General features: G+C 59.1%; 56 protein-coding genes and 1 other RNA gene (2 of these 57 running past the window's edge). 37 read left to right on the top strand and 20 right to left on the bottom strand.

The window, feature by feature from the left end; all coding sequences use genetic code 11:
• The 7 genes from cyoE to ACJ8MK_RS06150 all read right to left on the bottom strand — a co-directional run.
• Positions 1 to 765: the 5' portion of a heme o synthase gene (gene cyoE, locus ACJ8MK_RS06180; RefSeq protein WP_019454196.1), read on the bottom strand. Its footprint begins 126 nt before the window's first position; 765 of the gene's 891 nt are visible here — the first part of the coding sequence; the start codon lies at positions 763 to 765; the stop codon falls past the left edge of the window.
• Positions 766 to 782: 17 nt separating this feature from the next.
• On the bottom strand, positions 783 to 1121 hold the full coding sequence (locus tag ACJ8MK_RS06175) for a cytochrome o ubiquinol oxidase subunit IV (protein ID WP_004940369.1): 339 nt from the start codon (positions 1119 to 1121) through the stop codon (positions 783 to 785).
• Entirely contained in the window at positions 1121 to 1735 is a 615-nt protein-coding gene (locus ACJ8MK_RS06170) for a cytochrome o ubiquinol oxidase subunit III (RefSeq protein ID WP_004940367.1), read from the bottom strand. The genes ACJ8MK_RS06175 and ACJ8MK_RS06170 overlap by 1 nt, the downstream gene beginning before the upstream one ends.
• Positions 1725 to 3716: a cytochrome o ubiquinol oxidase subunit I gene (cyoB, locus tag ACJ8MK_RS06165; RefSeq protein WP_033637313.1), complete on the bottom strand. Its 1992-nt coding sequence runs from the start codon at positions 3714 to 3716 to the stop codon at positions 1725 to 1727. The genes ACJ8MK_RS06170 and cyoB overlap by 11 nt, the downstream gene beginning before the upstream one ends.
• A 3-nt stretch (positions 3717 to 3719) precedes the next feature.
• The gene (gene cyoA / locus ACJ8MK_RS06160) at positions 3720 to 4670 is read right to left on the bottom strand and encodes a cytochrome o ubiquinol oxidase subunit II (protein ID WP_025301763.1); all 951 of its coding nucleotides are present in this window, start codon (positions 4668 to 4670) and stop codon (positions 3720 to 3722) included.
• 440 nt (positions 4671 to 5110) lie between these two features.
• Positions 5111 to 6589, bottom strand: a complete 1479-nt coding sequence (ampG, locus tag ACJ8MK_RS06155; RefSeq protein WP_033653264.1) for a muropeptide MFS transporter AmpG — start codon at positions 6587 to 6589, stop codon at positions 5111 to 5113.
• Between the two features lie 51 nt (positions 6590 to 6640).
• On the bottom strand, positions 6641 to 7219 hold the full coding sequence (locus tag ACJ8MK_RS06150; RefSeq protein ID WP_033634001.1) for a lipoprotein: 579 nt from the start codon (positions 7217 to 7219) through the stop codon (positions 6641 to 6643).
• Between the two features lie 314 nt (positions 7220 to 7533).
• Here ACJ8MK_RS06150 and bolA point away from each other — a divergent pair, with 314 nt between their 5' ends.
• From bolA to ACJ8MK_RS06105, 9 genes are all read left to right on the top strand, one after another.
• Positions 7534 to 7848 carry a transcriptional regulator BolA gene (gene bolA / locus ACJ8MK_RS06145; protein WP_004940361.1) on the top strand — a complete coding sequence of 105 codons (315 nt, stop codon included), beginning with the start codon at positions 7534 to 7536 and terminating at the stop codon, positions 7846 to 7848.
• Positions 7849 to 8215: 367 nt separating this feature from the next.
• Positions 8216 to 9520, top strand: coding sequence for a trigger factor (gene tig / locus ACJ8MK_RS06140; protein ID WP_004940358.1), 1305 nt, complete (start codon positions 8216 to 8218; stop codon positions 9518 to 9520).
• A 438-nt stretch (positions 9521 to 9958) separates the two neighbouring features.
• Positions 9959 to 10582 carry an ATP-dependent Clp endopeptidase proteolytic subunit ClpP gene (clpP, locus tag ACJ8MK_RS06135; protein WP_016928858.1) on the top strand — a complete coding sequence of 208 codons (624 nt, stop codon included), beginning with the start codon at positions 9959 to 9961 and terminating at the stop codon, positions 10580 to 10582.
• A gap of 143 nt (positions 10583 to 10725) precedes the next feature.
• Complete coding sequence (gene clpX / locus ACJ8MK_RS06130) at positions 10726 to 11997, top strand: ATP-dependent protease ATP-binding subunit ClpX (protein WP_004940354.1); 1272 nt, start codon at positions 10726 to 10728, stop codon at positions 11995 to 11997.
• Positions 11998 to 12191: 194 nt separating this feature from the next.
• Positions 12192 to 14546 (top strand): endopeptidase La, encoded by a 2355-nt coding sequence (gene lon / locus ACJ8MK_RS06125; RefSeq protein WP_033653263.1) that lies wholly within the window; start codon positions 12192 to 12194, stop codon positions 14544 to 14546.
• Between the two features lie 216 nt (positions 14547 to 14762).
• A complete protein-coding gene (gene hupB, locus ACJ8MK_RS06120; RefSeq protein WP_004940351.1) occupies positions 14763 to 15035 on the top strand; it encodes a nucleoid-associated protein HU-beta in 273 nt (90 codons plus the stop codon).
• Positions 15036 to 15213: 178 nt separating this feature from the next.
• The gene (gene ppiD, locus ACJ8MK_RS06115) at positions 15214 to 17097 is read left to right on the top strand and encodes a peptidylprolyl isomerase (protein ID WP_442517588.1); all 1884 of its coding nucleotides are present in this window, start codon (positions 15214 to 15216) and stop codon (positions 17095 to 17097) included.
• Positions 17098 to 17235: 138 nt separating this feature from the next.
• A complete protein-coding gene (locus tag ACJ8MK_RS06110) occupies positions 17236 to 17616 on the top strand; it encodes a ComEA family DNA-binding protein (RefSeq protein ID WP_039566993.1) in 381 nt (126 codons plus the stop codon).
• A 154-nt stretch (positions 17617 to 17770) separates the two neighbouring features.
• Positions 17771 to 18184: an acyl-CoA thioesterase gene (locus tag ACJ8MK_RS06105; protein ID WP_033637318.1), complete on the top strand. Its 414-nt coding sequence runs from the start codon at positions 17771 to 17773 to the stop codon at positions 18182 to 18184.
• A gap of 42 nt (positions 18185 to 18226) precedes the next feature.
• Here ACJ8MK_RS06105 and queC read toward each other — a convergent pair whose 3' ends face one another.
• Both queC and ACJ8MK_RS06095 read right to left on the bottom strand, forming a co-directional pair.
• Positions 18227 to 18925 (bottom strand): 7-cyano-7-deazaguanine synthase QueC, encoded by a 699-nt coding sequence (gene queC, locus ACJ8MK_RS06100; protein ID WP_004940343.1) that lies wholly within the window; start codon positions 18923 to 18925, stop codon positions 18227 to 18229.
• Between the two features lie 114 nt (positions 18926 to 19039).
• The gene (locus ACJ8MK_RS06095; protein ID WP_033647300.1) at positions 19040 to 20755 is read right to left on the bottom strand and encodes an SgrR family transcriptional regulator; all 1716 of its coding nucleotides are present in this window, start codon (positions 20753 to 20755) and stop codon (positions 19040 to 19042) included.
• Positions 20756 to 20859: 104 nt separating this feature from the next.
• Here ACJ8MK_RS06095 and cof point away from each other — a divergent pair, with 104 nt between their 5' ends.
• On the top strand, positions 20860 to 21684 hold the full coding sequence (gene cof / locus ACJ8MK_RS06090) for an HMP-PP phosphatase (RefSeq protein WP_033647299.1): 825 nt from the start codon (positions 20860 to 20862) through the stop codon (positions 21682 to 21684).
• Between the two features lie 60 nt (positions 21685 to 21744).
• Here cof and ACJ8MK_RS06085 read toward each other — a convergent pair whose 3' ends face one another.
• Positions 21745 to 22785, bottom strand: coding sequence for a PLP-dependent cysteine synthase family protein (locus ACJ8MK_RS06085; RefSeq protein WP_041033654.1), 1041 nt, complete (start codon positions 22783 to 22785; stop codon positions 21745 to 21747).
• Positions 22786 to 22907: 122 nt separating this feature from the next.
• Here ACJ8MK_RS06085 and ACJ8MK_RS06080 point away from each other — a divergent pair, with 122 nt between their 5' ends.
• The 5 genes from ACJ8MK_RS06080 (at position 22908) to amtB (ending at position 28947) form a co-directional block, all read left to right on the top strand.
• Complete coding sequence (locus ACJ8MK_RS06080; RefSeq protein WP_193145794.1) at positions 22908 to 23369, top strand: Lrp/AsnC family transcriptional regulator; 462 nt, start codon at positions 22908 to 22910, stop codon at positions 23367 to 23369.
• A 92-nt stretch (positions 23370 to 23461) separates the two neighbouring features.
• On the top strand, positions 23462 to 25237 hold the full coding sequence (gene smdA / locus ACJ8MK_RS06075) for a multidrug efflux ABC transporter permease/ATP-binding subunit SmdA (RefSeq protein WP_033653260.1): 1776 nt from the start codon (positions 23462 to 23464) through the stop codon (positions 25235 to 25237).
• Complete coding sequence (smdB, locus tag ACJ8MK_RS06070; RefSeq protein WP_442517587.1) at positions 25230 to 27008, top strand: multidrug efflux ABC transporter permease/ATP-binding subunit SmdB; 1779 nt, start codon at positions 25230 to 25232, stop codon at positions 27006 to 27008. The genes smdA and smdB overlap by 8 nt, the downstream gene beginning before the upstream one ends.
• A 278-nt stretch (positions 27009 to 27286) precedes the next feature.
• A complete protein-coding gene (gene glnK / locus ACJ8MK_RS06065; protein WP_004940327.1) occupies positions 27287 to 27625 on the top strand; it encodes a P-II family nitrogen regulator in 339 nt (112 codons plus the stop codon).
• Positions 27626 to 27660: 35 nt separating this feature from the next.
• Positions 27661 to 28947 carry an ammonium transporter AmtB gene (amtB, locus tag ACJ8MK_RS06060; RefSeq protein ID WP_004940322.1) on the top strand — a complete coding sequence of 429 codons (1287 nt, stop codon included), beginning with the start codon at positions 27661 to 27663 and terminating at the stop codon, positions 28945 to 28947.
• Positions 28948 to 29037: 90 nt separating this feature from the next.
• On the opposite strand, the gene tesB is transcribed toward amtB, so the two are convergent.
• On the bottom strand, positions 29038 to 29901 hold the full coding sequence (gene tesB / locus ACJ8MK_RS06055) for an acyl-CoA thioesterase II (protein WP_004940320.1): 864 nt from the start codon (positions 29899 to 29901) through the stop codon (positions 29038 to 29040).
• 231 nt (positions 29902 to 30132) lie between these two features.
• On the opposite strand from tesB, the gene ACJ8MK_RS06050 reads away from it, so the two are divergent.
• Positions 30133 to 30624 carry a YbaY family lipoprotein gene (locus ACJ8MK_RS06050; RefSeq protein WP_049196364.1) on the top strand — a complete coding sequence of 164 codons (492 nt, stop codon included), beginning with the start codon at positions 30133 to 30135 and terminating at the stop codon, positions 30622 to 30624.
• Positions 30625 to 30688: 64 nt separating this feature from the next.
• Here ACJ8MK_RS06050 and ACJ8MK_RS06045 read toward each other — a convergent pair whose 3' ends face one another.
• The gene (locus ACJ8MK_RS06045) at positions 30689 to 31003 is read right to left on the bottom strand and encodes an MGMT family protein (protein ID WP_103829796.1); all 315 of its coding nucleotides are present in this window, start codon (positions 31001 to 31003) and stop codon (positions 30689 to 30691) included.
• A 156-nt stretch (positions 31004 to 31159) separates the two neighbouring features.
• Here ACJ8MK_RS06045 and ffs point away from each other — a divergent pair.
• The 16 genes from ffs to ACJ8MK_RS05965 all read left to right on the top strand — a co-directional run bounded on the left by ffs (position 31160) and on the right by ACJ8MK_RS05965 (position 44269).
• Positions 31160 to 31256, top strand: an RNA gene (ffs, locus tag ACJ8MK_RS06040) — signal recognition particle sRNA small type.
• 368 nt (positions 31257 to 31624) lie between these two features.
• Positions 31625 to 32422, top strand: coding sequence for a winged helix-turn-helix domain-containing protein (locus tag ACJ8MK_RS06035; RefSeq protein ID WP_442517586.1), 798 nt, complete (start codon positions 31625 to 31627; stop codon positions 32420 to 32422).
• Positions 32407 to 32901 (top strand): FidL-like protein, encoded by a 495-nt coding sequence (locus ACJ8MK_RS06030; RefSeq protein WP_033637327.1) that lies wholly within the window; start codon positions 32407 to 32409, stop codon positions 32899 to 32901. Before ACJ8MK_RS06035 ends, ACJ8MK_RS06030 begins: the two co-directional genes overlap by 16 nt.
• Before the next feature lie 398 nt (positions 32902 to 33299).
• The gene (locus tag ACJ8MK_RS06025; protein ID WP_197846760.1) at positions 33300 to 33785 is read left to right on the top strand and encodes a winged helix-turn-helix domain-containing protein; all 486 of its coding nucleotides are present in this window, start codon (positions 33300 to 33302) and stop codon (positions 33783 to 33785) included.
• Positions 33786 to 33815: 30 nt separating this feature from the next.
• Positions 33816 to 34319, top strand: a complete 504-nt coding sequence (locus tag ACJ8MK_RS06020) for a type II secretion system protein N (RefSeq protein ID WP_033647289.1) — start codon at positions 33816 to 33818, stop codon at positions 34317 to 34319.
• A 126-nt stretch (positions 34320 to 34445) separates the two neighbouring features.
• Positions 34446 to 36335: a type II secretion system secretin GspD gene (gene gspD / locus ACJ8MK_RS06015; RefSeq protein WP_049196518.1), complete on the top strand. Its 1890-nt coding sequence runs from the start codon at positions 34446 to 34448 to the stop codon at positions 36333 to 36335.
• Complete coding sequence (gene gspE, locus ACJ8MK_RS06010) at positions 36332 to 37828, top strand: type II secretion system ATPase GspE (protein WP_060422017.1); 1497 nt, start codon at positions 36332 to 36334, stop codon at positions 37826 to 37828. Before gspD ends, gspE begins: the two co-directional genes overlap by 4 nt.
• Positions 37818 to 39029 (top strand): type II secretion system inner membrane protein GspF, encoded by a 1212-nt coding sequence (gspF, locus tag ACJ8MK_RS06005; RefSeq protein WP_308414423.1) that lies wholly within the window; start codon positions 37818 to 37820, stop codon positions 39027 to 39029. The genes gspE and gspF overlap by 11 nt, the downstream gene beginning before the upstream one ends.
• Positions 39030 to 39040: 11 nt before the next feature.
• Positions 39041 to 39505 (top strand): type II secretion system major pseudopilin GspG, encoded by a 465-nt coding sequence (gspG, locus tag ACJ8MK_RS06000; protein ID WP_308414427.1) that lies wholly within the window; start codon positions 39041 to 39043, stop codon positions 39503 to 39505.
• Positions 39502 to 39972, top strand: coding sequence for a prepilin-type N-terminal cleavage/methylation domain-containing protein (locus tag ACJ8MK_RS05995; protein ID WP_161725943.1), 471 nt, complete (start codon positions 39502 to 39504; stop codon positions 39970 to 39972). Before gspG ends, ACJ8MK_RS05995 begins: the two co-directional genes overlap by 4 nt.
• Positions 39956 to 40333: a type II secretion system minor pseudopilin GspI gene (gene gspI, locus ACJ8MK_RS05990; protein ID WP_223307169.1), complete on the top strand. Its 378-nt coding sequence runs from the start codon at positions 39956 to 39958 to the stop codon at positions 40331 to 40333. Before ACJ8MK_RS05995 ends, gspI begins: the two co-directional genes overlap by 17 nt.
• Positions 40330 to 40941, top strand: coding sequence for a type II secretion system minor pseudopilin GspJ (gspJ, locus tag ACJ8MK_RS05985; protein ID WP_442517585.1), 612 nt, complete (start codon positions 40330 to 40332; stop codon positions 40939 to 40941). The genes gspI and gspJ overlap by 4 nt, the downstream gene beginning before the upstream one ends.
• Positions 40938 to 41840 (top strand): type II secretion system minor pseudopilin GspK, encoded by a 903-nt coding sequence (gene gspK, locus ACJ8MK_RS05980; RefSeq protein ID WP_103829789.1) that lies wholly within the window; start codon positions 40938 to 40940, stop codon positions 41838 to 41840. Before gspJ ends, gspK begins: the two co-directional genes overlap by 4 nt.
• 3 nt (positions 41841 to 41843) lie before the next feature.
• Complete coding sequence (gene gspL / locus ACJ8MK_RS05975) at positions 41844 to 42974, top strand: type II secretion system protein GspL (RefSeq protein ID WP_342098263.1); 1131 nt, start codon at positions 41844 to 41846, stop codon at positions 42972 to 42974.
• Complete coding sequence (gene gspM, locus ACJ8MK_RS05970) at positions 42971 to 43417, top strand: type II secretion system protein GspM (RefSeq protein ID WP_033653249.1); 447 nt, start codon at positions 42971 to 42973, stop codon at positions 43415 to 43417. Before gspL ends, gspM begins: the two co-directional genes overlap by 4 nt.
• Positions 43418 to 43453: 36 nt before the next feature.
• Complete coding sequence (locus ACJ8MK_RS05965) at positions 43454 to 44269, top strand: prepilin peptidase (RefSeq protein ID WP_051917604.1); 816 nt, start codon at positions 43454 to 43456, stop codon at positions 44267 to 44269.
• Here the strand turns inward: ACJ8MK_RS05965 and gspS are convergent.
• Positions 44266 to 44628, bottom strand: coding sequence for a type II secretion system pilot lipoprotein GspS (gene gspS / locus ACJ8MK_RS05960; RefSeq protein WP_033653248.1), 363 nt, complete (start codon positions 44626 to 44628; stop codon positions 44266 to 44268). The genes ACJ8MK_RS05965 and gspS overlap by 4 nt on opposite strands.
• 253 nt (positions 44629 to 44881) lie before the next feature.
• On the opposite strand from gspS, the gene gbpA reads away from it, so the two are divergent.
• Both gbpA and ACJ8MK_RS05950 read left to right on the top strand, forming a co-directional pair.
• Positions 44882 to 46309, top strand: a complete 1428-nt coding sequence (gbpA, locus tag ACJ8MK_RS05955; RefSeq protein ID WP_103829786.1) for an N-acetylglucosamine-binding protein GbpA — start codon at positions 44882 to 44884, stop codon at positions 46307 to 46309.
• 52 nt (positions 46310 to 46361) lie between these two features.
• Positions 46362 to 46880, top strand: coding sequence for a cytochrome b (locus tag ACJ8MK_RS05950; RefSeq protein WP_440497748.1), 519 nt, complete (start codon positions 46362 to 46364; stop codon positions 46878 to 46880).
• Positions 46881 to 47176: 296 nt separating this feature from the next.
• Here ACJ8MK_RS05950 and ACJ8MK_RS05945 read toward each other — a convergent pair whose 3' ends face one another.
• The 3 genes from ACJ8MK_RS05945 to ACJ8MK_RS05935 all read right to left on the bottom strand — a co-directional run bounded on the left by ACJ8MK_RS05945 (position 47177) and on the right by ACJ8MK_RS05935 (position 48310).
• Complete coding sequence (locus tag ACJ8MK_RS05945) at positions 47177 to 47380, bottom strand: HHA domain-containing protein (protein WP_004940313.1); 204 nt, start codon at positions 47378 to 47380, stop codon at positions 47177 to 47179.
• 49 nt (positions 47381 to 47429) lie between these two features.
• Entirely contained in the window at positions 47430 to 47798 is a 369-nt protein-coding gene (gene tomB / locus ACJ8MK_RS05940) for an Hha toxicity modulator TomB (RefSeq protein ID WP_004940312.1), read from the bottom strand.
• Between the two features lie 158 nt (positions 47799 to 47956).
• Positions 47957 to 48310, bottom strand: a complete 354-nt coding sequence (locus ACJ8MK_RS05935; RefSeq protein WP_033653245.1) for a hypothetical protein — start codon at positions 48308 to 48310, stop codon at positions 47957 to 47959.
• A 406-nt stretch (positions 48311 to 48716) separates the two neighbouring features.
• Between ACJ8MK_RS05935 and ACJ8MK_RS05930 the strand changes: the two genes are divergently transcribed.
• The 3 genes from ACJ8MK_RS05930 to ACJ8MK_RS05920 are packed head-to-tail and all read left to right on the top strand — an operon-like array spanning position 48717 to position 51188.
• Positions 48717 to 49430: a metal ABC transporter ATP-binding protein gene (locus ACJ8MK_RS05930; RefSeq protein ID WP_442517607.1), complete on the top strand. Its 714-nt coding sequence runs from the start codon at positions 48717 to 48719 to the stop codon at positions 49428 to 49430.
• The gene (locus tag ACJ8MK_RS05925) at positions 49427 to 50284 is read left to right on the top strand and encodes a metal ABC transporter permease (RefSeq protein WP_033637343.1); all 858 of its coding nucleotides are present in this window, start codon (positions 49427 to 49429) and stop codon (positions 50282 to 50284) included. Before ACJ8MK_RS05930 ends, ACJ8MK_RS05925 begins: the two co-directional genes overlap by 4 nt.
• A gap of 25 nt (positions 50285 to 50309) precedes the next feature.
• Positions 50310 to 51188: a metal ABC transporter substrate-binding protein gene (locus tag ACJ8MK_RS05920; RefSeq protein ID WP_041033680.1), complete on the top strand. Its 879-nt coding sequence runs from the start codon at positions 50310 to 50312 to the stop codon at positions 51186 to 51188.
• 106 nt (positions 51189 to 51294) lie between these two features.
• Here the strand turns inward: ACJ8MK_RS05920 and ykgO are convergent, their stop codons facing one another.
• The 4 genes from ykgO to sdeX all read right to left on the bottom strand — a co-directional run.
• On the bottom strand, positions 51295 to 51435 hold the full coding sequence (gene ykgO, locus ACJ8MK_RS05915) for a type B 50S ribosomal protein L36 (RefSeq protein WP_004940304.1): 141 nt from the start codon (positions 51433 to 51435) through the stop codon (positions 51295 to 51297).
• A 12-nt stretch (positions 51436 to 51447) separates the two neighbouring features.
• On the bottom strand, positions 51448 to 51702 hold the full coding sequence (locus ACJ8MK_RS05910) for a type B 50S ribosomal protein L31 (protein ID WP_004940303.1): 255 nt from the start codon (positions 51700 to 51702) through the stop codon (positions 51448 to 51450).
• Between the two features lie 186 nt (positions 51703 to 51888).
• Complete coding sequence (gene sdeY, locus ACJ8MK_RS05905) at positions 51889 to 55035, bottom strand: multidrug efflux RND transporter permease subunit SdeY (protein WP_033637346.1); 3147 nt, start codon at positions 55033 to 55035, stop codon at positions 51889 to 51891.
• A 17-nt stretch (positions 55036 to 55052) separates the two neighbouring features.
• Positions 55053 to 56112, bottom strand: the 3' portion of a protein-coding gene (gene sdeX, locus ACJ8MK_RS05900; protein WP_033637347.1) for a multidrug efflux RND transporter periplasmic adaptor subunit SdeX. It continues 128 nt past the right edge of the window; 1060 of the gene's 1188 nt are visible here — the last part of the coding sequence; its start codon lies off the right edge, out of view; its stop codon occupies positions 55053 to 55055.

Raw genomic sequence — 56112 nt, 5'->3', positions numbered from 1 at the left:
GTTTTCGGTTTTGTAACCGCGCAGCGCCATGCCCAGCCACCAGACGCTCACCGCCGCAGCGACGATCAGGTATTTGTAGCCGGCGTAGCCCACCAGGGTCAGCATCAGCGTGGCGATCATAAATGCCAGGATGTAGACCGTGATGTGGTTCTTGGCGACGGAAATGCCTTTCACCACCGGCAGCACCGGAATGTTGGCCGCCTGGTAATCTTTAAAGCGGAAGATAGCGATCGCATAAGAATGCGGCATCTGCCACAGGCTAAAGATAGCCAGCAGGATCAATGCCCCGGCGTCGAACTCGTTGGTTACCGCGCAGTAGCCGATAACCGGCGGCGCGGCGCCCGACAGGCTGCCGATCAGCGTGCCGTAGACCGAGTGGCGTTTCATGTACAGGCTGTAAACGCCGACATAAACCACGAAGCCCATCACCGCCAGCCACATGGCCAGCGGGTTGGCCGCGATATACAGCAACGCGAAGCCCACAATACCCAGAACGGTCGCATAAACCAGGGTGACACTCGGCGCGATCAGGCCTTTTACCAGCACCCGATTCTTCGTTCTCTCCATTTTCTTGTCGATGTCGCGGTCGATGTAGTTGTTAAACACACAGCCCGACGCGACCACCAACGAGACACCCACCAGGGTGGCGAGAAACAGGGGATAGTCGATGCTCCCTTTGGAAGCGAGCAGGAATCCCCCAACGACAGAAATTAAATTGCCGAAAATAATTCCTGGTTTAGTGACTTGCAGGTATTGCTTAATCATCACGTGCAGCTCAGCTCTTAATCGACCATCATATTGATGTTGAGGTTGTACATAATCCAGAGTGAACCTACAACAACGATACCGATGATCATAGCGGTGAACAGCAATGCCACCAGGTTCCAGCGCTCTTCCGATGAGGTGTTCATGTGCAGGAAGTAAACCAGGTGAACAATCACCTGGATAACCGCCATGCCGACAACAACCGCCAGGATGGTGGAATGAGAGGCAGTGCCGTTCATTACCATCGCAAATGGAATTACCGTCAGGATGATCGACAGAATAAAGCCGATCAGGTATGACTTCACGCTGCCGTGGCTTGCGCCGCCGTGAGAGGTTTCATGGGATGAATGGCTCATTACATAACCCCCAGCAGGTAGACAACGGTAAATACGCAGATCCAGACCACGTCCAGGAAGTGCCAGAACAGGCTCAGGCACATCAGGCGGGTTTTGTTGGTCGCGGTCAGGCCGAACTTGCTCACCTGAATCATCAGCACGATGATCCAAATCAGGCCGGAAGTTACGTGCAGACCGTGGGTGCCGACCAGCGCGAAGAAGCTGGACAGGAACGCGCTGCGATCCGGACCGAAGCCTTCGGCGATCAGATGATGGAATTCATAGATTTCCATCGCCACGAAGCCCAGACCAAACAGGAAGGTCAGGAACAGCCAGGTGTTTACACCGCCAACTTTACCCTTGTTCATGGCGATCATCGCCATGCCGTAGGTGATGGAGCTGAACAACAGCAGGAAAGTTTCGACCAGGACAAACTTCAGGTCGAAGATGTCTTTACCTGAGGGACCGCCAGCGGTCCCGTTCACCAGGACTGCATAAGTCGCGAACAAGCTCGCAAACAAAATACAGTCGCTCATCAGGTAGATCCAGAATCCGAAGACTTTGGTCTCTCCCGCGTCGTGGTGCCCATGCTCTGCATGGGCTGCGTTATGATTGGTCAGAGTTTCAGTTGACATGGTTCACGCCTGCTTTACGGATTTGTTCGTAGTGTTGGTTCTCAATGCGCTCGATTTCATCAACCTGCACATAGTAGTCAACATCGTGATCGAAGCTCTTGCCGATCCAGACAACGATCATACCGATGAAGCCGGCCAGAGCCATCCACCAGATTTCCCAAATCATTGCGAAACCGAATACCAGGCTGAAGAAGGCGATGATAACGCCGGCGCCGGTGTTCTTAGGCATATGAATCGGTTCGTATTTAGCCGGTTTCTTATACGCTTCGCCTTTTTCTTTCATGTCCCAGAATTCATCACGGTCATGAATCTGCGGCACTACGGCAAAGTTATAGAACGGCGGTGGAGACGAAGTTGACCACTCCAGAGTACGAGCGCCCCATGGGTCACCGGTCAGATCGCGGTTCTGTTCGCGGTCACGGATACTGACGAAGATCTGGATCAGCTGGCACAGGATGCCGCAGGCGATCAGCGCCGCACCGCCGGCTGCAACCAGCAGCAGAGGGTGGAACTCAGGGTTGATGTTCTGGCTGATACGACGGGTCATACCCATAAAGCCCAATGCGTACAGCGGCATGAAGGCGGTGAAGAAGCCGATGATCCAGAACCAGAACGCGCGGATGCCCCATTTTTCGTTCAGCGTGAAGCCGAAGGATTTCGGGAACCAGTAGGTCAGGCCCGCGAAGCAACCGAACACCACGCCGCCGATGATGACGTTGTGGAAGTGAGCGATCAGGAACAGGCTGTTGTGCAGCACGAAGTTCGCGCCCGGCACCGCCAGCAGAACGCCGGTCATACCACCTACGGAGAAGGTGATGATGAAGCCAACGGTCCACAGCATCGCGGAGTTGAGCTTGATACGGCCCTGATACATGGTGAACAGCCAGTTGAAGATTTTCACCCCGGTCGGGATGGAAATGATCATGGTGGCGATACCGAAGAAGGCGTTAACGTTCGCGCCGGACCCCATGGTGAAGAAGTGGTGCAGCCAGACGATGAACGACAGAACGGTGATCGCGATGGTTGCCCATACCAGTGAGGTATAGCCGAACAGGCGTTTTCTGGAGAAGGTCGCGGTGACTTCGGAGAACACGCCGAACACCGGCAGAACCAGAATATACACCTCTGGGTGACCCCAGGCCCAAATCAGGTTGATGTACATCATCATGTTGCCGCCCATATCATTGGTGAAGAAATGGGTGCCCAGATAGCGATCCAGGGTCAGCAGCGCGATGGTGACGGTCAGAATTGGGAAAGAAACGATGATCAGGACGTTGGTACACAGCGCCGCCCAGGTGAACACCGGCATCTTCATCATAGGCATGCCTGGGGCACGCATCTTCAGAATGGTGGCGAAGAAGTTCACGCCGGTCAGCAGGGTACCCAGACCGGAAATCTGCAGACTCCAGATCCAGTAATCGACCCCGACGCCAGGACTGTACTCTTTACCCGACAGCGGCGGATACGCCAGCCAACCGGTCTGAGCGAACTCACCGACCCCCAGGGAGATATTGATCAGCACAACGCCCACCACGAAGAACCAGAAGCTCAGGGAGTTCAGGAACGGGAAGGCGACGTCGCGCGCACCGATTTGCAGCGGCACTACGACGTTCATCAGGCCGACCACGAAAGGCATCGCCATGAAGAAGATCATGATAACGCCGTGCGCGGTGAAGATCTGGTCGTAGTGGTGCGGCGGCAGGAACCCGGCTTCGCCGGCGGACGCCAACGCCTGCTGGCTACGCATCATGATGGCGTCGGCGAAACCGCGCAGCAGCATGACCATCGCCACGATGATGTACATGATACCAATTTTTTTATGGTCGACCGAAGTCAGCCATTCGCTCCACAACCACTTCCATTTGCCGAAATATGTCAGCAGCGCCAGCACTGCCAGGCCCCCGACAATAATTGCGGCTACGGTGACCATGATGATCGGTTCGTGGTACGGAACCGCATCAAGTGTTAATTTTCCCAACATCAGTTATTCCTCGGCTCCGGCGTGAGCAGCATGTTCACCCATGTCCATACCTTGGCTCATGTCCATGCCTTCGTGCGCGCCAGCGCCCTTGTGCATATCCATGTCGCCCATGAATTTGGCAATTGTTTCTTTGAACAAATTCGGTTTGACAGCGGCAAAGTACTCAACCGGGTTGTTTTCACTCGGCTCTGCCAGTTTGTTAAAGTCGTCGGTGGTGTTCAGGTTTTTAGACGATGCCTTCACCTTGGCCACCCACTGATCGAAGTCGCCTTCGGTCGGGGTAACGATCGCGGTGAATTTCATGCCGGAGAAGCCTGCGCCGCTGTAGCTGCTGGAGATGCCTTTGTAGGCACCGGCTTCGTTGCCGATCAGGTGCAGTTTGGTCTGCATGCCGGCCATCGCATAAATCTGTCCACCCAACTGCGGGATAAAGAACGAGTTCATTACCGAGTTAGAGGTGATCTTGAATTCGACTGGAACATCTTTCGGGAAAGCCAGCTCATTAACGGTCGCAATGCCTTGTTCCGGGTAGATGAACAGCCATTTCCAGTCGAGCGACACCACTTCGATCGTCATCGGCTTCTTGTCGGTGACAATCGGCTTGAACGGGTCGAGTTCGTGGGTGGTCTTCCAGGTAATGGTGCCAAGGATGGCGATGATAATGATAGGAATGGTCCAGACGACCGCTTCGATCTTGTTGGAGTGGGCCCAGTTCGGACTGTACTTGGCGTCTTTGTTGGAAGCGCGATACTTCCAGGCAAAGGCGAACGCCATGAAGATAACTGGCACCACCACGATCAACATCAACGCGATTGCAGTGATAATCAGTGTCCGTTGCTCAACACCAATTGCTCCTTTGGGATTCATCAAAACCATATCGCAACCACTGAGCAATACAGTGGCTGCGATTAATGACAGCATCCCAATACTTTTATTGTATTTCTTAAGTCTCATCTAACGACCTCAATAACAAAGGCTCAATTGTCGTTTCATGTGTGCGGGCATTTTACGGGAAGGTTGCAGTACTGTAAACATGCTTAAGGGAGTGTCAGCGGCTTGTTGACACTTTCTGTTAAGGGGGTCACAGATGTAACCCTGCGTGACAATTTACTAATGACAACAACGCGTTGGCACGCTGAATCGTGACGAGCAGCCCGTATGTTAAGGAAAACTAAAGGTATGATGAATTTGGCGAAGAAATGCGCGGCAGGGAAATACGAAGAAAAGGTTTATTTAATGTAAAATAATTGTGTCTTAAAGGTGAATTTAATTTTATTTCCGAGCGCGGCAGTCGGATAAAAAAATAATTTTCGCGCCGATTATCTTTTTTTACCGAAATAAATATACCCCCGGATCGCTTTTTTTTCGGCCGGCGAAATCGCCGGCCGGTCAGATTATGCCAAACGGGTGCGGCGAAGGGCGAGGTAATCCAGCGTGCTGCCCATCGCGACGCCGAGCAGGCTCAGCGCGGCGCCGACCTGCAGCAGCCGATCGGCCAGCAGCGGTGCCTGCGTCCAGTCCAGCGCATTGGCGATCAGCAACAGCAACCACAGGCCCAACAGCGAACAGCCTAGCGTCAGCAGGCGCAGTGCCCAACGGTAAGATTCTGAAAACTCGGTGCGCGGCATGAAGTCGCCATGCTGCTGGGTGTGCTCCAGCGTCTGACGGCAGATGCCGAGCAGCAGCAAGCCGGGCAGGGCGGCGGCGATAGAGAACAGGTAGAACAACGGCCAGCCGTGGGCTTCGACGAACCAGCCGGCGATCGGGCCGACATAGACGCGCCCCACGGCGGACAGCGCCGACAGCAGCGCGAACTGGGTGGCGGAGAACGAACGGTTGCACAGCGTCATCAGCAGCGCCACGAAGGCCGCGGTGCCCATGCCGCCACACAGGTTTTCAAGGAAGATGGCGCTGCCCATGGTGAGCAGACTCTTGTCGGTCACCGCCAGGATCCAATACCCGAGGTTGGAGACCGCCTGCAGGACGCCGAACAGCATCAGCGCGCGGAACAGGCTGAGACGCTGCATCAGCACACCGCCGAACAGGGCGCCGACGATGGTGGCGAACAGGCCGAGGGTTTTGTTGACCAGCCCGACTTCACCGGCGTCGAACCCCACACCGCGGATCAGGAAGGTGGTGCTGAGGCTGCCGGCGAAGGCGTCGCCCATTTTGTACATCACGATCAGCAGCAGGATCAGCCAGGCGTTGTTGCGGCCGAAGAAATCGCGCAGCGGCGCGACGACCGCCTGTTCCATGGTGCGCGGCGCCGGGATGCTTTCGTCCGGCTCCGGCGCCAGTAGCGTGGCGGCCACGCCGATCAGCATCAATCCGGCCATCAGCCAGTAGGTGGCTTGCCAGCCGAAATAGCGATCCGCCAGCCACAGCGCCAGGCCGCCGGAAACCAGCATCGCCAGCCGGTAACCCAGCACCGAGATCGCCGCGCCCGCCCCGCGCTCTTCGGCTTTCAGCAGATCGGTCTTGTAGGCGTCGAACACGATATCTTGCGAGGCGGAGCAGAACGCCACCAGCACCGCCAACGCCGCCAGCCACCACAGGTGCTGCGCGGGCTGCATAAAGCCCATCGCCACGATCGCCGCCACCAGTAGCAGCTGGCTGACCAGCAGCCAACCGCGTCGCCGCCCGAGGAACGGCGGGGTATAGCGGTCCATGAACGGCGACCAGAGGAATTTGAAGACGTAGGCCTGGCCCACCAGCGAGAAGATGCCGATGGTTTTCAGATCGATATTTTCGACGGTCATCCAGGCTTGCAGCGTGCCGGAGGTCAATGCCAGCGGCAGACCCGACGCGAAGCCCAGCAGCAGCAGAATGGCGGAGTTACGCTGGGTGAAAATGTTCAGATAGTGTTTCGACATGAGTTTCCTGTCTGCGCCGCCCGATCCGCCGGGCGGCACAAGGCGCGGCGATTAACGCGCGTTTTGCTTGATGAAATCGTTGACGCTGGTGTCCTGGGCCATATCGGCGATCACGTCGCCCAGCACGGAGTTGACGGCGTCGGTGATCTTCTCGTTGGTGGCCGTGAAGGCGCCCTGCACGTTATAGGTCGAGCGGTAATTCTTCACCTGCTTGTTGCCGTTCTTCGCCTGGGCGATGATCGAGATGTCGGCTTTGGTGGTGATGTTGTAGCGCAGGTTGCCTTCGGAGACGTCCGCGTACAGATTATTGACGACGATTTGCAGCGCCACCGGGCCGTCGGCGCCGATCATGTAGCCGCGTGCGCCCATCTGTTTCTCCAGCACTTCCTGCAGCAGGAAACGCAGATCGCGCGATGGCGTCAGCGTGACCAGCTGGCCGTCGCGGTTCACCTTGGCCAGCGCCTGATCGGTGCGCTGATCCGCGCCGTTGATGCTGACGGTGATGCCCTGCAGGGTAGGATCCTGCTGCGGCAGAACGATTTTCGGCGTGACGTTCAAGGTGTTGCTGCTGGTCGCGCAGCCGGCCAGCAGCAGGGCGGCCAGCAAAGGAAGACAAAGTTTCTTTAACATGTTTTCTGTCTCATTCTCGATGGATTTAGCAATAATCAGAGCGGGATAGCCGACAACAAATTGCCGACATCATAGCATCGCCGCCGTGCGGTGGAAGCTCGGAAGGCGCCTGAGTGACAAATTTTTACCTGCCGTTGATAAAAACACGCTTTTTTGGCCCGCTCAATCGGATAATCCCCCAAGCGGCGGGGATGACGCTCATCATTTGACCGCAGAAAAGAGAAATTTGTCCCGGCGATGGTCTAAACGGGGGGAAACCGGCTAATATTGAACTAGATGGGCACGGTCCTCTGCCGGTGTTGTAAGGAGATCCTATGATTCGCGAGCAAATAGAAGCAAAGTTAAGGGCGGCGTTTGAGCCCGCGTATCTGGAAGTCGTTGATGAAAGCTATCGTCATAACGTTCCGGCGGGCTCAGAAAGCCATTTCAAAGTGGTATTGGTCAGCGATCGCTTCGTCGGCGAACGTTTTTTGACGCGCCACCGCTCCATTTACGGCGTGCTGTCGGAGGAGCTGGCGGACGGCGTACACGCGCTGGCGCTGCACACCTACACGCTCAAAGAGTGGGAGGGGTTGCAGGATACCGTGCCGGCCTCGCCGCCGTGTCGCGGCGCCGGGACGCTGGCCTGAGGGGGAAATTTTCAGGTATCAGTGGAACTTTGCCCTTGAATTAGGGTATTACTACTGACGAATTTTGAAACGGCCTGCGGGCCGTTTCTGTTTTTGACGACGACACGGCCGATGCGCAATGTGGCCAACGTTCGGTCTGTTTTGGCGGCCTTTTGGCGATCGAATCGGCAAAAGTGTGAGTTTTAGCGCGCCTGCGCCGCCTAGCTTTCCTCGACTCGCCATGCATGCGCCGCTATAATGTCGCGTCTTATTTTTCCGGAATGGTTTCGGGACGCTTCTGTCATCAGGGAACTCGGTTCTTATTTGTAGCCGTCCTGGTTCTTGGAACGGAGTTGACCGAGCACTGTGATTTTTTTGAGGTAACAAGATGCAAGTTTCAGTAGAAACCACTCAAGGCCTTGGGCGCCGTCTCTCTATTACTGTACCGGCTGATACTATCAAGCAGGCGGTGAAGAAAGAGCTGATCAACGCAGCGAAAAGCGTGCGTATCGACGGCTTCCGCAAAGGCAAAGTGCCGATGAACATCGTGGAACAGCGTTACGGCGCCTCTGTTCGTCAGGACGTGCTGGGCGAAGCGATGCAGCGCAGCTTCGTTGACGCGATCATCAAAGAAAAGATTAATCCGGCCGGCGCACCAAACTACGTGCCGGGCGAGTACAAAGAAGGTGAAGACTTCACCTTCGCCGTTGAATTCGAAGTGTATCCAGAAGTTGAGCTGAAAGGCCTGGAAAACATCGAAGTTGAAAAACCTGTGGTTGAAGTGAACGACGAAGACGTCGACGCGATGCTGGATACCCTGCGCAAGCAGCAGGCGACCTGGAAAGAAACCGATCGCGCAGCGGAAGCTGAAGATCGCGTGACCGTTGACTTCACCGGTTCTATCGACGGTGAAGAGTTCGAAGGCGGCAAAGCGTCCGACTTCGTACTGGCAATGGGCCAGGGCCGCATGATCCCAGGCTTCGAAGAAGGCCTGGTCGGTCACAAAGCGGGCGAAGAGTTCTCCATCGACGTGAACTTCCCGGAAGATTACCACGCGGAAAACCTGAAGGGCAAAGCGGCCAAATTCGCTATCGTGCTGAAGAAAGTTGAAGAGCGCGAACTGCCGGAGCTGACCGAAGAGTTCATCAAGCGTTTCGGCGTGGCGGACGGTTCCGTTGCCGGCCTGCGCACCGAAGTTCGCAAGAACATGGAGCGCGAGCTGAAAGGCGCCGTGCGTAACCGCATCAAGTCTCAGGCGATCGACGGCCTGGTGAGCGCGAACGAAATCGACGTGCCTGCTGCCCTGATCGACGGCGAAATCGACGTACTGCGTCGTCAGGCTGCACAGCGTTTCGGCGGCAACGAGAAGCAAGCGCTGGAACTGCCACGCGAGCTGTTCGAAGAGCAAGCGAAACGCCGCGTAGTGGTTGGCCTGCTGCTGGGCGAAGTGATCAGCACCAACGACCTGAAAGCTGACGAAGACCGCGTGAAGACGCTGATCGAAGAAATGGCTTCTGCCTACGAAGATCCGAGCGAAGTCATCGAGTTCTACAGCAAAAACAAAGAGCTGATGAACAACATGCGCAACGTGGCTCTGGAAGAGCAAGCGGTTGAAGCCCTGCTGGCAAAAGCGAAAGTGACTGAAAAAGCCACTACCTTCAGCGAGCTGATGAACCAGACTCAACAGGCGTAATGCCGGCGTGCCGGGCGCCATGAACGGCGCCCCCGGTTTCGCCTGGCGAACCGGCGCACGATGAAAAAGCCCGCAACCTCAGGTTGCGGGCTTTTCTTTTTGCCACGTTGCTGATTAATCTCAGGTTAAGCGGGGCAATATGCACTATATTTACCCTGTTGCCTGGGGAACTGGCTGGCATGATAACGGTCAGATTAACGGCATCGTTTTCGGCGCGCGGAGAAAATCGGCCTCTGGGCTTGAAATCGCGCCGGGATCCCCCAATCTGTAAAGAATAATTCTGGGGCTGTTTGCCAAAGTGCGCGGGATGAAATAACCGTCGGGTACGTGCGGCGCGGGTCGAATGCTTGAGCATAGTCATCATGGCCGTTCTCAAGTAGAATCGGCGTATTAGGGTGACACCCTGGCCGCCAAGGCAATTTCTATTAGGAGACGGTAATGTCATACAGTGGCGAACGAGATCAATTTGCACCGAACATGGCGCTGGTGCCGATGGTGGTAGAGCAGACTTCACGCGGGGAGCGTTCTTACGACATCTATTCCCGCCTGCTGAAAGAGCGCATCATTTTCCTGACCGGCCAGGTGGAAGATCACATGGCCAACCTGATCGTGGCGCAAATGCTGTTCCTCGAAGCGGAAAGCCCGGAAAAAGACATTTTCCTCTACATCAACTCGCCGGGCGGGGTGATCACCGCGGGCATGTCGATTTACGACACCATGAAGTTCATCAAGCCGGACGTCAGCACCATCTGTATGGGGCAGGCGTGCTCGATGGGCTCCTTCCTGCTGACCGCGGGCGCCAAAGGCAAACGTTTCTGCTTGCCGAACTCGCGCGTGATGATTCACCAGCCGCTGGGCGGCTACCAGGGCCAGGCGACGGACATCGAAATCCACGCGCGCGAAATCCTCAAGGTGAAAGCGCGCATGAACGAACTGATGGCGGAACATACCGGCCAGCCGCTGGAGCAGATCGAGCGCGACACCGAGCGCGATCGCTTTATGACCGCGGAAGAAGCCGTGGAATACGGCCTGGTTGATGGCATTCTGACACACCGCAGCTAGAACCACGCGGCGCCGATGGACTATAGTAATCAGAGTGGGCAGGGGCTCGCTCTGCTGTGGCCACTCGGCGTTCCCGATATGAGTTTGGGCGCACTGCCGCCGTGATTTTCCTGCGGGACAAGACTAAAGAAGAGGTTTGACTGATGACAGATAAGCGCAAAGACGGTTCAGGAAAGCTGCTGTACTGCTCTTTTTGCGGCAAAAGCCAGCATGAAGTGCGTAAGCTGATTGCCGGGCCGTCAGTGTATATCTGCGATGAATGTGTCGATCTGTGTAACGACATTATTCGCGAAGAGATTAAAGAAGTTGCCCCGCATCGTGAGCGCAGTGCGCTGCCGACGCCGCACGAGATCCGCCACCACCTGGATGACTACGTCATCGGCCAGGAGCAGGCGAAGAAAGTGCTGGCGGTTGCGGTGTACAACCACTACAAACGCCTGCGCAACGGCGATACCAGCAACGGTATCGAGTTGGGCAAGAGCAACATCTTGCTGATCGGCCCGACCGGCAGCGGCAAAACCCTGCTGGCGGAAACGCTGGCGCGCTTCCTGGACGTGCCGTTCACCATGGCCGACGCCACCACGCTGACCGAAGCCGGTTACGTGGGCGAGGACGTGGAAAATATTATCCAGAAGCTGTTGCAAAAATGTGACTATGACGTGCAGAAAGCGCAGCGCGGCATCGTTTATATCGATGAAATCGATAAGATTTCCCGCAAGTCCGACAACCCGTCGATCACGCGTGACGTCTCGGGTGAGGGCGTGCAGCAGGCGCTGCTGAAGCTGATTGAAGGCACCATCGCCGCGGTTCCGCCGCAGGGTGGGCGCAAGCATCCGCAACAGGAGTTCCTGCAGGTCGATACCTCCAAGATCCTGTTTATCTGCGGCGGCGCATTCGCCGGCCTGGATAAGGTGATCGGCCAGCGCGTCAACACCGGCTCCGGCATCGGCTTCGGCGCGACCGTCAAGGGCGAGTCCGAGAAGGCGACCGAAGGCGAACTGCTGCTGCAGGCCGAACCGGAAGACCTGATCAAGTTCGGCCTGATCCCTGAGTTCATCGGCCGTCTGCCGGTGGTGGCGACCCTGAGCGAGCTGAGCGAAGACGCGCTGATTCAGATCCTGAAAGAGCCGAAGAACGCCCTGACCAAGCAGTATCAGGCGCTGTTCAACCTGGAAGGTGTGGAGCTGGAGTTCCGCGACGAAGCGTTGAACGCCATCGCCAAGAAAGCCATGGCGCGCAAGACCGGCGCTCGCGGCCTGCGTTCCATCGTGGAAGGCGCGCTGCTCGACACCATGTACGATCTGCCGTCGATGGACAGCGTAGACAAAGTGGTGATCGACGAGTCGGTCATCGCCGGCCAATCCAAACCGCTGCTGATTTACGGCAAGCCGGAAGCTCAGGCGTCTGGCGAATAATTAGCCAGTCAAACCAGGGCGTTATCAGCAAAATGGGGGATTTTATCCCCCATTTCTTTTTCCTGCATTCTTGCCGTTGAATGTAAGAGATTCATCCCCATATACTCGTTAACCAGATTTTATGAAACGTTAGATGCTTGCGTCTCATGAGATTCCCCCTCAACCTGGCGGAAATTAAACTAAGAGAGAGCTCTATGAACCCTGAGCGTTCCGAACGCATTGAAATCCCCGTTCTGCCATTGCGCGACGTGGTGGTTTATCCGCACATGGTGATCCCGTTATTTGTTGGCCGGGAAAAATCGATTCGGTGCCTCGAAGCCGCAATGGATCACGATAAGAAGATCATGCTGGTGGCACAGAAAGAGGCCTCAACGGATGAACCTGGCATTAACGACTTGTTCTCGGTTGGCACCGTAGCGTCGATCCTGCAGATGCTGAAGCTGCCGGACGGCACGGTAAAAGTGCTGGTCGAGGGGCTGCAGCGCGCGCGCATCACCACGCTGTCCGACAGCGGTGAGCATTTCGCCGCGCAGGCGGAATACCTTGAGTCGCCGTCGATCGACGAGCGCGAGCAGGAAGTGCTGGTGCGCACCGCGATCAATCAGTTTGAAGGCTATATCAAGCTGAACAAAAAAATCCCGCCGGAGGTGCTGACTTCACTGAACAGCATCGACGACGCCGCGCGCCTGGCGGACACCATCGCCGCCCACATGCCGCTGAAACTCAGCGACAAGCAGTCGGTGCTCGAGATGTCCGACATCACCGAGCGCCTGGAATACCTGATGGCGATGATGGAATCGGAGATCGACCTGCTGCAGGTCGAGAAACGCATCCGCAACCGCGTCAAGAAGCAGATGGAGAAGAGCCAGCGCGAGTACTATCTGAATGAGCAGATGAAGGCGATTCAGAAAGAACTGGGCGAGATGGACGACGCGCCGGACGAGCACGAAGCGCTGAAGCGCAAGATCGATGCGGCGAAAATGCCGAAAGAGGCGCGCGAGAAAACCGAAGCGGAACTGCAAAAGCTGAAGATGATGTCGCCGATGTCGGCGGAAGCGACCGTGGTGCGCGGCTACATTGACTGGATGCTGCAGGTGCCGTGGAATGCGCGCAGCAAGGTGAAAAAAGACCTGAACAAGGCGCAGGAAGTGCTCGATACCGATCACTACGGCCTGGAGCGCGTCAAGGATCGCATTCTCGAGTACCTCGCGGTGCAGAGCCGCGTCAGCAAAATCAAGGGGCCGATCCTGTGTCTGGTGGGGCCGCCGGGCGTGGGTAAAACCTCGCTGGGGCAGTCGATCGCCAAAGCGACCGGCCGCCAGTACGTGCGCATGGCGCTGGGCGGCGTGCGTGACGAAGCGGAAATCCGCGGCCACCGTCGTACCTACATCGGTTCGATGCCGGGCAAACTGATCCAGAAGATGGCCAAGGTTGGGGTGAAGAACCCGCTGTTCCTGTTGGATGAGATCGACAAGATGTCTTCCGACATGCGCGGCGATCCGGCCTCCGCTCTGCTGGAGGTGCTGGATCCGGAACAGAACGTGGCGTTCAACGACCACTACCTGGAAGTGGATTACGATCTGTCCGACGTGATGTTCGTCGCCACCTCGAACTCGATGAACATTCCTGCGCCGCTGCTGGACCGTATGGAAGTGATCCGCCTGTCGGGTTACACCGAGGACGAGAAGCTCAACATCGCCAAGCAGCACCTGCTGCCGAAGCAGCTTGAGCGCAACGCGCTGAAAAAAGGCGAGCTGACGGTCGACGACAGCGCCATCATCGGCATCATTCGCTTCTACACCCGCGAAGCCGGGGTGCGCAGCCTGGAGCGTGAAATCTCCAAGCTGTGCCGTAAAGCGGTGAAAACGCTGCTGATGGACAAGAAGCTCAAGCATCTCGAGATCAACGGCGACAACCTGAAGGATTACCTGGGCGTGCAGCGCGTCGATTACGGCCGTGCGGATACCGAAAACCGCGTGGGCGAAGTCACCGGGCTGGCGTGGACGGAAGTGGGCGGCGATCTGCTGACCATCGAAACCGCCTGCGTACCGGGTAAAGGCAAGCTGACCTACACCGGTTCCCTGGGTGAAGTGATGCAGGAATCGATTCAGGCGGCGCTGACCGTGGTGCGCGCGCGCGCGGAGAAATTGGGCATCAACGCCGATTTCTACGAGAAACGCGACATCCACGTGCACGTGCCGGAAGGGGCGACGCCGAAAGACGGCCCGAGCGCCGGTATTGCGATGTGCACCGCGCTGGTCTCCTGCCTGACCGGCAACCCGGTACGCGCCGATGTGGCGATGACCGGGGAGATCACGCTGCGCGGTCAGGTGTTGCCGATCGGCGGCCTGAAAGAAAAGCTGTTGGCGGCGCATCGTGGCGGCATCAAAACCGTGCTGATCCCTTACGAGAACAAGCGCGATCTGGAAGAGATTCCGGACAATGTTATCGCCGATCTGGAGATTCATCCGGTGCAGCGAATCGATGAAGTTTTGAACATTGCGTTGCAAAACCCGGCCTTCGGCGCACTGCCGGTAGCGGCAAAATAGTGACGAATCGCAAAAACCATTGATAAAACTTATACTGGCAAGCCATTTCGGACTTGCCAGTATTTTTTTGTACCGCTAAGTTAGATCTCTGTCGGCCCGCGTTTTGCCACGCAGTCGGTGGCTTGCCAAGGTTCGATGGGATTGATATAACAGCTGCGCTGTCGCAACCGTAGGGATTTTTCGGTGCGACGATAGAATTCTAGAGGGGATGATAGAGTGAATAAGTCACAACTGATCGACAAGATTGCCGCAGGTGCTGATATTTCCAAAGCGGCAGCGGGACGTGCTTTAGACGCAGTAATCGCTTCCGTTACCGACTCTCTGAAAGCAGGGGATGACGTGGCTCTGGTAGGTTTCGGTTCCTTCACCGTGCGTGAACGTTCGGCTCGTACCGGCCGCAACCCGCAGACCGGTAAAGAGATCAAAATCGCGGCAGCCAAAGTACCGGCCTTCCGTGCAGGGAAAGCGCTGAAAGACGCTGTAAACTGATTTAGCGTCTAACCGTTTAGCGTAACAGGGTTTTGTAATAAACAATCACCTGACGCAGCGGTGCTGGTAAGGTAAGATACAAGGCGCATCGGACTGATGCGCTTTTTTTATTTTTGTCGCAGGGAACGCGCCTGCACAAGGGTTGTTAATCCACATCACAGCGGAGTGTTGTCACACTATGATGGACAATTTACGCGCGGCTGCTAATCACGTCGTGCTCAAAATCATCCTGGCCCTGATCATCCTGTCATTCGTTCTGACCGGGGTGGGTAACTACCTGATCGGCGGCTCCGGCGATTATGCTGCGAAAGTAAATGGTCAGACGATCGAGCGCGCTCAGCTGGAACAGGCTTTCCAAAGCGAGCGTAGCCGCATGCAGCAGCAGCTGGGTGACCAGTTCTCCGCGCTGGCCGGCAACGAAGGCTATATGCAGCAGATGCGCCGTCAGGTGTTGTCCCAGTTGATCGACAACATGCTGCTCGACCAGTACGCCAAGAAGCTGGGCCTGGCGGTCAGCGACGATCAGATCAAGGACGCCATCCGCAAGGCGCCTTACTTCCAGACCAACGGCCAGTTCGATAACGCCAAATACCTCGACCTGATCGGCCGCATGGGCTACACCGCCGACAACTTCGCGCAGTCGATGCGCCAGCAGTTGGTCAATCAGCAGGTGATCCAGGCCTTCGGCGATTCCGGCTTCGTGCTGCCGTCTGAATCGCAAGCCATGGCGGCGTTGGTGCTGCAGGAGCGCGACGTGCGCCTGGCGACCATCGATTTGAAAGCGCTGCAGGCGAAACAGAGCGCCGGCGACGACGAACTGAAGGCGTATTACGATCAGAACAAGAACAGCTTCATCGCACCTGAGCAGGTGAAGGTGAGCTATATCCCGCTGGACGCTGCGTCCATGCAGGACAAGGTGAAAGTGAGCGAAGAAGACATCAGCGCTTACTACGACCAGCACAAGAGCAGCTACGGCCAGCCGGAGCGTAAAAACTACAGCGTGATCCAGCTGAAAACCGAGGCGGAAGCCAACGCGGCGCTGGACGAGCTGAAGAAGGGCGCCGATTTCGCCATGCTGGCGAAAGAGAAATCCACCGATATCATCTCACGCCGCACCGGCGGCGAGCTGGGTTGGCTGGAGCCGGAAACCACCGCCGACGAACTGAAGCAGGCTAACCTGACCGAGAAAGGGCAGCTGTCCGGCGTGGTGAAGTCTTCCGTCGGCTACCTGATCGTGCGTTTGAACGATATCGAACCTGAGAAAGTGAAGCCGCTGAGCGAAGTGCATGACGCCATCGCCAAGCAGGTGCAGCAGGAGAAAGCGGTAGACGCGTATTACGCGCTGCAGCAGAAGGTGAGCGAAGCGGCGACCAGCGACAACGAATCTCTGGCCTCGGCTGAAGAAGCGGCCGGCGTGAAAGCGGCGCAAAGCGACTGGTTCACCCGTGACAACATTCCTGCCGCGCTGAACTTCAAGCCGGTCGTGCAGGCGATCTTCGACGGCTCGCTGATCGGCGAGAACGGCGCGCCGGGCAGCAACTCCGACGTGATCACCGTAGACGGCGACCGCGCCTTCGTGGTGCGCGTGAGCGGCCACAAGCCGGAAGGCATCGAACCGTTCGACCAGGTGAAAGACCGCGTGGCGGAACTGGTGAAGCGCAACAAGGCGCTGCAGGCAGCGAAACTGCAGGGCGAGAAGCTGCTGGTTGAGCTGAAGCAGGGCAAGGGCGACGAGGCGATGAAAGCCGCCGGCCTGAGCTTTGGCGCCGTGCAGAAGATGGCGCGCGCGCCGGAAGACAGCCAGCTGGTAGAGAGCGTGTTCGCGCTGCCGCACCCGCAGGACGGTAAACCGGTATACGGCATGTCGCAGGATCGTCAGGACAACGTGGTGCTGATCGCGCTCGATGCGGTGAAGCCAGGCACGTTGCCGGAAGACGAAATGAAAACCTTCGTTGGCAAGATGGAAGAGGGCGCGACCGGCGTCTCCTTCGATTCGCTGCTGGCGAGCCTGCGTAAAGAAGCCGAGATCAAAATGGGCGCCGCTGAGCAACAGCCTCAGTAATCGCCGCATTTTTCTGCAACGCAGTGCAACAAACAAAGGCCGCTTTCGCGGCCTTTTCCACATCTGATATCCGCCGATTGCTGAATATCCGCCGCCGCGGCAAGGTAACCGTGCTGTCACACACAAGGAGGATACAGCATGCAACATTCAGAGAAAAAAGCGTTTTTCGGTTACCGTCGTCACGTTAACGCCGCGCTGACCGCGCTGTTGTTATGCCTGGCTGGGCCGGGCGCCGCGGCGGAAAAAACCGAGGCGCCGGCGCCCATGCTCTCAACGCCGACGAGCAATGGCGGGCAACAGACGATGACCAGGGTGGCCGAAGAAACGGCGGTCAGCATCAATCAGGCTACCGCCGAACAGCTGGCCGCCGCCTTGAGCGGCGTCGGCCTGAAGAAGGCGGAAGGCATCGTGCGCTACCGCGAGCAGAATGGGCCATTCACCCAGGTTGAGCAGTTGCAGGAGGTGCCGGGCATCGGGCCGGCGCTGTTTGAGAAGAACCGCGCCCGGCTGAAAATGTGATCCCGGTCGCGGCTGCGTGGCAAAATGCCGCTGAGGCCGAAACTCCTCTGCTACATTTTACAGGTCTTACCAGTTTGGCGCGTTGACCAAACGGGCGAGGGAGCCAGCGCGGCTCCCTCTTTCTGTAATCACCAGGCAGGAGCGATCGTTCCCTATGCAAACCTTTATCAAAGTTCGCGGTTATCATCTTGATGTTTACCAGCACGTTAACAATGCTCGCTATCTGGAGTTTCTGGAAGAGGCGCGTTGGGAGTGGCTGGAGAACGAGGCCGGGTTCCGCTGGATGACGGAAAACAACATCGCTTTCATCGTGGTGAACATCAATATCAATTACCGCAGCCCGGCGGTATTGGGGGATAAGCTGCGTATCGACAGCCAGATGGTGCAGCTCAACGGCAAGAGCGGCGTGCTGAGCCAAAAGGTGACGCAGGATCCGGCGGGGACGCCGGTGGCCGACGCGCTGCTGACTTTCGTGTGCGTCGATCTGAAAACGCAGCGTGCGCTGCCGCTCGAGGGGGAACTGCGTGCGCATCTGGAGGCGCTTGTGCCGCAGGAAAACTCACGGTAAACAGGGGGAGAACGGGCGGCAGAAGCTGCCGCCGTCACTGCCTCAGGCCAGACCGGCCTTTTGTTTCAACGCGGCCATCACTTCCGCCTGATTGGCGCGATACTGCGTCAGGCCATTGGCGCGCAGGTTGCAGGCGGCGCACTCGCCGCAGCCGTCACCCTTGATGCCGTTGTAGCAGGTCAGCGTATCCTGGCGCACGCGATCCAGCTGGTGGTAATAGTCCGCCAGCGCCCAGGTCTCGGCCTTGTTCAGCCACATCAGCGGCGTTTCGAAGCGGATATCGCGGGCGATGCCCAGCGTCACCGCCTTGTTCAACGCTTTAACGAACTCGTCGCGGCAATCGGGGTAGCCGGAGAAATCGGTTTCACACACGCCGGTGATCACCGCTTCCGCTTCCACCTGGTAGGCGTAGATCGCCGCCAGCGTCAGGAACAGGATGTTGCGGCCCGGCACGAAGGTGCTCGGCAGCGCATTTTTCTGATTGGGGTCGTAGGCGGGAACCGGGATATTGTCGCGCGTCAGGCTGCTGACGGCCAGCTCGTTGAGCAGCGTTACGTCCAGCACCTTGTGCGCCTTGGCGCCGAGGGCCACCGACAGCTCCTGAGCCACTTCAATCTCGGCGCGATGGCGCTGGCCGTAATCGAACGTGACGCAGTGAACTTCGTCATACTGTTGCAATGCCTGGATCAAGCAGGTCGTGGAGTCTTGTCCACCGCTGAAAACGACAACCGCGCGCTTCATAAAATCACCTTTTTGGGCTTTGGCCTCTCCCGATACACATTCGGGCGGCAGGATAAAATTGCGTTGCGGCGACAATAGTAGCAGAAAGGGCCGCCAGGCGCAGGGCGGTTCGGCTCAGGCCGGGGCGTCGTCCACCGGCGGCGGCAGCCACGCCTGGCAAAAATCGAACCAGCCGTGAGCGGTCAGCGTGACGCCATGCATGCGCGGCGGCGCGCTGATCTGATACTGGTAGTGAAACAGCGGCGTGATGATGGCGGCGGCCATCAGCCGTTGATAATAAGCCTGCAGTTGTGCGAAGCGCGGTTGCTGCGCCTGCAGCTGCTGGATCTGCCGCAGCGTGCCCTGTTGCTGTTGCCAGCGGCTTTCCGTCAGGATGCCGCGCCACAGCGTATCCTGCCGCAGCCAGCTCTCCAGCGTCGCCTCCGGCGCTTCGCCGATCAGGTTGTCCGCCAGCAGCAGGTCGGCCTGGGCGATCTGTTCCTCGCTTTGCCAGCGCTTGCCGGCGTAGTAGCGCACTTCCAGCTCGCAGCCGTGCTGCGCGAGCAGCCGCTGTAGCGCGGCCGTCACCGTTTCCAGCTCGACCGGCGGCCGATACAGCAGCGTCAGCCGGGCGGGCAGGGCGACGTCCTCTTCGACCTGTTGGCGGGGGATGCGCCAGCCGGGCAGCATTTCATGGCTGGGGGTGATCACGCTGTTGGGGATCGGCAGATGGCTCAGCAGGCCGGACTGCTGGATCAGCATCAGCAGCTTTTGCCCCTGGGCTTCGCTCAGCACGCCGTGGCGCAGGTTCAGCGCCAGATAACACCAGCCCAGGCTCATGCTGCGCTGCACCGGCCGGGCCTGCGCCAAATCGTCTTGTTGACCGATGGTGATGCGCACCGGATGCTGGCAGCTGGTGTAGGGGGCGGCGGTGGGCAGATCGGGGGTGATCCAGTATTCGATGGTGTCCAGATACGGATGCTGCAGGTGGTAACCGGCGTGCTGTTCCAGCCGCACCAGCTGCGGTTCATTCAGCGTCAGCTTGAACGGGCCGGCGCCGATGGCCGGCAGCTCCGGGTGGGTCATCAGGCAAGGCAGTTCCGCCAGCCGGTGGGCCAGCCAGTAATCCGGCAGATGCAGATCGAACTGAACGCACAGCGGATGCGGCAGGCTGATGCGCGCGACGTTGGCCAGGCTCGGTTGGCTGCGCGGGTGGTGTTGCAGTTTTTCCAGCGTTTGCAGCAGCTGGTGGCCGGTCAACGGTTCGCCGTTGTGCCAGCGCAGCTGGCTGCGCAGAAAGAAGCGCCAGCGCAGGCCGCGATCGCTAATCTGCCAATGGTGCGCCAGATCGGGCTGCGGTTCCGGGTTACCGGTCATCAGGCGCGTCAGCCCGGCGTGCAGGGTCGACACCAGGTGTTGCTCGGCGCGGCCGGTCAGCGTGAGCGGGTCGAGCGCTTCCAGCGTGCGGTAATAGGGAATGCGCAGCGTCGGGCTGCCGGCCTGCCATTGCCCGCCGAGGTGCGGGCTGAGCAGATCCTGCAGGTGCTGCGGATCGAGCTGCGCCATCTCCAGCGCCCCCTGATGGTTGCCCTGTTGCAGCAGCTGTTGCAACAGCTGCGCGCGTAGCTCATCCGGGGTTTTCAGGCAGTGCAGGCGAGCGCGTTTGCCCCGGCCGGGCTGCGAATGCCAGCTCAGCCAGCCCTGATCCTGCAGCTGTTGCACCAGCGTGCGGGCGTGCCGCTCGCTGCAGTAGAACATCGCCGCCAGCTCGCCGATGGTCACGGCGACCGGCGCGCTGCCGAGCTGATGGTACAGGCGTTGATATTGGCTGAGGCGGTGAACCAGGCGCATGGGCAGAAATCCGGAACGGTTTTTTCAAATTGTTCACTATTACTTCCGTAAATGCCATCCCATACTGCATTGATTGCAATCGCGTTCACATTCAAGAGGTCTTTATGTATCGCCTGGCAGCTTTCGATATGGACGGCACGCTGTTGATGCCGGATCACCGGGTTGGCCCGGAAACGCTGGCGGTGCTGAACCAGCTGGTGGAACGGGAGATGGTGGTGACGTTCGCCACCGGGCGGCACTACCTCGACGCGCAGCCGATCATGGCGCAGCTGGGGCTGCAGGGCTACCTGATCACCGGCAACGGCACGCGGGTGTATGACAACCGCGGCCAACAGCTGCACGCTACCGATCTGCCGGCGGCGGTCGCCGAGGAGGTTTTGCATCATCATTGGCGCACCCGCGCCAGCATGCACGTGTTCCGCGACGAAGGCTGGCTGACCGAGTTTCCCGTGCCGGAAGAGATGCTGCGGGCGCACCACCTGAGCGGCTTTCGTTTTCAGCTGGCCGACGTGCGCCGCCTGCCGGCGTTCGGCAACAGCAAGGTGTGCTTTGTCGCGCCGCATGAGGAGCTGCTGGCGTTGCAGGTGCAGCTGCGGGCACAGCTGGGCGACGAGGCAGACCTGTGCTTTTCCGCCTACGATTGCCTGGAGGTGCTGCCGCTCGGTTGCAATAAGGGCACGGCGCTGGACCGGCTGAGCCGCCATCTGGGGCTGACGATGGCCGACTGCATGGCGTTCGGCGACGCGATGAACGACAAAGAGATGCTGGGGGCGGTGGGGCACGGCGTGGTGATGGGCAACGCCCTGCCGCAGCTGAAATCCCTGCTGCCGCAGCTACCGGTTATCGGCCATTGCCAGCAGCAGGCGGTGGCCCACTATTTACAACATTGGCTGCGTTCACCTTGCCTCACCTATTCCCCCGAAGAATGAGGTTCTCCTTACAGCCGGCCGGGTATGACTACCCGGCTTTTTTTTATCCGCAGCCTGGCGTTACAAATCCGCCAGCTGCGCCAGATACGGCTGCAGATCGCCGATGTTATTGCTGACCCATTCCGGGTTGTAATAGGTATCCAGATAACGCTCGCCGCTGTCGCACAGCAGGGTGACGATCGACCCTTGCTCGCCGTTTTCCCGCATCTGTTTCGCCAATTGCAGCGCCCCCCAGACGTTGGTGCCGGTAGAGGCGCCAACCTTGCGGCCGAGCACGCCTTCCAGCCAGTGAATGGTGGCGACGCTGGCGGCATCCGGCACCCGCAGCATGTTGTCGACCACCGACGGGATGAACGACGGCTCGGCGCGCGGGCGGCCGATGCCTTCAATGCGGCTGCCGCAGCTGCCGATCAGGGTGCGATCGCCGTGGTGGAAGCAGTCATAGAACACCGAATTTTCCGGATCGACCACCGTCAATTGCGTATCGTGCCCCTGATAGCGGATGTAGCGCCCCAGCGTGGCGGAGGTGCCGCCGGTGCCGGCGCTCATCACGATGTGTTTCGGCACCGGGAAGGGTTCGCGCGCCATCTGGCGGAAGATGCTGTCGGCGATATTGTTGTTGCCGCGCCAGTCGGTGGCGCGCTCGGCGTAGGTGAACTGATCCATATAGTGGCCGTTCAGCTCTTTCGCCAGCTGTTCGGAGGCGGCGTAGATCTGGGCGGCGTGATCGACGAAGTGACAGCGGCCGCCGTAAAAGGCGATCTGCTCCACCTTGCGGCGCGCGGTGCAGGACGGCATCACCGCGATGAACGGCAGGCCGATCAGACGGGCGAAGTAGGCTTCGGACACCGCGGTGCTGCCGGAAGAGGCCTCGATGATGGTGGTGTTTTCGGTGATCCAGCCGTTGCACAGGCCATAAAGGAACAGCGAGCGCGCCAGACGGTGTTTCAGGCTACCGGTCGGGTGGGTGCTCTCATCTTTCAGATACAGGCAGATGCCGGGAAACGCCGGCATGTTCAGGCGAATCAGGTGCGTATCGGCGGAGCGCTGAAAATCCGCTTCTATTTCACCGATAGCATATTTTACCCAAGAGTTTGTCATGATTTGGCCTCAGAATAGGGGGCTGGTTTATGGCGTAGCATAGCCTGTCGGCAGGAAAAAAGGATTGCCATTTTCCCTGTTTAATCGCCTAATGGGAGAAAATTTTTCTCCTGGTAGCCGCTATGTTAGATAAAACAGACCGTAAGCTGCTGTGCATGCTGCAGCAAGATTGCACCCAGTCGCTGCAGGCGCTGGCCGATGCGGTCAATTTGACCTCGACGCCGTGCTGGAAACGGCTGAAGCGCCTGGAAGACGAGGGCTATATCCGCGGCCGGGTGGCGCTGCTGGATAACGAAAAGCTCGGCCTGGGGCTGACGGCGTTTGTGCTGATCAAGACCCAGCAGCACAGCAGCGAGTGGTATCAGGCGTTTGTGCAGCTGGCCAGCCAGATGCCCGAGGTGCTGGCGTTCTACCGCATGGCGGGGGAGTACGATTACCTGATGCAGGTCGAAGTGGCGGACATGAAAAGCTACGACGGCTTTTATAAGCGCCTGGTGAACGGCGTACCGGGCCTCATCGACGTCACCTCGAGCTTTGCCATGGAAAAAATCAAATACACCACTGCATTGCCGGTGCCGGAGTGAAAAGTTCACCGGACGGGCGGCTCAACGGTGGTATCCTGCTCCGCTGAAGCAGAAAAAGAGACAAATCCCATAAAATCCTGGAATCAAACTGCGTGAGATTATTTGCACAAATCGGCTGGTACTTCCGCCGGGAGTGGCGCCGCTACCTCGGGGCGGTGGTGCTGCTGATCGTCATCGCCATCCTGCAACTGTTGCCGCCTAAGCTGGTCGGCATCATCGTGGACGGCGTCACCGAAAAACAAATGTCTACCGGCGTGCTGATGGCCTGGCTCGGGCTGATGATCGGCACCGCGATCGTCGTTTACCTGCTGCGCTATGTGTGGCGGGTATTGCTGTTCGGCGCGTCCTACCAGCTGGCGGTCGAACTGCGCGAGAACTTTTACCGCCAGCTCAGCCGGCAAAACCCGGCGTTCTACCTGCGCCACCGCACCGGCGATCTGATGGCGCGCGCCACCAACGACGTGGACCGCGTGGTGTTCGCCGCCGGTGAAGGCGTGCTGACGCTGGTGGATTCGCTGGTGATGGGGTTGGTGGTGCTGGTGGTGATGAGCACCCAAATCAGCTGGCAGCTGACGGTGCTGGCGTTGATCCCGATGCCGCTGATGGCGATCGCCATCAAATATTACGGCGACCAGCTGCACCAGCGCTTTAAATCGGCGCAGGCGGCGTTTTCCAGCCTGAACGATCAGGCGCAGGAAAGCATGACCAGCATCCGCATGATCAAGGCCTTTGGGCTGGAAGATCACCAATCCAACCGCTTTGCCGACGTCGCGGCGCAGACCGGCGCCAAGAACATGCACGTGGCGCGGGTGGATGCGCGCTTCGATCCGACCATTTATATCGCCATCGGCGCCTCTAACCTGCTGGCCATCGGCGGCGGCAGCTGGATGGTGGTGAACGGTTCGTTGACGCTCGGGCAACTGACCAGCTTTGTGATGTACCTCGGCCTGATGATCTGGCCAATGCTGGCGCTGGCCTGGATGTTCAACATCGTCGAGCGTGGCAGCGCGGCCTACAGCCGCATCCGCAGCCTGCTCGACGAGGCGCCGGCGGTGCAGGACGGCCCGCAGGCGCTGCCGGCCGGGCGCGGCGTGCTGGACGTGGATATCCGCGCGTTCCACTACCCGGAAAACCCGCACCCGGCGCTGCATGATGTGGCGCTGACGCTGAAACCGGGGCAGATGCTGGGGCTGTGCGGGCCGACCGGCGCCGGCAAATCGACGCTGCTGTCGCTGATCCAGCGCCAGTTCGACGTCGATCAAGGGCAGATCCGCTATCACGGCCTGCCGCTGCCGCAGGTCAAACTCGACGACTGGCGTTCGCGGCTGTCGGTGGTGAGCCAGACGCCGTTCCTGTTCTCCGATACCGTGGCGAACAACATCGCGCTGGGCCATCCGGGGGCGACGCAGGCGCAGATCGAACAGGCGGCGCGGTTGGCCAGCGTTCATGAGGACATTCTGCGGTTGCCGCAGGGCTATGACACCGAGGTGGGCGAACGCGGCGTGATGCTGTCGGGCGGGCAGAAACAGCGTATCTCCATTGCGCGCGCGCTGCTGCTGGATGCGGAGATCCTGATCCTCGACGACGCGCTGTCGGCGGTGGACGGCCGCACCGAACACCAGATCCTGCACAACCTGCGCAGCTGGGGGCAAGATCGCACGGTGATCATCAGCGCGCACCGGCTGTCGGCCTTGACCGAAGCCGGCGAGATCCTGGTGATGCAGCACGGTGGCGTGGCGCAGCGCGGCGATCATGCGGCGCTGGCGGCGCAGCCGGGCTGGTATCGCGATATGTACCGTTATCAGCAGCTGGAAGCGGCGCTGGACGAAGCGCCGGAAAACGGCGAGGAGGCGTTGGCCGATGAATAAAGTGCAAAAGCTGTGGCCGACGCTGAAGCGGCTGCTGGCCTACGGCTCGCCGTACCGCAAACCGCTGGGACTGGCGGTGCTGATGCTGTGGGTGGCGGCGGCGGCGGAAGTCGCCGGGCCGATCCTGGTGAGCTATTTCATCGATAACTACGTCGCCAAAGGGCAGCTGCCGCTGACGATCGTCGGCGGGCTGGCGGCGGCTTACATTCTGCTGGAGCTGCTGGCGGCGGCGCTGCACTACTTCCAGGCGCTGCTGTTCAACCAGGCGGCGGTGGGCGTGGTCCAGCGGCTGCGTACCGACGTGATGGACGCCGCGCTGCGCCAGCCGCTCAGCGCCTTCGACACCCAGCCGGTCGGGCAATTGATCTCGCGCGTCACCAACGACACCGAGGTGATCAAGGATCTGTACGTGATGGTGGTCTCCACGGTGCTGAAAAGCGCCGCGCTGATCGGCGCCATGCTGGTGGCGATGTTCAGTCTCGACTGGCGCATGGCGCTGGTGGCGGTCTGCATCTTCCCGGCGGTGTTCGTGGTGATGGGCATCTATCAATACTACAGCACGCCGATCGTGCGCCGGGTGCGCAGCTATCTGGCGGACATCAACGACGGCTTCAACGAAGTGATCAACGGCATGGGCGTGATTCAGCAGTTCCGCCAGCAGGTGCGCTTCGGCGAGCGCATGAGCGCCGCCAGCCAGTCGCACTATCTGGCGCGTATGCAGACCCTGCGGCTCGACGGTTTTCTGCTGCGGCCGCTGCTCAGCCTGTTTTCGGCGCTGGTGCTGTGCGGCCTGCTGATGCTGTTCGGCTTCAGCGGCGAAGGCGTGATTGGCGTCGGCGTGCTCTACGCCTTCATCAATTACCTGGGGCGCCTGAACGAACCGCTGATCGAGCTGACGTCACAGCAGTCGATCCTGCAGCAGGCGGTGGTGGCCGGCGAACGCATCTTCGAGCTGATGGATCGCAGCCAGCAGAGTTACGGCGCCGACGATCGTCCGTTGGCCGGTGGCCGCATCGACATCACCGATCTGAGCTTCGCCTACCGCGCGGACAAAAAGGTGCTGCAGCACATTTCGCTGGCGGTGCCGTCGCGCGGTTTCGTGGCGCTGGTCGGGCATACCGGCAGCGGCAAGAGCACCTTGGCCAACCTGCTGATGGGCTATTACCCGGTCAGCGAAGGGGAAGTGCGCCTCGATGGCCGCCCGATCTCCAGCCTGTCGCACCGCACGCTGCGCCAGGGCGTGGCGATGGTGCAGCAGGATCCGGTGGTGATCGCCGATTCGGTGCTGGCCAACGTCACGCTGGGGCGCAACATCGAGGAAGACGCCGTGTGGCGGGCGCTGGAAACGGTGCAGCTGGCGGATCTGGTGCGCGGCTTCCCGCAGGGCATTCACACCCGGCTGGGAGAGCAGGGCAATAACCTGTCGGTTGGGCAGAAACAGCTGCTGGCGATGGCGCGAGTATTGGTGCAGGCGCCGCAGATCCTGATCCTCGACGAGGCGACCGCCAATATCGACTCGGGCACCGAACAGGCGATCCAGCGCGCGCTGCGTGCGATCCGCGAGCACACCACGCTGGTGGTGATCGCCCACCGGCTGTCGACCATCGTCGATGCCGACTCCATTCTGGTGCTGCATCGCGGCCAGGCGGTGGAGCAGGGCAATCATCAGCAGCTGCTGGCGCAGCAGGGGCGCTACTACCAGATGTATCAGCTGCAGCTGGCGGGCGAGCAGTTGGCGGAAGCAGTGAGCGAGGAGAGCCAACCCGCCTGAACATGGGCCGCGATCGCGGCCCTTGTTTCTTTCCAACGCACCACAAGCAGGCACCCCGCCAGAGCTATGCCCCCTTTCTGCACTCTTTCGACGCGATGCGCACCAAATCAGTGCGCATTATTTAACCCATTCAAGGTATCGGTGCGGCGCTGCGTCGCGGGGGCGCCCGCGCGCCCGCTAATCCGCTGAATCGCCATGAAAAATTAAATTTGGCACAGCCCTTGCTACATAAGAGGTGTACCAGGGGTGAGTTTGGGCTTAATTCGTGGAGGGGCAATATGAAGCTGGTGACCGTGGTAATCAAACCGTTCAAGCTGGAGGACGTGCGCGAGGCCCTGTCCTCCGTGGGCATTCAGGGGTTGACCGTAACCGAAGTGAAGGGCTTTGGCCGCCAGAAGGGGCACGCCGAGCTGTATCGCGGCGCCGAGTATAACGTCAACTTCCTGCCCAAGGTCAAAATCGACATCGCCATCGCCGACGATCAGTTGGATGAAGTGGTTGATGTTATTAGCAAAGCCGCCTATACCGGCAAAATCGGCGACGGCAAAATTTTCGTTGCCGAGTTGCAACGCGTGATCCGCATTCGCACCGGCGAAACCGACGAATCGGCACTGTAACCGCGAACTCAGTTAAGTGATGGGGATGATTGATAATGAAAAGACTGTTATCCATGTTGGGCCTGAGTTCGGTAACCCTGGTTCCTTCTTTGGCCCTGGCCGCTCCGGCGGTCGCTGATAAGGCCGACAACGCCTTTATGATGATCTGCACCGCGTTGGTGCTGTTCATGACGCTGCCCGGCATCGCGCTGTTTTACGGCGGCCTGCTGCGCGGCAAAAACGTGCTGTCGATGCTGACGCAGGTCACCGTCACCTTCGCGCTGGTTTGCGTGCTGTGGGTGCTGTATGGCTACAGCCTGGCGTTCAGCGAGGGCAATGCGGTGTTCGGCGGGTTCGAGACGGCGATGCTGAAAGGCATCGGTATCGACAGCGTCACCGGCAGCATCAGCCAGATGATCCACGTCGCCTTCCAGGCCTCCTTCGCCTGTATCACCGTGGCGCTGGTGGTGGGCGGCTTCGCCGAACGCATTCGCTTCTCGGCGGTGCTGATCTTCGCGATCCTGTGGTTCACGTTGTCTTACCTGCCGATCGCGCACATGGTGTGGGGCGGCGGCTACCTGGCCGCCGACGGCGCATTGGACTTCGCCGGCGGCACTGTGGTGCACATCAACGCCGCCAGCGCCGGGTTGATCGGCGCCTACCTGATCGGCAAGCGCGCCGGCTTCGGTAAAGAGGCCTTCAAACCGCACAACCTGCCGATGGTGTTTACCGGGGCGTCGATCCTGTATATCGGCTGGTTCGGCTTTAACGCCGGCTCCGCCAGCGCGGCCAACGGCATTGCGGCCCTGGCATTCCTCAACACCGTGGTTGCCACCGCGGGCGCCATTCTCTCCTGGACCTTCGCCGAATGGGTGCTGCGTGGCAAGCCTTCGCTGCTGGGCGCCTGCTCCGGCATGATCGCCGGGTTGGTTGCGGTGACGCCGGCGGCGGGCACCGTGGGCGTGGGCGGGGCGTTGATCATCGGCCTGGTGGGCGGCGTCGCCGGTCTGTGGGGCGTCGTAACGCTGAAAAAATGGCTGAAAGTGGACGACACCTGCGACGTATTCGGCGTGCACGGGGTGTGCGGCATCGTCGGCTGCCTGCTGACCGGCGTGTTCACCGCCTCTTCACTGGGCGGCACCGGCTACGCCGAAGGCGTGACGATGGGCCACCAGGTCTGGATCCAGCTGGTGAGCGTGCTGATCACGCTGGTGTGGTCGAGCGTCGCCGCCTTTATCGCCTTCAAGATCGCGGGCGCCATGGTGGGGCTGAGAGTGCCGGAAGAGCAGGAACGCGAAGGGCTGGATGTCAACAGCCACGGCGAAAGCGCCTACAACCAATAAGACTCGAAGCAGGGCAGTGCGCTAAAGACTAAAATAATGATGAAGCCAAAAGGGGCGATGGAAACATCGCCCCTTTCTTTATATTGCGGATCAGGCGTCGCGCTGGCGAATCACCCCTTCCTGCACGGTGGTGGCGACCAGTACGCCGTCGCGGGTGTAGATCTGGCCGCGCACAAAGCCCCGTGCGCCGGAGGCGGAGGAGCTCTCCACCGCGTACAGCAGCCAGTCATCCATGCGGAACGGACGGTGGAACCACATCGAGTGGTCAATGGTGGCCACCTGCATGCCCGGCTCGAGGAAGCCGACGCCGTGCGGCTGCAGCGCCGTCGGCAGGAAGTTAAAGTCCGACGCGTAGCCCAGCAGATATTGGTGGATGCGCTGATCGTCCGGCATGCTGCCGTTGGCGCGGAACCACACGTAGCGATGCGGTTCTTCCACGCTGCCTTTCAGCGGGTTGTGGAATTTCACCGGGCGCATTTCGATCGGCTTCTGGCCGATAAATTTTTCGCGCACTTTTTCCGGCAGCATATGCGCCAGTTTCTGGGCGATCTCTGACTCGGACAGCAACCCTTCCGGCGGCGGCACGTCCGGCATCAGGTTCTGATGCTCGAAACCCGCTTCCGGGCTCTGGAAGGAAGCGGTCATATAGAAGATAGGTTTGCCGTGCTGGATGGCGCTGACGCGGCGCGCGCTGAAACTGTTGCCGTCGCGCAGGGTTTCCACGTCGTAAACGATAGGCTTGCTGCTGTCGCCTGGGCGCAGGAAGTAACTGTGGAACGAATGCACGCTGCGTTCGTCCGGCACCGTCTGTTTGGCTGCGTACAGCGCCTGGCCGACCACTTGCCCGCCGAACACCTGGCGCAGCCCCAGATCTTCACTCTGGCCGCGGAACAGCCCTTCTTCGATTTTCTCCAGATCCAGCAGATCGAGGAGGTTTTGCAATGCCTGGCTCATAAAGTTGTTACCTTTCTAATAATCATTTTGCGCAGTGTGCGGAATATCACGGCGCGGCGTCAACATTTTGCGTTAAAGGGCCGATGAGAATGCTCTTAATCGTGGACGCCTTGGGTTGTTTAAGTGATTAATAGGCGGGGTAAAGTGGATTTATCAGTGTTTTGTGCTAGGTTTAATAGGTGAGGTGGTGAAAGCCACCAACATGTTGATAATAAAAAAGGAGACCGATCCATGAAACTCTGGCAAATCGTAGGCGGTGCCGCGGCACTGACGATCACGCTGGCGGGATGCGCGCAAAAGAGTGCTGATGTGCCTACCCAGGCGGCCGGTAACCCGGCGGCTGCGCAAACGCAGATTCAGGGCCCGGTGGTGACAGGTTCGGTTAATATACGTCAGCGCATTGCGCTGCCGCCGGACGCCGTACTGACGGTCACCCTCTCTGATGCCTCGCTGGCAGATGCGCCGTCCAAAGTGATTGCACAGCGCGCGGTACGTACTGAAGGGCAGCAGGCGCCATTCAGCTTTACGCTGCCGTACAACCCGTCCGACATCCAACCGAATGCGCGTATCATTCTGAGCGCGGCGGTGACGGTCAACGGGCGACTGATGTTTATTACCGACACCATCCAGGAAGTGGTTAACCGCAACGGCACCCGTGCCGATCTGCTGCTGGTTCCGGTTCAGGGTGTGCCGATTCAGGCTGCGCCAACCGCCATGCAGTAAGCTTACTGCGGTACAGCAAGATGAAATCAGCAGCCTTTGCGCTTCGGCCAAAGGCTGTTTTGTTTTACCAGCGCCAGCCGTAGCGACCGAAATCGACCGTGCTGTGCGGGCCGAAAATAATCCCCTCCGCCAGCAATGCCTGCCGTTGCCGTTGAAAATCCTCCCCCTGCTGCGAGATCTGTCCGTGTCGGTTGATCACCCGGTGCCAGGGCAGCGTGCTGCCTTCCGGCAAACGCCGCAGCACGCCCCCGACCTGACGCGCGGCGCGCGGCGAGCCGGCCAGCCGGGCGACTTCGCCGTAGGTGGTGACTTTGCCGAACGGGATGGCGGCCACGATATGGAAAACCCGCTGGCTGAAAGAGGCGTCTTCTGGTTGCATATTGCTGTTCCTGCGTGACTCAAAACCCAGGCGAAGAGTGTGCCACAGCGCAGGTGGGTAAGAAAACAGCGGTTAACCCCGGTTGGCTTGCTATTTGATGGGGCATCGCCGATAATGCCCACCGCTTCGGAGTACAGAAGCCGTCAATGGGGGCCCTGTTGGTTCTCCCGCAACACTAACTTGTGAACTCGGTCAGGTCCGGAAGGAAGCAGCCGCAGCAGGTGACGTGTGTGCCGGGATGTAGCTGGCAGGGTCCCCACCCATTTTGCGGCCCGCAAAACGCTTATCCCCGTTATTCCTCATGTCGACAAGCTGCGCAAGCGTCATTTCGTACGCCGCGAGCGTGAATCTTTTCCTCTGCGCCGCTTTTGCCCTTCTCCTCCCGTGACCAAATGTATTGTTGCCAACAGATCCGATGACGGTGAAAAAATAGCGTTTATATCGTTATTTGTGGGACAAATAATGACGCAGGGATAGGGAAAATTCTTAAAGTTGCACGCCTGTTGGGATGGCGTTAGTATGGTTTATTCTCGTTGCGAAAAAACTATCCGCGCTTCGCGGCGGTCGACGAACTGGCTGAATAAGTTTAAATAATAACCCGTGTGCGCTGTCAGGCTGAACATGATTTATATCATTGATAAAGATATTACATTTAACACTGAAAACGGTTCATTGAAGAGTATAAAGAAGGGACGGGAAGTTTTCTTATCCAGCGTCAATTCGAGAGTATTCAAATGCTTGCTCGAGCATGGCCACGAGGCGGTAAGCCGGGAAACGCTGTTGCAACAGGTTTGGAGCGATCACGGCTTGAGCGCTTCTTCCGCGACGTTAAATCAATATATCAGCCTGACGCGGCGGGCCTTGACGTCTGTCGGTTTCAACGAGCGCCTGATCGTTACCCTCTCTAAAAAGGGGTATAGACTCAATAGAATAATATCGATAGAGCGGCTGCGGATTGATTTGCCTGAGCCTCCCCACGCCGCGGACGTTCCCACTACATCGCCCGCATCCGCCGCGGCGTCAAAAAATACCCACCATTATTTTTTTATTCTGCTGCGCAGCTTATCGATCGTCGTGCCATTATCTTTTCTGGCGCTGTGCTTCATCTATTACAAACATCATCGCGACAGTGAAAAGAAGCAGGTATTGTCTTACGTCGGTACGGTGAACGGCTGCCCGATCTACTATGCCGGCCATTTTTTGGAGAATCATCAGGACGACTATTTGCAGTTCTTGATCCGTAAGGATCTTTATGGCCAGCGTTGCCGCCCCGGTGAGATTATCATCACCAAGGTTAACCGTTCTCATAATGCCAGTGAAGACAGCGGATGCCAGTTTATCGCCAAATGCACGAAGGACAGTGCGGCCGTTTTGCATAATTGTGAGAGCGAGTACATCCGGGCATGGAAAAAAAGTTAAATATCTTGTCAGCCACGCTGGTCGGCCTGTGCGTGTTGACCGGCAGCGTGGTGTATTCCCTGGTGCGCAGCCATCATGGCTTCGGCGATTTGTCCTGCGAAGCGAACGCCACGTTTAATTATTTCAATTCGCTGGACGCGCAGGCGGCGCACGATGATATCCAGCTGTCGCTAAAAATAAACTACATCTTTTTGTCCGGCGATAAGGGCGTGATGATGCTGTCGGGCCTGGCCAACGATGGCGAAGAGAAGTATTTCGTCAACCGACGGGTTAACTTCAGCTACGTCTCGCAAGGCAGTTTTTATCGCTTCCACTATGGCGAGGTGAATTATTCGCCGCGTGATACCTTGCCGGACGAGGTGTATACTTACTTTTTCAGCACTGAATCGACGTTTTATCATATTCGCAGCGTGGATAAGAATACGTTGATGTTTAGCGATGCCTACTCGCCGATGTTTTTATGCAATATTGAATCCTGATCTGCATGTTATTTTATATGGCTTAAGGTGTATTCTGGTTACCTTTTATATCCTCGGGTCCTGCCTTTTCCGCACACGGCTAATAACATGGGTTATTATGCGCGAATGCCTATTTTTTCATTGTTAATCAAATTTAATGGTGATTTAGCTATTTTATAAAAACGGCTATCATCATGTTTTTAAATGATTTAATGAATCTAAGGCGATGCGGTATAGCCATATTAATTTTATATTGTTTATTTTAAAGAAATAAGTTGCATGAATGTTTTTCGCATGATTAATTGAGGCCGCTCTTGAAACGGCGAACTATTAATTTTCATTGAAAATGCATCTCGCCGCATGCGTGCAAAGGTGATGGCACAAGAGCCTTTGGACTTCATTAAACTGATAGGCGAGAGATGGACATACATAACATTGCCCTGAACGAGACTCTGTTGGAAAATGAGTTGGTGATATTAAACAACAATGAAAAAACGCTGTTGTTTAAAAAAGAGAATGTGCTCATTGAAATGACCGAATTACAGCGGCGCTTCATGCTGTGCCTGTTGAGCGGTATTTATAAGAAGAACGACATTATTCGCGCGGTCTGGTTTTGCAATCATGAGACCATCAGCGACAACAATTATTATCAGATGATATTCCAATGCCGCTCTTTGCTCTCACGCCACGGTATTCCCGGCGAGGTGATCAAGACCATTCCCCGATTTGGCGTGATGCTGAGTTTTCAGGCCTGCGAGCGCGCGGCCGTTAATTTGCAGGGGGAATGCCCGTCGCCATTGGCTAATAAGCGCCGGCGAACGTGGTTGGACGCCGTGAATTATAAAGTGGCCCTGATCATCACGCTGCTGTTTTCTGTCGCGATGGTGGTCGGTATTTCCGCTTAGCGTTGACACCGTTGAATAACCGGGGGGCACGTGAGCAAGCGGTTGACAGACCTTCTTATTCTACTTTTCTGCCTGATAAATCTGGCATTCATGCTCCAGCTGGGATGGCGAATGGTGGCCGGGGATGGCGCGCCCGTTGAGCCGAGCCGTGAAAACGCGCGCGGGCCGGTGCGTCATAGTGTCTTTCCTCAGGAAGATGACATCGGAAAAATTCATGACGCGCACTGGTTTGGCCGCTATCAAGCGGCGAAAAACGGCGAAAAGGCGCACGGGTATAAAGTCGGCGAATGGGCGATCGGTGCCGAGCTGCTGGCTAACGCGCCGGAAGCCGCAGCGCTCGGCAAGATAGCCGGCCTGCTGTTCAGCGACAACGCCAAAAAAAGCCTGGTCATCGTCGAGCATGGCGGCAAGCAAACCGGTTATGGCGTTGGCGACCGTCTGGCCGGCAGCAATGCCGTTATCGTGCGGATAGTGAAAAATAAAATACTGCTCGATGAAAACGGCTATTACGCCACGCTGACGTTTAAAGAGTAGCCGGCGCGCCGTTTCGGCGCGGGATGTTTCATAGCATAAGGCGACATTGTGATTACGCATTTCATTTATCGTTCTGGCCCAGGCTGGAGCGCCGGCTTATGGCGCGCATTAGCGGCGGTGGCCGTCATGATCGCGCTGGGCGGCGCGGCGCGCGCGGAGCAATTCTCTGCCAATTTCAAAGGCACGGACATTCAGGAATTTATCAATACGGTCAGTAAAAACCTGGGCAAAACCATCATTATCGATCCGGCGGTGAAAGGTAAGGTCACGGTGCGCAGCTACGAACAGCTCGACGAGAAACAGTATTACCAGTTCTTTCTCAACGTGCTGGACGTCTATGGCTATACGGTCATCGGCATGCCCAACAACGTCCTGAAGGTGATTGCCGCCAAAGAGGGAAAAAGAGCCGCGCTGGCGCAAAACGGCGCAGAGGCGATCGCCGAAGGGGATGAGGTGGTGATGCGCGTGGTGCCGCTGCGCAATATCGCGGCCAAGGACGTTTCGCCGATATTGCGCCAGCTTAACGACAGCATCGGCGTGGGCAGCGTGGCGCATTACGAGCAGGGCAACGCGCTGTTGATCACCGGCCGGGCCAGCGTGGTCAACGGCCTGCTCGAGCTGGTCAGGGAGATGGATCAGGACGACGGCAATCGGGTCGAGACCCTCGCGCTGAAGCATGCGGCGGCGCCGGAGATCGCGCGCATGGTGAATGAACTGTTTCGCGAAGAGGGCAAGCGGCGTACGGCCGGCGCGAGCTCGCTGCGGCTGGTGGCGGATGAGCGAACCAACAGCGTGATGATCGCCGGGGACGAGCGGGCCCGCGAACACGCCAAAGAACTGATTGATCAGCTGGATAACAAGAGCGTCACCCAGGGCAATACCCAGGTTATTCCGCTCAAATACGCCAAGGCGCAGAGCCTGGTCGAGGTATTGACCGGCGTGAGTGCGGGCCTGCAAAACGAGAAAGAGAGCGCCGCCGCCAACGTGGCGCTGCTGAAAAACGTGGTGATCAAGGCCGATGAGCAGACCAATGCGCTGATCATCACCGCCGCGCCGGACGTGATGCGCGATCTGGAGGCGGTGGTTGCCAAGCTCGACGTGCGCCGCGCGCAGGTGCTGGTCGAAGCGGTGATCGTCGAAGTGCAGGATGGGCAGGGGCTGAACATCGGCGTGCAGTGGGCCAACAAATACGGCGGCGGCACGCAGTTCGCCGGCTCGGCGCCCGGGGTGTCGGCGGGGTTCGAAAATGGCATGAGCGACGTGTTCGGCAAGGCCAACGGCCTGATGACCGGTTTCTACAGCGGTAATTGGGGCGTATTGCTGTCCGCCATCGCCAGCAACAACCAAAACAATATCCTGGCCACGCCGAGCATCGTCACGCTGGATAACGCCGAGGCGGAGTTCAGCGTCGGGCAGGATGTGCCGATCCTGACCGGTTCGCAAACCACCAACAGCGATAACGTCTTCAACACTGTGTCGCGCAAGACGGTGGGGATCAAACTCAAGGTCAAACCGCAGATTAACCAGGGCCAGTCCGTGCTGCTGCAGATCGAACAGGAGGTCTCCAGCGTTGCCGACAGCGCCGGCGCCACGCCGGATTCGCTGGGGGCGACCTTCAATATCCGCACGGTCAACAACACGGTGCTGGTGGACAGCGGCGAAACCGTGGTGGTGGGCGGCTTGTTGGACAAGTCCAATTCGGAGCTGGAGAGCAGCGTGCCGATCCTCGGCAAGATCCCGCTGCTTGGGGCGCTGTTTCGCTCGACCGCCACCAAAGCGAGCAAGCGCAATTTGATGCTGTTTATCCGCCCGACCATCATTCGCAGCACCGAGGGGTACGCCCGGCAGAGCCAACGCAAGTTAGGCAAGTTCGACGCCGAGCAGCAGGACGATCGTGAGCTGAATGACGCGCTGCGCGGCGAGATCGCCGGCGATAAGAAGGCGCTCGACAATCGGGCGTTTCTCGCCACCGTTGCCAGTATCGACGCGTTTTATCCGCGGGGAGCCCGCCCGTGAAGCGCCGTTCCGCGGGGCCGCTGCTGCCTTTCGCCTGGGCGCGGCAGCATGGCGTGCTGGCCGTCGATGGGCAGAGCGGCATCCAAATGTATTGCCATCCTGAAACGAGCCACGCCGGGTTGATGGAGGCCTACCGCTGCCTGCCCGGCGAGCCGGCGCTGGCCCGGCTGGAGGTGGAGGCTTTTGATCAACGGCTGGTGGCGCACTACCAGCAGGAAAGCGGCCAAGCGCAGAAAATGATCGACGACCTGGGCGGCGAACTGGATTTTTACGCGCTGGCCGAGGAGCTGCCGCAGCAGCAAGACCTGTTGGACGAACAGGACGATGCGCCGATTATCCGCCTGATCAACGCCTTACTGAGCGAGGCGATCAAAGAGCGCGCCTCCGATATCCACATCGAAACCTACGAGAGCGAGCTGGTGATCCGCTTTCGCATCGACGGCGCGCTGCGGCGGATTCTGGCGCCGCAGCGCAAGCTGGCGGCGCTGCTGGTGTCGCGCATCAAGGTGATGTCGAAGCTGGATATCGCCGAGAAGCGCGTGCCGCAGGACGGGCGCATGGCGCTGAAGGTCGGCGGGCGGGCGATAGACGTGCGGGTGTCGGTGATGCCGGCCAGCCACGGCGAGCGCGTGGTCATGCGCCTGTTGGACAAACAGGGCGTGCGGCTCGAACTGCCCAGCCTGGGTATGGCGCCGGCGCACCAGCAGGCGTTGCTGCGCCTGATCCGCCAGCCGCACGGCATCATTTTGGTCACCGGGCCGACCGGCTCCGGCAAGAGCACCACGCTCTATACCTTGCTGAGCCAGATCAACGATGAACAGCGCAACATCATGACGATCGAAGATCCCGTCGAGTATGAGTTGGCCGGCATCGCGCAGACGCAGGTAAATCCCAAGGTGGACATGACCTTCGCACGCGGCCTGCGCGCGCTGCTGCGGCAGGATCCCGATGTGGTGCTGATCGGCGAGATCCGCGACGGCGAAACGGCGCAGATCGCGGTGCAGGCCTCATTGACCGGGCATTTGGTGCTGTCGACCCTGCATACCAACACGGCGATCGGCGCCGTGACCCGGCTGCGGGACATGGGGGTCGAACCGTTTCTGCTTTCGAGTTCGCTCAGCGGCGTGTTGGCGCAGCGCCTGGTGCGTCGGCTTTGTCCGCAGTGCCGCGAGCCCTATGCGCTGTCTGACGCGCAGCGGCGCCTGCTGGGGCTGCCACCGACGCAGGCGGTGACCTGCTGGCGCCCGTTGGGGTGCGAGGCCTGCGGCGGGCAGGGATATCACGGCCGAATCGGCTTGCACGAACTGTTGGTGCTGGATGAACCGATGCGCATGGCGATCCATCGCGGTGACGGCGAGCTGGACATCGCGAAACTGGCCGCCGAACGCTATCTGCCGCTGCGCCAGGATGGGATCGCCAAGATGCGCGCCGGGGAGACCAGCCTGGAGGAAGTGCTGCGGGTGACGCGCGAAGGGGACGGCGATGAAGTTTGATTATCGCGCCTGCGATCGTGAGGGGCGCGCCCAGCGCGGCGTGTTGGAGGCGGATTCTCTGCGCCACGCCCGCGATCGCCTGCGTGAAAAGGGGTGGCAGGTGCTGGCGGTGCAAGCGCGCGGGCGGCCCGTTTTCGCCGGCATGTTGGCCGGCCGCTGGATGAGCGGCGTGAGCAGCGGCGATGTGGCGCTGTTGACCCGGCAGCTGGCGACGCTGCTCTCCGCTGCGCTGCCGCTCGAGGAAGCGTTGATGGCGGTGGCGCGGCAAACGGAGAAAAAAGGCCTGCAGGCGGCGTTGGCTCAGGTGCGGCAGCGCATTCTGGAGGGCTTCCCGCTGGCGCAGGCTCTAGGGCAGCATCCGCGAATTTTTGACCGTCTCTACTGCGCCATGGTGGCGGCCGGTGAGATTTCCGGCCATCTGGCGCCGGTGCTGGAGCGGCTGGCCGACTACGTCGAACAGCGCCAGCAAATGAAGAACAAGATCGTGCAGGCGCTGGTGTACCCGATGGTGCTGACGGCGGTGGCGATCGGCGTGGTGGCGATCCTGTTGACGGCGGTGGTGCCGAAGGTGATCGAACAGTTTGTGCATATGAAACAGACCTTGCCGCTGTCGACCCGGATGCTGCTCGGCGCCAGCGACGGGCTGCGCCAATGGGGGGCGTTGGCACTGATGTTGGCGCTGGCGAGTCTCGGCGCTTTCCGCTATCGCCTGCGGGATCCGGCGCGGCGCGTGCGCTGGCATGCGTTCATCCTGCGGTTGCCGGTGGTCGGCAAGCTGGCGCTGGCGGTGAATACGGCGCGCTACGCCAAAACGCTGAGCATTTTGAACGCCAGCGCGGTGCCGTTGCTGGAGGCGATGCGCATCAGCGCCGGCGTGTTGGGCAACGACGCCGCCCGCGAACGGCTACTGGCGGCGATGGAGCGGGTGCGGGAGGGCGAAGGGTTATCGCCGTCGCTCGAGGGTACCGCGCTGTTCTCGCCGATGATGCGGCACATGATCATGTCCGGCGAGCGCAGCGGTGAGCTGGACATGATGCTCGAGCGGGCGGCGACGATGCAGCAAGAGGCTTTCAGCCGGCAAATCACGCTGGCGCTGGGGCTGTTCGAGCCTTTATTGGTGATCGCGATGGCCGGTTCGGTGCTGTTCATCATTTTGGCCATCCTGCAGCCGATATTGCAGCTCAATAATATGGTCGGCTAATCATGCCGTTAATGGAGAGTAAAGTGAGTCATATCAGCAAAATACGCAGATCGCGGCAGCGAGGGTTTACGCTGCTGGAAATCATGGTGGTGATCGTCATTCTGGGGCTGTTGGCCAGCCTGACCATTCCAAGCCTGATGGGAAACAAGGAGAAGGCCGATCGGCAAAAGGCCGCCAGCGATATCGTGGCGCTGGAGAACGCGCTGGATATGTACAAGCTGGATAACGGGCGTTATCCCAGCGCGGAGCAGGGGCTGGCGGCGCTGGTGACCCGGCCGGTGTTGGCACCGATCCCGAGGAATTATCCCGAAGACGGCTATATTCGCCGGTTGCCGCAAGATCCCTGGGGGCAGGAGTACCGTCTGCGCAACCCGGGGCGCCACGGCAAGCTGGACGTGTTTTCTCTGGGGCCGGACGGCGTTGCCGACACCGATGACGACATCGGCAACTGGGTGGCCGACGCCGACGTGCCATGAGGCGCATACGCGGCTTTACGCTGCTGGAGATCATGCTGGTATTGCTGCTGCTGGGGGTGACCAGCGGCCTGGTGATGCTGAGCTTTCCTGCGGATGAGAAGCCGCTGGCGCGGCAGGGGGAGCGGCTGAGCCATTGGCTGTATGCCCTCGCCGAGCGGGCCGAACGTGAAGGGGTGAGTTATGGCGTGGCGTTCGGCAGCGGCGGTTGGCGCAGCGTCGCCGCCGAAGAGGGGCGGGATGAATACGTTTTGCCGGAGGGCATCGCGCTGCGGCTGAGCGTTGAAGGGCAAACCGTCACGCTTGACGACGCGGCGGCACAGATGCCGCAGGTGTGGCTGTATCCGGGGGGTGAAACCACGGCGTTCAGCGTGGTGTTGTCGCAGGGCAAGTGCCAGTGGCGATTGCAGGCACCCGGTTACTTCGTATTTGAAACGACGGATATTCGTTGCGATGACGCGGAAAATTAAACGCCAGCGGGGTATGACGCTGCTGGAGGTAATGGTGGCCTTGATGATCTTCGCCATCGGCTGCCTGGCGCTGATCAACAGCACCGGCGGCCAGGTGCGCAGCCTGAGCGCGATCGAAGCCAAGACCGTCGCGCTGTGGGTGGCGGACAACCAGTTGACGCTGCTGCAGCTCGACCCGTATCCGCCGACGCTGGCCTGGCATTCGGGCACTGCGGCGATGGCCGGTGAAACCTGGCACTGGCGCTATCGCGGGCAGGAGACCAGCGACGCCGGAATGCGGGCGATCGCGATTGAAGTCCGGCGCGATCCGCAGGATCGCAACGCGCTGGTGGAGATGCTGGCCTACAGGGCACTGCCATGAAACGCGGTTCGCAATGCGGTTTTACGCTGGTGGAAATGCTGCTGGCCATCGCCCTGTTCGCCATGCTGTCGCTCACCGCGCTGGCGGTCTTTAGGGGCGTGCTGAAAAGCGATGAAATCACCCGGCGCAAATCGACGCAGCTGACCCAGCTGCAACGGGCGCTGGCGATCGTCGAACGCGATTTCACTCATGCGCAGGCGCGGGCGCCGATTGGCGATAAGCGCTTGCCGGCGGTGCCGGAGTTCGCGGTGCGGCAGACGGTGGGCGAGGACGCGGATATACAGCTGCTGCTGATCCGAAACGGCTGGCAGAATCCACACGCTCGGCTGCCGCGCGCCACGCTGGAGCGGGTGGTGTATCGCTACCGGCAGGGGCGGCTCGAGCGTCTCAGCTATCCGAGTTTGGGCAGCCCGCAGGCGGCGGCGCGCAGCGTGCTGCTGCTGCCGGAGGTGACGCGGTTCCGCCTGCGTTTTTACCTGCAGGGCGAATGGTTGACGACCTGGCGCGCCGGCGGGCTGCTGCCGCAGGCGGTGGAGATCGTCGTCGAAACCCCCGCGCTGGGGGAGGTGCGCCGCATCGTCACGGTGCCCGCCGCGAGGCCATCATGAAAAAACAACGCGGTATGGCGCTGTTGATGGTGCTGCTGCTGATGTCGCTGATGGCGATCGTGGCGATCAATATCAACGACAACTGGCAGCGTTCGCTGGCGCGCACCCAGTCTCAACAGGATCGGCTGAAGGCCAAATGGCTGCTGCTGGGCGGGGAGATCTACGCCCAACAGCGATTGCGGCAGGCGGGAGAGAAGCGCAAGGCCTGGGGGGCATCAGGAGCGGCGTTCAGTATGCGTACCGAAGAGGGGGAGGTGGCGATACGCCTGCGCCGCGTCGATGCCTGTTTCAACCTAAACACCCTGATCCGCGCCGCCGGCCCAACGGAGGCCGGGGATAGCGAGGGGGGGCCCCCCAATAAGGAGAGGCGGATATTCATGCTGTTACTGAACAACCTGGGGATCGCCGACGCGCAGGCGGACGCGATTGCCGAGGCCATCGTCGCCAGGGGCGATGACGAGGGGTATCTGATGGGGAATGTCAGCGAATTGCGGGAGCTGGCCGGCATCGATCGTGAGCTTTACCTGCGCCTGGCACCGCAGCTTTGTGCGGCGCCGGATGCCGAACTGCGCATCAACCCGGATGCCGTGAGCGAGGCGCAATTACCGCTGCTGCGGGCGATGCTGATGAACGCCCTGAGCGATGAACGGTTGCGGGCGCTGCTGGCGGCCCGTCCGCCGCAGGGCTGGCAGACGCTGGCGTTTTTGTCGCAGGAAAAAGCGCTGCAAGACTTGGGTGACGACGATCTCGGCGAGCGATTGACGTTCGACGATAGCCGCTGGATTGCGCAGCTGCAGCTGACGCTGAACGACGGGCGCTATCGGCTCGTCAGCGCGTTGCAACCGGGCCAGTCAGGCGTCACGGTCAGCGGACGCCTGTTCGACAGAGGGGAGGGGTAAAGGGTGGCGAATACAATCCTGCTTATCGCGCTGAGCGAGGACTTGATGGCCGATGTGCGCTGGGGCCGCGTCGGCGAGACGAGTTGCCGCTTTGGCGCCCACCTCGATCTGACCGAAGGCGGCGGCGAGTTGGCGGCCATGGCGCAGGGCAGCCGCGTCGTGGTGTTGGTGCCTGCCCGTCATGTGGCGCTGAGGCAAACGACATTCCAGGGCAAGGCCCGGCAGGCGACGCCGCTGGCGCTGGCCTACGCCCATGAGGCCGGGTTGTTGGCCGATGCCGAGCAGATGCACTGGGCGGTGCTGGACAAGGCGCAGCGCGATTTCACCCTCGCCGGCGTCGCGCTGACGCAGATGCAGGAATGGGTCGAGCGCCTGAGCGCCAGCGGCATTCGCGCCGATAAAATGCTGCCCGACGTGCTGGCATTGCCGCTGCCCGGCCAATGCAGCGCGCTGCATTGGCGCAACCACTGGTTGATCCGAACGGGAAGCGGGCAGGGAATGCAGCTGCCCGACGCCTGGCTGGGCTGCGCTTCACTGCCGACGCCGGACTGGTGTCTGCACCGCGGCGGGGAGGTTCCGGCGGGCTGGGAAGCGGCGCGCATTGACGAGGATCCGCTCTGGCGACTGGCGGAAGAGGCCTGGAACAGTACATTCACGCTGCTGCAGGGACGTTTCAAACCGAGCGTACGCTGGCCGCGCCGCCTGCCCGACAAGACCGCCTGCGCGCTGCTGTTGCTCAGCGGTTCGCTGCTGGTGGGCGGTTTGCATCACCAACAGATGGCCCGGCAGAGCGAGAGCCAGATTGCGGCGCTCTCACGGCACCTGCTGCCGGGCCAGGCCGCGTCGGCGTTTGCCGAGCAGGCGGCGAAAGCGCGGGTGCGGCGTATGCAGGATGCCCTGAATGCGCCGCAGCTGTTCAGGTTGTTGCCCTACGCGGCCGGGGCGCTCGCGTTATGGGCGCCCCCGCAGCTGCAGGCGCTGGCTTTCGACGCCGCCGACGATCGTCTGGTGGTGACGGTGAACAGAAACGACATGCCGCTGCCGGCGCCGGTTAACGACGGCGAGGTCAGCATGGCGTTCAGCGAAGGCGGTGCGTCCAACCAGGCGATCCTGACGGTGAGAGGTGAGCGATGAATATCGGGTGGCGCGATAAGGCGTTGCGGCGGGCGGTGCTGTTAAGCCTGTTGCTGCTGGCAGCCTGCGGCTACTGCCTGTATCAGTTTTCACAGGCGCAGAAAAGCGCACAGCGCCTGGCCGCGCTGCAGGGGCAGGCACGCGTCATCCAGCAACTGCAGGCGCGCTTGCCGCCGGATGCCGCTGCGCGCGAGCAACTGCCGGAGCGGCTGCGGCAGAGCGCGCAGGCGTTCCGCATCCCCATCGTCGCCCTGACGGAAAGTGATGCGCAGATGCAGGTGGGGCTGCCGCCCGTGCCGTTTGAAAGCCTGCTGTCGTGGCTGGCCGCCCTGCAGCGTGAGCATGGCATCCGCGTGCTGGCGCTCGCCGTGGAGCGCGCGGAGCAGGCGCCGGGCGTAGTGCAGGTCAACCTGCTGCGGGTAACGACGCAGCCGTCGATGTAACCAACGCGAAAGAATCATCAGGGATCAGAAAAAATCATGCTATTTGCTATAAATGCGGCGGCAGATGAACACTGGCTGTTATTTAGCGCCGTGTTGAGTCTGTGCGTCGGCAGTTTTATTAACGTAGTCGTTTATCGGCTGCCCATTATGCTTGAGCGCGAAATGGAAACGGCGCAGGCCGAGCGGTTCGATCTCTTTTGGCCGCGTTCATTCTGTCCGTCATGCACAAAAAAATTATCGGCGTTCGATAATATTCCTTTATTAAGTTGGCTGCTGTTGCGTGGCCGCTGTCGTTATTGCCGCCGTCCTATTGCCGTGCGTTATCCACTGCTGGAATTATTTCTGATGCTGATGGGGATAACGCTGGCCTGGCGGCTCGGCATCGGGGTGGATTGGTTTTTCATGCTGGCGTTGGTTGCGCTGTTGCTGGCGTTGGCGGCGATCGACAGCCAATGTCAGCTGCTGCCGGATTGCCTGACGCTGTCGCTGCTGTGGATCGGCTTACTGTGGCATTGCCTGGCGCACCCGGCCTTTTTGCCGGCGGCGGTCATTGGCGCGATGGCGGGCTATCTGGCGCTCTGGCTATTGTATTGGGGATTTCGTTTGGCGACCGGCCGCGAGGGGCTGGGATACGGCGATTTCAAACTGTTGGCGGCGCTTGGCGCCTGGGGCGGCTATGCCGCTTTGCCGTCGATCCTGCTGTTCGCCTCCGCCGGCAGCCTGCTGTGGCTGTTGCTGTGCGCGTGGCGCGGCGGCGATGCGGCCCAACCCCTGCCTTTCGGGCCGGGGCTGGCGACGGCGGGCGCCGGCGCGGTGGCCTGTCAGTGGCTTGCGCTGCCGATAGGGGGCTAACGCAGCTGGGCTAAAAAAGGCGCCAGCGAGCGGTTGAGTCCACGGCACTTTTCCTGCAGCGGCGTGGCGTCGGCCTCCAGCTGCGCGGCGACGTGTTTACCCGCCGCAAGCAGTTGGGCGCGATTGAGCGCCGGCGTCCAATCTTTTTCCTTCGCTTCCTGCAGCGCCGCCGCCGCGAGCTTATCGCCGGCCGGAATATCGGCGCGGTTGCACCTGTCTCTTAGAAATTGACCGGCGCCGACCAGCGACGACAGCTGGTCGCGTTGGGTGGCGGCGTCAGGAGCCGATTTGGCGGCGTGCTGGCAGCCGGATAACAGCAGGGATGCCACGATCGCTGCGGCAATATTTTTCAATGTCACGTTATTTTCTCTGCGGTGTTGGTACGGTGTATTTATTTTCTTGCTCGGTGCTACGGTATTTCACGCTTTCCGGATTATTTTAAACGTTTGTCATGCCATTTAATATCATGACGATATTAGGTTTTATTATTTTAATGCATTCTAAGTGCCGGGCATTCAGGGCTTCTACTTATTATTCCTCTCGCGGTATCGCCGCATCTCTTTGAGTTTCTTCTCACTCAGTTGGAATCCAATAAATTTAACTGGAGTCGTAATGAAATTATCCAAAATCGCCCTGATGATGGCAACGCTCGCGGCCTCTTCGGCCGCCTGGTCGCACGGTTATATCGAAGTGCCCGAGAGCCGCGCCTACAAGTGCAAGCTGGGCAGCAACACCGACTGCGGCCGGGCGCAGTGGGAACCGCAGAGCGTCGAGCAGGTTTCCGGCTTCCCTGGCGGCGCGACGCCGCTCGACGGCCAGCTGGCCAGCGGCGGGGTGAACGGCTTCGAGTCGTTGGATCGCCAGGGCGTCAACGTCTGGGCGTTGAACACCATGAAGCCGGGGCCACAGACATTCACCTGGTACCACACCGCCAAGCACAAAACCAATAACTGGCGTTACTACATCACCAAACAGGACTGGGATGTGAACAAGCCGCTGTCGCGCGAGGCCTTCGAAAAAGAGCCGTTCTGCGAGATTGATGGCCATGCCAAGCCGCCAAAAGATCGCGAAGTGCACCAGTGCGTGGTGCCGGAGAGAACCGGCTATCAGGTGATTTACGGCGTGTGGGAAATCAATGACACGGTAAACAGTTTCTATCAGGTGGTTGACGTTAACTTCGAAGACGACGGCGTCGTGTCGGAATGGCGCAAGCAGCTGCAAGGTTCCCTCACCGGTAAAAACCTGCAGGTTGGCGACAAGGTGATCGCCCGCTTCTTCGATGCGGACGGTGAAGTGCTGACGATGAAAACCGAACTGGCGATCGACAGTGAGACGCTGACCGACAAAAACCGCTGGGGTCACGCGCTGGCCAGCAAGATCAACGCCGAACAGAAAGCGGTGCGTGCCGGGGTGAAAGACGGCAAAGGCAACGTCAATCCGGTATTTGGCAACAACGCGGTCTACGCCAAGCAGGGCAGCACGATGAAGAGCGTGGTGATTTCCTATGAGGAAGAAACCCCGGCTATCACCGAAGAGATCCGCATCGGCAACCTGTCCAGCACCAAAATCAAGGACGGCAAAGCTCAGCTGACTTTCAATGCCGAGGTCAAAGGCAAACTGACGGTTGAAGCGCGCGTTTACGACCACGGCCAGACGGAAAAAGGCTATGTGAAAGCGACGCTGGAAGACGCCAGCCAGCCGCTGACTATGGCGCTGAGCAACGTCAGCGAAGGCCACCACATGCTGAAAGTGATCGCCAGCAACGACAACGGGCAGAGCATTCAGCCAGATATCGAAAACTTCAACCTGGAAGCGGAATCCACCGGCGGTGGCGGCAACGGCGACTATAACTTCGTCTTCCCGAACGCGCTGAGTAAATACACTGCCGGCACCACGGTGCTGCAACCGAAAGACGGCAAGGTATATCAGTGCAAACCTTTCCCTTACAGCGGTTACTGCATGCAGTGGAACAGCGGCGCGACTCACTTTGAGCCGGGCGTGGGTTCCAACTGGCAGGATGCCTGGGTCGTGAAAAAGTAAGCGTAAATCGGATAGCCAAGCGGCCAGCGATGGCCGCTTTTAAAGGAGTTTTATGTCACACGAACCTGCCCGTTACGATCTTTTCAGTCGGTTACTGCATTGGGGCATTGCCGCCGTGATGATCTACGTAATGATCGTTGGTTATTCACTGCATTTTATGACGGATGCACGCATCTTCGCCTTTTTCTCCGTGACCAATATGTCGCTGGCCTTGGTGCTGACACCGCTGATGGCGGCGCGCTTTATCTGGCGTTTTTTCCGGCCTAAGGTGCCCTATGGCGATATGCTGCAAGGGCACGAGAAGGGATTGGTGCATTTGCTGCACGAAATATTCTACCTGCTGATTTTCGTGGTGCTGCTCAGTGGATTCCTTATGCTGGAGCACGGCTTTGCCGTTTTCGGCGCGATCGACTTCCCTCGCCCGATAGCAAATCTCGACGTTAACCGCTTCTTTTTCGCCGTGCACCGTTATTCGTGCATCGCGCTGTCGGCCATGATCGTGCTGCACATAACGGCGGTGATTAAACACCACTGCTTCGCCGGGCAGGCGATTTTGCGCCGCATGCTCTGATTTTACGGGGCGATCACGCCGCCCGGCGAGGCAGTGCGGCGGCGTGGCCGCGAAGGTAATAGGGAAGAGCGACGGCATGACCGTGACGCGTGTGGCCGATAAGCAGGGAGTGCGAGAGACAGCACGCGTTAATCGCATTAAGGCGTAATACCCTGGACAGGAACAGAGAATTGTTTCTATTTATTATTAACGATAAAAATGAACGTAATTAACATTTCATTGTCAATAGGAAAAATACGTATTCAGTTTGAACATTGAAGCCGATAAAAGCATCGGCTCAACGCGTTGGGGGATGATTATCTGACATATTTCCAAACGGAGGTGGGGATTTTGTCATACAGTTTGTTCATGGTGAGCTCCGCCAGACGGTGATCGGCCGCTGAGTAAAACAGCTCCAGTTCATCATCGGAAAGCTCGTACTTATTTTTCTCAATAACACGTTCGAGAGTATCAATCGTGGTGCATTTACGTAAACGCATCAGATAGTCGGTTTTAGTCATGGTGGCCTTTAGTTTAATAACCGTAAAATAGCTCGGGAATAATTATCCCCTAAGTTTTCATTGTCGTACAGATGTCCTCTCCTGAGAACATTCTGAATAATCTCGCCTTGGTTTTTTGCCAGCGGCGCAGGTCGGAATCATTGATACCGTAGCTGCTGAACAGCGTATAGGTATCGTCGAGATATTCTTCGACTAACTCCGACAGGTCTGATTCGTCCATGTATTTAATTTTATAACTCATCACAAACGAAGCGATATGTTCGATCAACTCATTAAGCTGCAGGTTGACGGAGGACGTCGGATCGTTGACCCACCCATGGTGACTGTCTCCCAGGGTAGCGATACCTTCATCATACAAATTTTCGCACAAGAATTTGAGCTGAGCAATGTCGTGTCGCTTAGGCGAATACTCATCCATATCATCCCCTCCGTAAGTCTTAATTGCGGTGTGATAACACTATGTGAGTAAGCTGATTTACATCATGGACGGAGGCAGCTTAACGGTGGTTAAATAAACTTCCCGTAAAATGAATATAAATCATTTTTTCGCGTTTGGCCTGCAGTTATTACGTAAACTTACAATTCATCCGCAGTTGATGGCCGTGAGTTATCAATGATGTCGAAGATTAAACCCCGCTCCGTCACTCGGAACCGTACGCTGTCGTTGATGATATCTTCGCTGTTGATATCCAGACAGGCATTAAAAATGCCCCACTTATAGCGATAACTCATTGAATAATCGCCGTCACCTTGTCGTACTATATCAAGTATTTCTAATGAATCTTCGGCATAGCGTGCGCTTTCAGAATAAAAACTCAGTCCGCTGGTCAGCGCCGGCACTAACTCCGCTATATTGTCATTAATCACTTTCTTTAATTTTTTAACAGAAAGTGCGTTGACGTCCAGGTTACAGGCAAGGGTAACAAGCATTAATCTCGGCCAACAGCAATGTTATCTGCTTATCTTACTCCTTTTTCACTCACGCCGGTAAATTTTTCGATTTACCGCTGTTCTTTACCTTATGCCAACATTTCAACCGAATGGGAATATCCCTGGATTTGATAAGGAGGCTGCGGGGGAAGCGCCGCTGCGCGAAGGACTGTTACGTTCCGTTGCATTATTGTCGCGCCATAGCTTGAGATGTGGTAATGGGTGTGATGTTATATTATAACTATTAACCCATCATTTTGGTCACCACATTGACTCCCTCTTCACAACATGACGCCGCGCCGTCACTGAATTCGTTGTTTACCACCTCCGCCGCCGCGCGCTGTGCGGGGGGCGTTGCGCTGCTGGCCCTGCTATGGCTCGGCATCTTCTGGGCGGTATCGCTGCCATGATCTCCTTGCGCCAACTGGCTATAGGCTATGGCGTCACGCCGCTTTTCCCGCCGCTGAGCGGGCAGTTCAGCGCCGGTTCGTTAACCGCGGTGGTGGGCGTCAACGGGGCCGGGAAATCGACGTTGCTGAAAACGCTCGCCGGATTGTTGCCGCCGCTGGGCGGCAGTCTGAGTTTTAGCGGCGGCAAGCCACCGTGCAGGGCTTATTTACCGCAGCAGGCCGAGTTGGATCGGCAATTCCCGATCGCGGTAAGCGATCTGGTGGCGATGGGCTGTTGGCCGCAAAGCGGCATGTTCGGCGGTATGAACAGGCGCGCGGCAAGCCAGGTCAATGAGGCGCTGGCGAACGTTGGCATGAGCGCGCTGGCGCGCAGCCCGGTGGGCGAACTGTCCGGCGGCCAGCTGCAGCGGGTGCTGTTTGCGCGCCTGCTGGTTCAACCGGCGCCGCTGATTTTGCTGGATGAACCTTTTACCGGCATCGACAGCGCCACCACGCAGATCCTGCTGCAGGCGATCGCGCAACTGCATCGGCAGGGGAAAACGGTGATCGCCGTGCTGCACGATATGTCGATGGTCGCCGAGCATTTTCCACAGGTACTGTTGCTGACGCCGCAGGCTTGCCACTGGGGCGCGGCCGAGCGGGTACTGGAACAGGTGCCGAGGTATCACGCCGCCGAACGGCAGCCGGATCTGCGGGCGGTGGCGCCATGATGCTGTGGCATGGGCTTATCGATCCTTTCCTCTCTTTCGGGTTTATGCGCCGCGCGCTCATGGCGTGCCTGGCGTTGTCGCTCAGCGCCGCCCCGCTGGGCGTGTTTTTGCTGCTGCGCCGCATGAGTCTGGTGGGGGATGCCTTGTCCCACGCGGTGTTGCCGGGCGCGGCGATCGGCTATCTGATCTCCGGTATGTCGCTGGTGGCGATGGGGGTGGGCGGCTTTATCGCCGGGCTGGCGGTGGCGATGCTGTCCGGCCTGGTGAGCCGCCGCACGCCGCTGAAAGAGGACGCCAGTTTCGCCGGGTTCTATCTGGGCTCACTGGCGCTGGGGGTCACGCTGGTCTCGCTGCGCGGCTCCAGCGTGGATCTGCTGCACGTGCTGTTCGGTTCGATCCTGGCGGTGGATGCGCAGGCGATGCTGATGGTCGGAGCGATCGCCTCGGTTTCGCTGCTGGCGCTGGCGGCGCTGTACCGTGCATTGGTGATCGAGTCCTTCGACGTCACGTTCCTGCGCGTCAACGCGCCGCGCCGGTTGGCGCTGATCCACGGCCTGTTTCTGGCGCTGGTGGTGGTCAATCTGGTGGCGGGATTCCAGATCCTCGGCACCCTGATGTCGGTGGGGCTGATGATGCTGCCCGCCGCCAGCGCGCGCTTCTGGGCGCGCAATCTGCCGCAGACGCTGGCGACGGCGATGGGCATCGGCGCGCTTTCCAGCCTGATTGGGTTGGTGTGGTCCTATTACGCTTCGCTGCCCGCCGGCCCGGCGATCGTGCTCAGCGCCAGCGTCATCTTTTTCGTCTCGATCCTGTTTGGAACGCGTGGAGGCATTTACGCCTTCGCGCGCCGTTGAGAAGTGCCATTTGCAAGGAGAAAGTATGAAACGTTTACCTATATCGCTGGCGGTCGCTGCGCTGCTGGCCAGCCCATTGGCGATGGCGAAGACCGTCGACGCCGTCGCCAGCTTTTCCATTCTGGGCGATATCGTCAAACAGGTGGGGGGCGATCACGTCAAGGTCAGCACGCTGGTGGGGCCGGATGGCGATCCGCACAGTTTCGAGCCTTCGCCGCAGGACGGCAAAAAGTTGGCTCAGGCTGATGTGGTATTCGTCAGCGGACTGGGGCTGGAAGGGTGGATCGATCGCCTGGTCAGCGCTTCGGGTTATAAAGGGCAGGTGATCACAGCTTCACAGGGCATCAGCACCCGCCAGATGGAGGAGGACGGCAAAGCGATTACCGATCCTCACGCCTGGAACAGCATGAAAAACGGCGTGCAGTACGCCACCAACGTGATGAACGCCCTGATTGCCGCCGATCCCGAGGATGCCAACTATTTTCGCCAGCGCGGGGCCGAATACATTCAGCAACTGCAAAAGCTGGACCTGTGGGCCAAAACCCAGTTCGCCGCAGTGCCGCCACAGAAACGTAAAGTGCTGACCAGCCATGATGCTTTTGGTTACTTTGGGCAAGAGTATGGCGTCACTTTCCTTGCCCCGGTCGGATTTTCCACCGAGGCCGAAGCCAGCGCCAGCGACGTGGCCGGCCTGATCAAGCAGATCAAACAGGAAAAGGTCAACGCTTACTTTATCGAGAATCAGACCGATCCGCGGTTGGTGAAACAGATTGCCGCCGCCACCGGCGCCAAGGCGGGCGGCGAGCTGTACCCTGAAGCGCTCTCCCGTACGGGCGGCCCGGCGGCCACCTATGAACAGGCGTTCAAACACAATGTCGACGCGCTGCTGAGCAGCATGAAGTAACCTCTGCCCCCGCCTGCCGGCGGGGGACAGCTTGCAGGCACTTTCTCGCCATAAAAAAAGCCCCGTTGAGCAGCAACGGGGCTTTGCGACAGATGACACTGGGGAGTTAACGCTTTTTCTTACGTCCCTGTACCGCTTTGAATCGCGGATTGCTTTTACAGATCACATAGATGCGGCCACGACGACGCACGACTTTGCAATCCGGGTGGCGATTTTTCGCCGAACGCAATGAACTCAATACCTGCATGGGATTTCCTTGTTACTTATTGCCGATAAAGCGGCCAAAGCGCTGCTGGAAGCGCGCCGTGCTGCCTTCTTTGGAATAGTCTTTCTGCTTGCCGGTGTAGTACGGATGCGAAGCGGAAGAGACGTCGAGGGTGACATACGGCCAGCTTTCGCCGTCCAGCTCGATGGTGCGATCGGTTTTGATGGTCGATCCCACTTTAAAGTAGGCGTTGGCGCTGACGTCGTGGAAGACCACGGTGCGGTAATCGGGATGGATGCCGGGTTTCATAATGGCTCTCTCGTGTAATGTTATACTATAACAATAATTATGCGCCGACCCGGCGTCGCGATCAAGCGTAAATTGCGCCCACGAGTGAATTAATGAGAACGGTTTGCATTAAGCAACTGAAGCAAAAGAAAAAGGCCGCATGTGCGGCCTTTTCGATTATCGGGTGGAGCTCATATCACTGAGCGATCAATGGTGCTCTACCGGATGGCTGTGTTCCAGGTCTTCGTTCTTCTTGCTGAAGCGGCGGCGAACCACCACGAAGAACACCGGTACGAAGAAGATCGCCAAGACGGTGGCGGTGATCATCCCGCCCATTACGCCGGTACCTACCGCGTTCTGTGCGCCGGAGCCCGCACCGCTGCTGATAACCAGCGGCAGAACCCCGAGGATGAAGGCCAGAGACGTCATCAGGATTGGACGCAGACGCATACGCACCGCTTCCAACGTCGCTTCGATCAGGCCTTTGCCTTCTTTCTCCATCAGATCCTTGGCGAATTCCACGATCAGGATGGCGTTCTTCGCCGATAGACCGATGGTGGTCAGCAGCCCCACCTGGAAGTACACGTCGTTGTTCATGCCGCGCATCGTCGCGGCCAGCAACGCACCGATAACCCCCAGCGGCAATACCAGCATGACCGAGAACGGCACGGACCAGCTTTCATACAGCGCCGCCAGACACAGGAACACCACCAGAATCGAGATGGCGTACAGCGCCGGCGCCTGGTTGCCCGACAGACGTTCCTGATAGGACATGCCGGTCCAGTCGTAACCGATGCCGCTTGGCAGTTTGGACGCCAACTGTTCCATCAGGTTCATCGCTTCACCGGTACTCTTGCCCGGTGCGGCCTGGCCCAGAATTTCCATCGACGGCAAGCCGTTATAGCGTTCCAGGCGCGGTGAGCCATATTCCCATTTCGCCGAAGAGAAGGCGGAGAATGGCACCATTTGGCCGCTTGTACCGCGCACGTACCACTTGTTGATGTCTTCCGGCAGCATACGGAACGGCGCGTCGGCCTGTACGTATACCTTCTTCACACGACCGCGGTCGATGAAGTCGTTGACGTACGAGCCGCCCAGCGCGGTGCTCAGCGTGCTGTTGATGGTGGTGATGCTGACGCCCAGCGCCTTGGCTTTCTCCTGATCGACGATCAGTTTGAACTGCGGCGTATCTTCCAGGCCGTTCGGGCGCACGCCCACCAGCACGTCCGGATGTTGAGCAACCATGCCCAACAGCTGGTTACGCGCTTCGGTCAGTTTCTCGTGCCCCAGGCCGCCCTGGTCAATCAGCTCGAAGTCGAAGCCGGTTGCGGTACCGAGTTCGATGATCGCCGGCAGGTTGAACGGGAATACCAGGCCTTCTTTAATCTGCGAGAATGCGCCCATGGCGCGACCCGCAATCGCTTCGACCTTGTTCTCGCTCCCTGGACGCTCGCCCCAGTCTTTCAGGCTGACGAATGCCAGGCCGTTGTTCTGGCCGTTACCGTTGAAGCCGAAGCCCGCGACGGTAAACACCGAAACCACGTTGTCCTTTTCCTTGTTCAGGAAGTAGTCGGAGACTTCTTCCAGCACTTTGTTGGTGCGGGACTCGGTGGCGCCGGCAGGCAGCTGCACCATGGTCAACAGGATGCCCTGATCTTCGTCCGGCAGGAACGAGGAAGGCAGGCGCAGGAACAGCAGGCCCATGCCAACCACGATCAGCAGGTAGATGATCAGATAGCGGCCGGTGCTGCGCAGGATGTTGCCCACGCTGTCGGTATAGTGATGCGTGCTTTTCTCGAACATGCGGTTAAACCAGCCGAAGAAGCCTGTTTTAACCCCGTGATCGCCTTTCGGGATCGGTTTGAGCATGGTGGCGCACAGCGCCGGCGTCAGGATCAAGGCCACCAGCACCGACAGCGCCATCGCGGACACGATGGTGATCGAGAACTGGCGATAGATGGCGCCGGTTGAACCGCCGAAGAACGCCATCGGCACGAATACCGCCGACAGCACCATGGCGATACCCACCAGCGCGCCCTGAATCTGGCCCATCGATTTACGGGTGGCTTCTTTCGGCGGCAGCCCCTCTTCGGCCATGACGCGCTCGACGTTTTCCACCACCACGATGGCGTCATCCACCAGCAGGCCGATCGCCAACACCATGCCGAACATCGTCAGGGTGTTTATCGAGAAGCCGAACGCCGCGAGTATCGCAAAGGTCCCCAGCAGCACCACCGGCACCGCGATGGTTGGGATCAGCGTCGCGCGGAAGTTCTGCAGGAACAGATACATCACCAGGAATACCAGGATGATGGCTTCGATCAGCGTTTTCACCACTTCGTTGATGGAGATCTTAACGAACGGGGTGGTGTCGTACGGATAAACCACTTTCATCCCTTGCGGGAAGAATGGCGTCATCTTGGCCAGCTCGTCTTTCACACCTTTGGCGGTGTTCAAGGCGTTGGCGCCGGTTGCCAGTTTGATACCCAGACCGGCGGCAGGCTTACCGTTGTAGCGAGCGGTAACGGCATAGCTTTCCGCGCCGCGCTCGATGTGAGCGACGTCGCGCAGGCGTACCTGGGAACCGTCGGTATTCACCTTCAGCAGGATCTTGCCGAACTCTTCCGGCGAAGTCAGACGGGTCTGCGCGATGATCGAGGCGTTCAACTGCTGCCCCGGCACCGGCGGCAGGCCGCCCAGCTGGCCTGCGGCGATCTGGTTGTTCTGCTCGGTGATGGCGGAGGTCACGTCCGTGGTCGTCAGCTGGTAGTTGTTCAGCTTGTTCGGATCCAGCCAGATACGCATCGCGTACTGGGCACCGAACAGCTGCACTTCACCCACGCCGGACGAACGGCTGATCGGATCCTTGATGTTGGACGCAACGTAGTCCGCAATATCGTCCTGAGTCATGTTCGGATCGTCGGAAACGAAGCCGGCCACCATCAGGAAGCTGCTGCTGGATTTTTCTACTTTCAGGCCCTGTTGCTGAACTTCTTGCGGCAGCAACGGGGTGGCCAACGACAGTTTGTTCTGGACCTGAACCTGCGCGATGTCAGGATCGGTGCCGGATTCAAACGTCAGGGTAATGGTGACGCTACCAGAGGAATCACTGGTGGAGGACATGTACATCAGGTTATCGATACCGTTCATGTTCTGTTCGATAATCTGCGTGACGGTATCCTGCACCGTTTTGGCATCTGCGCCCGGGTAGTTGGCGGAAATACTCACCGCCGGCGGTGCAATAGTGGGATACTGCGCGATCGGCAGTTTCATTATTGCAAGCACCCCCGCCAACATGACGATGATGGCGATTACCCAGGCGAAAATTGGGCGGTCTATAAAGAACTTAGCCATGTATTACAGGCTCCTTTTTATGACTTCTGCGCTTCAGACTGCGGCTGTTTTTGCGCCTGAGTGTCAACTTCCTGCACTTTTACCTGCGCGCCCGGATGCACTTTCATCAGGCCGGAGACGATCACGCGATCGCCGGCTTTCAGGCCATCGGTAACCAGCCATTTGTCGCCAATCGCCTGATCCGCCTTCAGCGTGCGCAGCTCAACTTTGTCGTCTGCCCCTACCACCAACGCCGTCGCTTCGCCGCGCGGGTTGCGGGTGACGCCTTGCTGAGGCACCAGCAGCGCATCGCTGCGCACGCCTTCGTCCAGACGGGCGCGCACGAACATGCCCGGCAGCAGCGTATCGTTCGGGTTAGGGAACAGGGCGCGAATGGTGATGGAGCCGGTGGTCTCGTCGACGGTGACGTCGGAGAATTCCAGCGTGCCTTCCTGCGCGTATTCGGTGCCGTTTTCCAACAGCAGTTTCACTTTAGCCTTGCCGTTTTCCTGCTTCAGCGCGCCGCTGGCCAACTCTTGCTTCAGGCGCAGGAAGTCGGTGCTCGACTGGGTGACGTCGACATACATCGGATCCAGCTGCTGCACGGTGGACAGGGCGGTCGCCTGGCCGTTGCTGACCAGCGCGCCTTCGGTCACGGCGGACTTGCCGATGCGGCCGGAGATCGGGGAGGTCACCTTGGTGTACGCCAGGTTGATGCGCGCGGTTTCCACGGCGGCCTTGGCGGCCACCACGGCGGCATCCGCCTGCTGCAGGGTGGAGACGGCGTTGTCGTAGTCCTGCTTGCTGATGTAGCTGGTACCCAGCAATGGCTTGTAGCGGTTTACCGTCACGCGTGCGATGGAAGCGCTGGCCTGTGCTTTGGCCAAATCGCCTTTCGCGCTGTCGTAGCTGGCTTGATAGGTGGCGGGATCGATTTGGTACAGAGACGTCCCGGCCTTGATATCGCTGCCTTCAACGAAGTTGCGCTTCAGGATGATGCCGCTGACCTGAGGGCGAACTTCGGCGATACGATACGCAGCGGTGCGGCCAGGAAGATCGGTAGTGATGTTGAGAGGCTCGGCCTTCAAGGTGACTACG

Source organism: Serratia sp. CY38905 (assembly GCF_052168875.1).
GTDB lineage: Bacteria > Pseudomonadota > Gammaproteobacteria > Enterobacterales > Enterobacteriaceae > Serratia > Serratia sarumanii.
This window is presented reverse-complemented; position numbering and strand designations above follow the sequence as displayed.

Coding starts and splice junctions, on each gene's coding strand:
- glnK (WP_004940327.1), top strand. CDS start 27,287: ATGAAGCTGGTGACCGTGGTAATCAAACCGTTCAAGCTGGAGGACGTG.
- tig (WP_004940358.1), top strand. CDS start 8,216: ATGCAAGTTTCAGTAGAAACCACTCAAGGCCTTGGGCGCCGTCTCTCT.
- gspI (WP_223307169.1), top strand. CDS start 39,956: ATGACGCGGAAAATTAAACGCCAGCGGGGTATGACGCTGCTGGAGGTA.
- ACJ8MK_RS06050 (WP_049196364.1), top strand. CDS start 30,133: ATGAAACTCTGGCAAATCGTAGGCGGTGCCGCGGCACTGACGATCACG.
- tomB (WP_004940312.1), bottom strand. CDS start 47,798: ATGGATGAGTATTCGCCTAAGCGACACGACATTGCTCAGCTCAAATTC.
- lon (WP_033653263.1), top strand. CDS start 12,192: ATGAACCCTGAGCGTTCCGAACGCATTGAAATCCCCGTTCTGCCATTG.
- bolA (WP_004940361.1), top strand. CDS start 7,534: ATGATTCGCGAGCAAATAGAAGCAAAGTTAAGGGCGGCGTTTGAGCCC.
- ACJ8MK_RS05995 (WP_161725943.1), top strand. CDS start 39,502: ATGAGGCGCATACGCGGCTTTACGCTGCTGGAGATCATGCTGGTATTG.
- gspF (WP_308414423.1), top strand. CDS start 37,818: ATGAAGTTTGATTATCGCGCCTGCGATCGTGAGGGGCGCGCCCAGCGC.
- ACJ8MK_RS06080 (WP_193145794.1), top strand. CDS start 22,908: ATGTTAGATAAAACAGACCGTAAGCTGCTGTGCATGCTGCAGCAAGAT.
- cof (WP_033647299.1), top strand. CDS start 20,860: ATGTATCGCCTGGCAGCTTTCGATATGGACGGCACGCTGTTGATGCCG.
- ACJ8MK_RS06105 (WP_033637318.1), top strand. CDS start 17,771: ATGCAAACCTTTATCAAAGTTCGCGGTTATCATCTTGATGTTTACCAG.
- gspJ (WP_442517585.1), top strand. CDS start 40,330: ATGAAACGCGGTTCGCAATGCGGTTTTACGCTGGTGGAAATGCTGCTG.
- ACJ8MK_RS06170 (WP_004940367.1), bottom strand. CDS start 1,735: ATGTCAACTGAAACTCTGACCAATCATAACGCAGCCCATGCAGAGCAT.
- ACJ8MK_RS05945 (WP_004940313.1), bottom strand. CDS start 47,380: ATGACTAAAACCGACTATCTGATGCGTTTACGTAAATGCACCACGATT.
- ACJ8MK_RS06030 (WP_033637327.1), top strand. CDS start 32,407: ATGGAAAAAAAGTTAAATATCTTGTCAGCCACGCTGGTCGGCCTGTGC.
- ppiD (WP_442517588.1), top strand. CDS start 15,214: ATGATGGACAATTTACGCGCGGCTGCTAATCACGTCGTGCTCAAAATC.
- cyoB (WP_033637313.1), bottom strand. CDS start 3,716: ATGTTGGGAAAATTAACACTTGATGCGGTTCCGTACCACGAACCGATC.
- gspK (WP_103829789.1), top strand. CDS start 40,938: ATGAAAAAACAACGCGGTATGGCGCTGTTGATGGTGCTGCTGCTGATG.
- clpP (WP_016928858.1), top strand. CDS start 9,959: ATGTCATACAGTGGCGAACGAGATCAATTTGCACCGAACATGGCGCTG.
- ACJ8MK_RS05950 (WP_440497748.1), top strand. CDS start 46,362: ATGTCACACGAACCTGCCCGTTACGATCTTTTCAGTCGGTTACTGCAT.
- clpX (WP_004940354.1), top strand. CDS start 10,726: ATGACAGATAAGCGCAAAGACGGTTCAGGAAAGCTGCTGTACTGCTCT.
- gspG (WP_308414427.1), top strand. CDS start 39,041: ATGGAGAGTAAAGTGAGTCATATCAGCAAAATACGCAGATCGCGGCAG.
- ACJ8MK_RS06150 (WP_033634001.1), bottom strand. CDS start 7,219: ATGTTAAAGAAACTTTGTCTTCCTTTGCTGGCCGCCCTGCTGCTGGCC.
- ACJ8MK_RS05930 (WP_442517607.1), top strand. CDS start 48,717: ATGATCTCCTTGCGCCAACTGGCTATAGGCTATGGCGTCACGCCGCTT.
- ACJ8MK_RS06095 (WP_033647300.1), bottom strand. CDS start 20,755: ATGCGCCTGGTTCACCGCCTCAGCCAATATCAACGCCTGTACCATCAG.
- gspD (WP_049196518.1), top strand. CDS start 34,446: ATGATCGCGCTGGGCGGCGCGGCGCGCGCGGAGCAATTCTCTGCCAAT.
- amtB (WP_004940322.1), top strand. CDS start 27,661: ATGAAAAGACTGTTATCCATGTTGGGCCTGAGTTCGGTAACCCTGGTT.
- ykgO (WP_004940304.1), bottom strand. CDS start 51,435: ATGCAGGTATTGAGTTCATTGCGTTCGGCGAAAAATCGCCACCCGGAT.
- ACJ8MK_RS05935 (WP_033653245.1), bottom strand. CDS start 48,310: ATGCTTGTTACCCTTGCCTGTAACCTGGACGTCAACGCACTTTCTGTT.
- ACJ8MK_RS06045 (WP_103829796.1), bottom strand. CDS start 31,003: ATGCAACCAGAAGACGCCTCTTTCAGCCAGCGGGTTTTCCATATCGTG.
- ACJ8MK_RS05965 (WP_051917604.1), top strand. CDS start 43,454: ATGCTATTTGCTATAAATGCGGCGGCAGATGAACACTGGCTGTTATTT.
- ACJ8MK_RS05925 (WP_033637343.1), top strand. CDS start 49,427: ATGATGCTGTGGCATGGGCTTATCGATCCTTTCCTCTCTTTCGGGTTT.
- smdB (WP_442517587.1), top strand. CDS start 25,230: ATGAATAAAGTGCAAAAGCTGTGGCCGACGCTGAAGCGGCTGCTGGCC.
- gspM (WP_033653249.1), top strand. CDS start 42,971: ATGAATATCGGGTGGCGCGATAAGGCGTTGCGGCGGGCGGTGCTGTTA.
- cyoA (WP_025301763.1), bottom strand. CDS start 4,670: ATGAGACTTAAGAAATACAATAAAAGTATTGGGATGCTGTCATTAATC.
- ACJ8MK_RS05910 (WP_004940303.1), bottom strand. CDS start 51,702: ATGAAACCCGGCATCCATCCCGATTACCGCACCGTGGTCTTCCACGAC.
- ACJ8MK_RS06175 (WP_004940369.1), bottom strand. CDS start 1,121: ATGAGCCATTCATCCCATGAAACCTCTCACGGCGGCGCAAGCCACGGC.
- tesB (WP_004940320.1), bottom strand. CDS start 29,901: ATGAGCCAGGCATTGCAAAACCTCCTCGATCTGCTGGATCTGGAGAAA.
- ACJ8MK_RS05920 (WP_041033680.1), top strand. CDS start 50,310: ATGAAACGTTTACCTATATCGCTGGCGGTCGCTGCGCTGCTGGCCAGC.
- gbpA (WP_103829786.1), top strand. CDS start 44,882: ATGAAATTATCCAAAATCGCCCTGATGATGGCAACGCTCGCGGCCTCT.
- ACJ8MK_RS06025 (WP_197846760.1), top strand. CDS start 33,300: ATGGACATACATAACATTGCCCTGAACGAGACTCTGTTGGAAAATGAG.
- queC (WP_004940343.1), bottom strand. CDS start 18,925: ATGAAGCGCGCGGTTGTCGTTTTCAGCGGTGGACAAGACTCCACGACC.
- sdeY (WP_033637346.1), bottom strand. CDS start 55,035: ATGGCTAAGTTCTTTATAGACCGCCCAATTTTCGCCTGGGTAATCGCC.
- ampG (WP_033653264.1), bottom strand. CDS start 6,589: ATGTCGAAACACTATCTGAACATTTTCACCCAGCGTAACTCCGCCATT.
- ACJ8MK_RS06035 (WP_442517586.1), top strand. CDS start 31,625: ATGATTTATATCATTGATAAAGATATTACATTTAACACTGAAAACGGT.
- ACJ8MK_RS06085 (WP_041033654.1), bottom strand. CDS start 22,785: ATGACAAACTCTTGGGTAAAATATGCTATCGGTGAAATAGAAGCGGAT.
- ACJ8MK_RS06110 (WP_039566993.1), top strand. CDS start 17,236: ATGCAACATTCAGAGAAAAAAGCGTTTTTCGGTTACCGTCGTCACGTT.